Source organism: Cupriavidus necator (genome assembly GCF_040578825.1).
Lineage (GTDB): Bacteria > Pseudomonadota > Gammaproteobacteria > Burkholderiales > Burkholderiaceae > Cupriavidus > Cupriavidus necator_E.
Genome location: NZ_JBEFLI010000002.1, coordinates 1 through 53812 on the forward strand (window position 1 = coordinate 1; position 53812 = coordinate 53812).

The 53812-nt window shown below is 68.0% G+C and carries 56 protein-coding genes, 1 tRNA gene and 1 riboswitch (1 of these 58 cut by a window edge); of the genes, 29 read left to right on the top strand and 28 right to left on the bottom strand.

Features of this window, described 5'->3' with window-relative positions; all coding sequences use genetic code 11:
- A partial coding sequence (locus tag AB1I47_RS01325) for a DUF72 domain-containing protein (RefSeq protein WP_354681981.1) occupies nt 1–1023 on the top strand: 1023 nt, incomplete at its 5' end.
- 6 nt (nt 1024–1029) lie between these two features.
- Here the strand turns inward: AB1I47_RS01325 and msrA are convergent.
- From msrA to AB1I47_RS01350, 5 genes are all read right to left on the bottom strand, one after another.
- Entirely contained in the window at nt 1030–1572 is a 543-nt protein-coding gene (gene msrA / locus AB1I47_RS01330; protein ID WP_354681982.1) for a peptide-methionine (S)-S-oxide reductase MsrA, read from the bottom strand.
- A gap of 78 nt (nt 1573–1650) precedes the next feature.
- Nucleotides 1651–3189 (bottom strand): class I adenylate-forming enzyme family protein, encoded by a 1539-nt coding sequence (locus tag AB1I47_RS01335; protein WP_354681983.1) that lies wholly within the window; start codon nt 3187–3189, stop codon nt 1651–1653.
- Nucleotides 3186–4439, bottom strand: coding sequence for an acyl-CoA dehydrogenase family protein (locus AB1I47_RS01340; protein WP_354681984.1), 1254 nt, complete (start codon nt 4437–4439; stop codon nt 3186–3188). The genes AB1I47_RS01335 and AB1I47_RS01340 overlap by 4 nt, the downstream gene beginning before the upstream one ends.
- 83 nt (nt 4440–4522) lie before the next feature.
- A complete protein-coding gene (locus tag AB1I47_RS01345) occupies nt 4523–5350 on the bottom strand; it encodes an alpha/beta fold hydrolase (protein WP_354681985.1) in 828 nt (275 codons plus the stop codon).
- Nucleotides 5347–6417 carry a 2,5-dihydroxypyridine 5,6-dioxygenase NicX family protein gene (locus AB1I47_RS01350; RefSeq protein WP_354681986.1) on the bottom strand — a complete coding sequence of 357 codons (1071 nt, stop codon included), beginning with the start codon at nt 6415–6417 and terminating at the stop codon, nt 5347–5349. The genes AB1I47_RS01345 and AB1I47_RS01350 overlap by 4 nt, the downstream gene beginning before the upstream one ends.
- Nucleotides 6418–6574: 157 nt before the next feature.
- Here AB1I47_RS01350 and AB1I47_RS01355 point away from each other — a divergent pair, with 157 nt between their 5' ends.
- Nucleotides 6575–7135, top strand: a complete 561-nt coding sequence (locus AB1I47_RS01355) for a flavin reductase family protein (protein ID WP_354681987.1) — start codon at nt 6575–6577, stop codon at nt 7133–7135.
- A gap of 16 nt (nt 7136–7151) precedes the next feature.
- Nucleotides 7152–7628, top strand: a complete 477-nt coding sequence (locus tag AB1I47_RS01360) for a MarR family winged helix-turn-helix transcriptional regulator (protein ID WP_354681988.1) — start codon at nt 7152–7154, stop codon at nt 7626–7628.
- Here the strand turns inward: AB1I47_RS01360 and AB1I47_RS01365 are convergent.
- Nucleotides 7625–8110 carry an Lrp/AsnC family transcriptional regulator gene (locus tag AB1I47_RS01365; RefSeq protein ID WP_354681989.1) on the bottom strand — a complete coding sequence of 162 codons (486 nt, stop codon included), beginning with the start codon at nt 8108–8110 and terminating at the stop codon, nt 7625–7627. The genes AB1I47_RS01360 and AB1I47_RS01365 overlap by 4 nt on opposite strands.
- Before the next feature lie 158 nt (nt 8111–8268).
- Here AB1I47_RS01365 and kynB point away from each other — a divergent pair, with 158 nt between their 5' ends.
- The 3 genes from kynB to kynA are packed head-to-tail and all read left to right on the top strand — an operon-like array spanning nt 8269 to nt 11111.
- Entirely contained in the window at nt 8269–8919 is a 651-nt protein-coding gene (gene kynB / locus AB1I47_RS01370) for an arylformamidase (RefSeq protein WP_354681990.1), read from the top strand.
- Nucleotides 8920–8955: 36 nt separating this feature from the next.
- Complete coding sequence (kynU, locus tag AB1I47_RS01375; protein WP_354681991.1) at nt 8956–10212, top strand: kynureninase; 1257 nt, start codon at nt 8956–8958, stop codon at nt 10210–10212.
- 14 nt (nt 10213–10226) lie between these two features.
- Nucleotides 10227–11111 (top strand): tryptophan 2,3-dioxygenase, encoded by an 885-nt coding sequence (kynA, locus tag AB1I47_RS01380; RefSeq protein WP_354681992.1) that lies wholly within the window; start codon nt 10227–10229, stop codon nt 11109–11111.
- A gap of 19 nt (nt 11112–11130) precedes the next feature.
- Here the strand turns inward: kynA and AB1I47_RS01385 are convergent, their stop codons facing one another.
- On the bottom strand, nt 11131–11940 hold the full coding sequence (locus tag AB1I47_RS01385; protein WP_354681993.1) for an IclR family transcriptional regulator: 810 nt from the start codon (nt 11938–11940) through the stop codon (nt 11131–11133).
- A gap of 248 nt (nt 11941–12188) precedes the next feature.
- On the opposite strand from AB1I47_RS01385, the gene AB1I47_RS01390 reads away from it, so the two are divergent.
- Nucleotides 12189–13382 carry an acyl-CoA dehydrogenase gene (locus tag AB1I47_RS01390; RefSeq protein WP_354681994.1) on the top strand — a complete coding sequence of 398 codons (1194 nt, stop codon included), beginning with the start codon at nt 12189–12191 and terminating at the stop codon, nt 13380–13382.
- A gap of 161 nt (nt 13383–13543) precedes the next feature.
- Here the strand turns inward: AB1I47_RS01390 and AB1I47_RS01395 are convergent, their stop codons facing one another.
- Nucleotides 13544–14182 (bottom strand): peroxiredoxin, encoded by a 639-nt coding sequence (locus tag AB1I47_RS01395; protein WP_354681995.1) that lies wholly within the window; start codon nt 14180–14182, stop codon nt 13544–13546.
- 260 nt (nt 14183–14442) lie between these two features.
- Here AB1I47_RS01395 and AB1I47_RS01400 point away from each other — a divergent pair, with 260 nt between their 5' ends.
- The 3 genes from AB1I47_RS01400 to AB1I47_RS01410 all read left to right on the top strand — a co-directional run bounded on the left by AB1I47_RS01400 (nt 14443) and on the right by AB1I47_RS01410 (nt 15910).
- On the top strand, nt 14443–14769 hold the full coding sequence (locus tag AB1I47_RS01400; RefSeq protein WP_010813729.1) for an ElaB/YgaM/YqjD family protein: 327 nt from the start codon (nt 14443–14445) through the stop codon (nt 14767–14769).
- Between the two features lie 209 nt (nt 14770–14978).
- Entirely contained in the window at nt 14979–15359 is a 381-nt protein-coding gene (locus AB1I47_RS01405) for a phage holin family protein (protein ID WP_354682201.1), read from the top strand.
- On the top strand, nt 15356–15910 hold the full coding sequence (locus tag AB1I47_RS01410; RefSeq protein ID WP_354681996.1) for a DUF3318 domain-containing protein: 555 nt from the start codon (nt 15356–15358) through the stop codon (nt 15908–15910). The genes AB1I47_RS01405 and AB1I47_RS01410 overlap by 4 nt, the downstream gene beginning before the upstream one ends.
- A gap of 30 nt (nt 15911–15940) precedes the next feature.
- On the opposite strand, the gene AB1I47_RS01415 is transcribed toward AB1I47_RS01410, so the two are convergent.
- The 11 genes from AB1I47_RS01415 to ybgC form a co-directional block, all read right to left on the bottom strand.
- Nucleotides 15941–18766, bottom strand: coding sequence for an EAL domain-containing protein (locus AB1I47_RS01415; RefSeq protein WP_354681997.1), 2826 nt, complete (start codon nt 18764–18766; stop codon nt 15941–15943).
- A gap of 229 nt (nt 18767–18995) precedes the next feature.
- Nucleotides 18996–19071, bottom strand: a tRNA-Lys gene (locus AB1I47_RS01420).
- A gap of 58 nt (nt 19072–19129) precedes the next feature.
- Nucleotides 19130–20245: a YeeE/YedE family protein gene (locus AB1I47_RS01425; protein ID WP_354681998.1), complete on the bottom strand. Its 1116-nt coding sequence runs from the start codon at nt 20243–20245 to the stop codon at nt 19130–19132.
- A gap of 52 nt (nt 20246–20297) precedes the next feature.
- A complete protein-coding gene (gene queC, locus AB1I47_RS01430) occupies nt 20298–20981 on the bottom strand; it encodes a 7-cyano-7-deazaguanine synthase QueC (protein WP_354681999.1) in 684 nt (227 codons plus the stop codon).
- 119 nt (nt 20982–21100) lie between these two features.
- Nucleotides 21101–21859, bottom strand: a complete 759-nt coding sequence (gene ybgF, locus AB1I47_RS01435; protein WP_354682000.1) for a tol-pal system protein YbgF — start codon at nt 21857–21859, stop codon at nt 21101–21103.
- A 17-nt stretch (nt 21860–21876) separates the two neighbouring features.
- On the bottom strand, nt 21877–22389 hold the full coding sequence (gene pal / locus AB1I47_RS01440; protein ID WP_354682001.1) for a peptidoglycan-associated lipoprotein Pal: 513 nt from the start codon (nt 22387–22389) through the stop codon (nt 21877–21879).
- Between the two features lie 15 nt (nt 22390–22404).
- On the bottom strand, nt 22405–23778 hold the full coding sequence (tolB, locus tag AB1I47_RS01445) for a Tol-Pal system beta propeller repeat protein TolB (RefSeq protein WP_354682002.1): 1374 nt from the start codon (nt 23776–23778) through the stop codon (nt 22405–22407).
- Between the two features lie 220 nt (nt 23779–23998).
- Entirely contained in the window at nt 23999–25057 is a 1059-nt protein-coding gene (gene tolA / locus AB1I47_RS01450; protein ID WP_354682003.1) for a cell envelope integrity protein TolA, read from the bottom strand.
- A 44-nt stretch (nt 25058–25101) separates the two neighbouring features.
- Nucleotides 25102–25539, bottom strand: a complete 438-nt coding sequence (gene tolR, locus AB1I47_RS01455; RefSeq protein ID WP_354682004.1) for a protein TolR — start codon at nt 25537–25539, stop codon at nt 25102–25104.
- Nucleotides 25540–25600: 61 nt separating this feature from the next.
- Nucleotides 25601–26284 (bottom strand): protein TolQ, encoded by a 684-nt coding sequence (gene tolQ / locus AB1I47_RS01460; RefSeq protein WP_354682005.1) that lies wholly within the window; start codon nt 26282–26284, stop codon nt 25601–25603.
- Complete coding sequence (ybgC, locus tag AB1I47_RS01465; RefSeq protein ID WP_354682006.1) at nt 26281–26685, bottom strand: tol-pal system-associated acyl-CoA thioesterase; 405 nt, start codon at nt 26683–26685, stop codon at nt 26281–26283. The genes tolQ and ybgC overlap by 4 nt, the downstream gene beginning before the upstream one ends.
- 154 nt (nt 26686–26839) lie before the next feature.
- A riboswitch (ZMP/ZTP riboswitch) is annotated at nt 26840–26964 on the top strand.
- A gap of 125 nt (nt 26965–27089) precedes the next feature.
- Here ybgC and glyA point away from each other — a divergent pair.
- Together glyA and nrdR are read left to right on the top strand one after the other, a co-directional pair.
- Nucleotides 27090–28337, top strand: coding sequence for a serine hydroxymethyltransferase (glyA, locus tag AB1I47_RS01470; RefSeq protein WP_354682007.1), 1248 nt, complete (start codon nt 27090–27092; stop codon nt 28335–28337).
- Between the two features lie 149 nt (nt 28338–28486).
- Complete coding sequence (gene nrdR / locus AB1I47_RS01475; protein WP_354682008.1) at nt 28487–28951, top strand: transcriptional regulator NrdR; 465 nt, start codon at nt 28487–28489, stop codon at nt 28949–28951.
- Between the two features lie 16 nt (nt 28952–28967).
- Here nrdR and AB1I47_RS01480 read toward each other — a convergent pair whose 3' ends face one another.
- Genes AB1I47_RS01480 through AB1I47_RS01505 form a run of 6 tightly spaced genes read right to left on the bottom strand, consistent with a single transcriptional unit; the run spans nt 28968 to nt 35678 of the window.
- Nucleotides 28968–29429, bottom strand: coding sequence for a type IV pilin protein (locus AB1I47_RS01480; protein WP_354682009.1), 462 nt, complete (start codon nt 29427–29429; stop codon nt 28968–28970).
- Nucleotides 29426–33025 carry a pilus assembly protein gene (locus AB1I47_RS01485; RefSeq protein WP_354682010.1) on the bottom strand — a complete coding sequence of 1200 codons (3600 nt, stop codon included), beginning with the start codon at nt 33023–33025 and terminating at the stop codon, nt 29426–29428. The genes AB1I47_RS01480 and AB1I47_RS01485 overlap by 4 nt, the downstream gene beginning before the upstream one ends.
- On the bottom strand, nt 33022–33648 hold the full coding sequence (locus AB1I47_RS01490) for a pilus assembly PilX family protein (protein WP_354682011.1): 627 nt from the start codon (nt 33646–33648) through the stop codon (nt 33022–33024). Before AB1I47_RS01490 ends, AB1I47_RS01485 begins: the two co-directional genes overlap by 4 nt.
- A gap of 4 nt (nt 33649–33652) precedes the next feature.
- The gene (locus AB1I47_RS01495; RefSeq protein WP_354682012.1) at nt 33653–34474 is read right to left on the bottom strand and encodes a PilW family protein; all 822 of its coding nucleotides are present in this window, start codon (nt 34472–34474) and stop codon (nt 33653–33655) included.
- Nucleotides 34447–35052: a type IV pilus modification protein PilV gene (gene pilV / locus AB1I47_RS01500; protein WP_354682013.1), complete on the bottom strand. Its 606-nt coding sequence runs from the start codon at nt 35050–35052 to the stop codon at nt 34447–34449. Before pilV ends, AB1I47_RS01495 begins: the two co-directional genes overlap by 28 nt.
- Nucleotides 35043–35678, bottom strand: a complete 636-nt coding sequence (locus AB1I47_RS01505; protein ID WP_354682014.1) for a GspH/FimT family pseudopilin — start codon at nt 35676–35678, stop codon at nt 35043–35045. Before AB1I47_RS01505 ends, pilV begins: the two co-directional genes overlap by 10 nt.
- A gap of 444 nt (nt 35679–36122) precedes the next feature.
- Between AB1I47_RS01505 and AB1I47_RS01510 the strand changes: the two genes are divergently transcribed.
- The 8 genes from AB1I47_RS01510 to AB1I47_RS01545 all read left to right on the top strand — a co-directional run bounded on the left by AB1I47_RS01510 (nt 36123) and on the right by AB1I47_RS01545 (nt 42568).
- Nucleotides 36123–36341: a hypothetical protein gene (locus AB1I47_RS01510; RefSeq protein WP_354682015.1), complete on the top strand. Its 219-nt coding sequence runs from the start codon at nt 36123–36125 to the stop codon at nt 36339–36341.
- Complete coding sequence (locus tag AB1I47_RS01515) at nt 36326–37237, top strand: PilW family protein (RefSeq protein ID WP_354682016.1); 912 nt, start codon at nt 36326–36328, stop codon at nt 37235–37237. Before AB1I47_RS01510 ends, AB1I47_RS01515 begins: the two co-directional genes overlap by 16 nt.
- Nucleotides 37231–37842: a pilus assembly protein gene (locus AB1I47_RS01520; RefSeq protein ID WP_354682017.1), complete on the top strand. Its 612-nt coding sequence runs from the start codon at nt 37231–37233 to the stop codon at nt 37840–37842. Before AB1I47_RS01515 ends, AB1I47_RS01520 begins: the two co-directional genes overlap by 7 nt.
- Complete coding sequence (locus AB1I47_RS01525; protein ID WP_354682018.1) at nt 37839–39695, top strand: pilus assembly protein; 1857 nt, start codon at nt 37839–37841, stop codon at nt 39693–39695. The genes AB1I47_RS01520 and AB1I47_RS01525 overlap by 4 nt, the downstream gene beginning before the upstream one ends.
- Nucleotides 39692–40138, top strand: coding sequence for a type IV pilin protein (locus tag AB1I47_RS01530; RefSeq protein WP_354682019.1), 447 nt, complete (start codon nt 39692–39694; stop codon nt 40136–40138). The genes AB1I47_RS01525 and AB1I47_RS01530 overlap by 4 nt, the downstream gene beginning before the upstream one ends.
- 1 nt (nt 40139) lies before the next feature.
- Entirely contained in the window at nt 40140–40694 is a 555-nt protein-coding gene (locus tag AB1I47_RS01535; protein WP_354682020.1) for a GspH/FimT family pseudopilin, read from the top strand.
- A 73-nt stretch (nt 40695–40767) separates the two neighbouring features.
- Nucleotides 40768–41883 carry a bifunctional diaminohydroxyphosphoribosylaminopyrimidine deaminase/5-amino-6-(5-phosphoribosylamino)uracil reductase RibD gene (ribD, locus tag AB1I47_RS01540; protein WP_354682021.1) on the top strand — a complete coding sequence of 372 codons (1116 nt, stop codon included), beginning with the start codon at nt 40768–40770 and terminating at the stop codon, nt 41881–41883.
- A gap of 64 nt (nt 41884–41947) precedes the next feature.
- The gene (locus tag AB1I47_RS01545) at nt 41948–42568 is read left to right on the top strand and encodes a riboflavin synthase (protein ID WP_354682022.1); all 621 of its coding nucleotides are present in this window, start codon (nt 41948–41950) and stop codon (nt 42566–42568) included.
- Between the two features lie 41 nt (nt 42569–42609).
- Here AB1I47_RS01545 and AB1I47_RS01550 read toward each other — a convergent pair whose 3' ends face one another.
- The gene (locus AB1I47_RS01550) at nt 42610–42852 is read right to left on the bottom strand and encodes a hypothetical protein (RefSeq protein ID WP_354682023.1); all 243 of its coding nucleotides are present in this window, start codon (nt 42850–42852) and stop codon (nt 42610–42612) included.
- 611 nt (nt 42853–43463) lie between these two features.
- Between AB1I47_RS01550 and AB1I47_RS01555 the strand changes: the two genes are divergently transcribed.
- The 7 genes from AB1I47_RS01555 to AB1I47_RS01585 all read left to right on the top strand — a co-directional run bounded on the left by AB1I47_RS01555 (nt 43464) and on the right by AB1I47_RS01585 (nt 48372).
- A complete protein-coding gene (locus tag AB1I47_RS01555) occupies nt 43464–43700 on the top strand; it encodes a hypothetical protein (protein WP_354682024.1) in 237 nt (78 codons plus the stop codon).
- 19 nt (nt 43701–43719) lie between these two features.
- Nucleotides 43720–44325: a hypothetical protein gene (locus tag AB1I47_RS01560; protein WP_354682025.1), complete on the top strand. Its 606-nt coding sequence runs from the start codon at nt 43720–43722 to the stop codon at nt 44323–44325.
- Nucleotides 44326–44327: 2 nt separating this feature from the next.
- Nucleotides 44328–44573: a hypothetical protein gene (locus AB1I47_RS01565; RefSeq protein WP_354682026.1), complete on the top strand. Its 246-nt coding sequence runs from the start codon at nt 44328–44330 to the stop codon at nt 44571–44573.
- A 297-nt stretch (nt 44574–44870) separates the two neighbouring features.
- Nucleotides 44871–45980: a bifunctional 3,4-dihydroxy-2-butanone-4-phosphate synthase/GTP cyclohydrolase II gene (ribBA, locus tag AB1I47_RS01570; protein ID WP_354682027.1), complete on the top strand. Its 1110-nt coding sequence runs from the start codon at nt 44871–44873 to the stop codon at nt 45978–45980.
- Between the two features lie 70 nt (nt 45981–46050).
- Entirely contained in the window at nt 46051–46551 is a 501-nt protein-coding gene (ribH, locus tag AB1I47_RS01575; protein WP_354682028.1) for a 6,7-dimethyl-8-ribityllumazine synthase, read from the top strand.
- Complete coding sequence (nusB, locus tag AB1I47_RS01580; RefSeq protein ID WP_354682029.1) at nt 46544–47044, top strand: transcription antitermination factor NusB; 501 nt, start codon at nt 46544–46546, stop codon at nt 47042–47044. The genes ribH and nusB overlap by 8 nt, the downstream gene beginning before the upstream one ends.
- Nucleotides 47045–47190: 146 nt before the next feature.
- Nucleotides 47191–48372: a pyridoxal phosphate-dependent aminotransferase gene (locus AB1I47_RS01585; RefSeq protein ID WP_354682030.1), complete on the top strand. Its 1182-nt coding sequence runs from the start codon at nt 47191–47193 to the stop codon at nt 48370–48372.
- 67 nt (nt 48373–48439) lie between these two features.
- Here AB1I47_RS01585 and AB1I47_RS01590 read toward each other — a convergent pair whose 3' ends face one another.
- On the bottom strand, nt 48440–48631 hold the full coding sequence (locus tag AB1I47_RS01590) for a hypothetical protein (protein ID WP_354682031.1): 192 nt from the start codon (nt 48629–48631) through the stop codon (nt 48440–48442).
- A gap of 209 nt (nt 48632–48840) precedes the next feature.
- Nucleotides 48841–49920 carry a lytic transglycosylase domain-containing protein gene (locus AB1I47_RS01595; RefSeq protein WP_354682032.1) on the bottom strand — a complete coding sequence of 360 codons (1080 nt, stop codon included), beginning with the start codon at nt 49918–49920 and terminating at the stop codon, nt 48841–48843.
- Nucleotides 49921–50566: 646 nt separating this feature from the next.
- Between AB1I47_RS01595 and ubiD the strand changes: the two genes are divergently transcribed.
- Both ubiD and AB1I47_RS01605 read left to right on the top strand, forming a co-directional pair.
- Complete coding sequence (gene ubiD, locus AB1I47_RS01600; RefSeq protein WP_354682033.1) at nt 50567–52096, top strand: 4-hydroxy-3-polyprenylbenzoate decarboxylase; 1530 nt, start codon at nt 50567–50569, stop codon at nt 52094–52096.
- A gap of 130 nt (nt 52097–52226) precedes the next feature.
- Nucleotides 52227–53812, top strand: partial view of an acetoacetate--CoA ligase gene (locus tag AB1I47_RS01605; protein WP_407935786.1) — the 5' portion only. It continues 439 nt past the right edge of the window; only the first 1586 of its 2025 coding nucleotides appear in the window; the start codon lies at nt 52227–52229; the stop codon falls past the right edge of the window.

Consider the following 53812-nt stretch of genomic DNA (forward strand, 5'->3'; position numbering starts at 1 on the left):
CCGCAGGAACGGCCCGCCTCCCCCGCCGCCCTTCCCTCACCCGCCTCCTCCGGCACACCCGCGCGCGGCACCAGCGTGCAGCCGGCGCACGCCAGCGAAGCGCTGCAGGCGCTGGCCGCGCGCCTGCCCGCCAACCTGTACTTCGGCACCTCTTCCTGGGCCTACCCCGGCTGGAACGGGCTGGTCTATGACGGCGGGTATGGCGACAGCCTGCTGTCGCGCAAGGGACTGGCCGCGTATTCGCGCCACCCGCTGTTGCGCGCCGCCGGCATCGACCGCGGCTTCTACGGGCCGATCCCGCTGGCCGACTACCTGTCCTATGCGGCGCAGGTGCCCGACGACTTCCGCTTCCTGGTCAAGGCGCCAGCCAGCGTCTGCGACGCCTGGCTGCGCGGCTCGGACGGCGCCGGCCGGCTCGCCAATGCGGCCTTCCTGGATGCGGAGATCGCGGTGCGCGATTTCATCGGCCCGGCCACCAGCGGGCTCGGCAGCAAGTGCGGGCCGCTGCTGTTCCAGTTGTCGCCGATGGGGCCGCTTGCCGACAGCGCGGTGTTCCTGGAGCGGCTCGACGCCTTCCTCGGCGCGCTGCCGCCGCTGGATCGGTCGCTGACGCCGCACGCGTGCTACACCGTCGAGCTGCGCGACCCGGCGCTGCTGACGCCGCGCTATATCCGGCTGCTGCGCCGCCATGGCGCGCGCTTCTGCCTGTCGGCGCGCGACCGCCTGCCGCCGGTGCCGCGCCAGGCCGCGGCGCAGGCGCTGATGGACGAGGAAGCGCCCGGGCCGCTGGTGCTGCGCTGGATGCTGCATGCGGGCCGGCCGTACGCATATGCCGAGAAGCGCTATGCGCCCTTCGACCGCATCGTCGACGACGATCCCGGCACGCGCCACGCCATTGCCGACGTGGTCGCGCGCACGCTGCGCGCGGGCCAGCCCGCCATCGTCATCGTCAGCAACAACGCCGAAGGCTGCGCGCCGCTCAGTTGCGCGCGGCTGGCCGAAGCCATCGCCGCGCGCCTGTAAGCCCGGCTAGCGGCGCAGCCTGGCGGCGAACTGCTTGCGGAACTTGGCGAGCTTGGGCGAGATCACGAAGGCGCAGTAACCCGCGCTGGGGTGGTCCTGGAAGTAGTTCTGGTGGCCCTCTTCGGCCCGCCAGTACGGCTGCTCCGGCTCGAGCTGCGTGACGATGGGCGCGTCGAAAGTCTTGGCTGCGGCCAGTTCGCGCATCACGTATTCGGCAGTGGCGCGCTGCGCTTCCGAGTGGGTGAAGATCACCGACCGATACTGCGGCCCCACATCGTTGCCCTGCCGGTCCGGCGTGGTCGGGTCGTGGATGGCGAAGAAGATCTCCAGGATCTCGCGGTAGCTGATCACCGACGGGTCGAAGGTCACGCGCACCACCTCGGCATGGCCGGTATTGCCCTCGCAGACCTGCTGGTAGGTCGGGTGGTCCACATGGCCGCCGGTATAGCCCGACTCCACCGCCACCACGCCGTTGACCTGCTGGTAGACCGCTTCCAGGCACCAGAAGCACCCGCCGCCCAGGGTGGCCGTTTCAAGTCGATGTTCCATTTGCGCCGCTCCGTTGCTGTGGTCTGTGTCGTGTCACGGCCTCAAGCATAAGCGCAGATCGGCGCCCCTGCAGCGGATTCATCCGGGCTCGCGCCGCGCCTCCAGCATCGCCCGCAACTGCGGCTTGAGCACCTTGCCCAGCGCGCTGCGCGGCAGGTCGTCGAGCAGCACCACTTCGCGCGGCAGCTTGAAGCGGGCGATGCGCGCGGCCAGCGCCTCGCGCACCGGCTCGGGCGCCAGCGCGGCGCGCGGCGCGCCCGGCGCCGGAACGATCACCGCCACCGGCACCTCGCCCCAGCGCGCGTCAGCCACGCCCACCACCGCGCATTCCTGCACGCCGGGCAGCCCGACCAGCACGTTCTCGATCTCGGCCGGGTAGATGTTCTCGCCGCCGGAGATGATCATGTCCTTGCTGCGCCCCACTACCTCGATGCAGCCGTCGGCGTCACGGTGCGCCAGGTCGCCGGAACGGAACCAGCCATCGGGCAAGCCGCTGTCGGGCTGCCCCCAATAGCCCGCCATCACATTGGCGCCGCGCACCCACAGCTCGCCGACCTCGCCCCGCGGCACCTCGGCGCCGTCCGGGCCGGCAAGGCGCACCTGGACCTCCGGCTGCGGCCAGCCGGCGTAGCCGGGGCGCGCCATCGCGTCTGCCAGCTTCAGCACCACCGACACCGGGCCGGTCTCGGTCGCGCCATAGACCTGTCCCAGCGGCACGCCGCGCGCGTGGAAGGCCTCGATATACGACAGCGGGATCGTCGACGAGCCCGCCATCACCCCGCGCAACGATGACAGGTCCGCGTCCGGCCAGCCGGGATGCGCCAGCACCGCGCGCAGCGTGGCCGGCACCATCAGCGACAGCGTCGGCCGCGCCCGCGCCACCGCATCGAGCCAGGCGCCCGGCGCGAAGCGGTCGTGCAGCGTCACCTGCGCGCCGGCCAGCAGCGCCGGCAGTGTCTGGATGCACAGCCCGCCGACATGGAACATCGGCAGCACCGACAGCACGTGGTCGTCCGCCGCCATGTCGTGCGCCCACCAGCTCGCGCGCGCATTGGCCAGCAGCCCCGCCTGGGTATGGACCGCGCCCTTGGGCTTGCCGGTGGTGCCCGAGGTGTAGGCCAGCAGCAGCGGCGCGTCGTCGGGCACATGGGGATGCGCGATGCCGTACGGCGCGGGATGGTCGACCACGCGCTCGATCCCCGCCAGCCGGCAGTGGCTGCCGCAGGCTTGCCGCGCCAGCGCCGCGTGCGCGTCGTCGTGGCACAGCAGCGTCAGTTGCGCATGCCCGGCGATCGCCTGCAGCTCCGCCGCGGCAAGCCGGTAGTTCAGCGGCGCGAACATGGCACCGACGCGTGCGCAGGCGAACAGCAGCACCAGTTGCAGTTCGTGGTTCAGGCACAGCGTGCCGACGCGGTCGCCTGGGCGGATGCCCCAGGTCGCGGCCAGATGGGCGCTGGCGCGCTCCACGCGCCGCCACAGCTTGCCGTAACTGAAGGTGCGATCCAGGTAGTGCAGCGCTGGCCGCTGCGGCGTTGCCCTGGCATGCGCCCACAGCATGGCTGGCAGCGTACCGAGCCCGGCGGCGCCGGGACGCGTTTCGCCGTTCTGGCCGCTCATTCGTCGCGCTCGCCGGATTCGTACAGCGTTTCGCGGCCCATGCGGTCCAGGATCAGCTCGGCGGTCCAGGGCAGCATCAGCGCGCCGCAGCGCGAGTCGCGGTAGAGCCGCTCCAGCGGCAGGTCCTTCAGCATCGACTGCCCGCCGCAGGTGCGGAGCGCCAGCCGCGCGATATCGTTGGCGCCCTCCATCACCGTGTAGTGCGCGGCGTACAGGCGCAGCCGCTCGTCCTTGGACGGATTGGGCTTCGCTTCGTGGATCGCGCGCCAGAAGATCGAGCGCATGGTTTCGAGCTGGATGCGCATCTGCGCCACCGCGATCTGCTTGGTCGGGTACATGCGGCGCCTGACCGGCGGCTGGCCGGGCACCTCGCCGCGCAGGTACTGCACGGTAAAGTCGTAGGCGGCCTGCGCCACGCCGAGATAGGTCGGCGACAGCGTGAAGAACATCGCCGGCCAGGTCTGCGCGGCGCGGTAGTAGACGCCACGCGGCATCAGCTGCTCGTGGTCGGGCACGAACACGTCGTTGAGCAGCAGCGTGCGCGACACCGTGCCGCGCATGCCCATGGGGTCCCACTCGCCGGTCACGGTCAGTCCTTCCGCCTTGCCCGGCACCGCGATGTAGAGCGTATCGCGCATATCGGGATGGTGGTCACCGCGGTCTTCTGTACAGAGGATGCCGTAGTAGTCAGCCGCGCCCGACAGCGAGGCGAAGATCTTGCGCCCGTTCAGCACCCAGCCGCCGTCGACCTTGCGCGCGCTGGTGCCGAACGGCGCCTTGCCCGCGGCGGCGGCCGAGCCTTCCGAGAACGGCTGCGCATAGACCGCGCCGTCGCGCACCACGCGGGCGAAATGCAGTTCGCGCCGGGCATCGTGCTCGGCGCGCTGCTCTGGCGTCATGTCGATGCCGTCGGACAGCATGCCGGTCCACATGGTCGAGCAGATATGCATGTTGTACGTCAGCGCCGTCGCGCCGCAGAAGCGGCCGATCTCCGCCCCAACCATGCAGTAGGTGGCAAAGTCGGCGCCCTCGCCGCCGAACGCTTCGGGCACGCACAGCGCCAGCAGGCCGGCGTCGCGCAGGTCGTCATAGTTGGCGAACGGGAAGCTCGCCTCGCGGTCCCAGGTGGCCGCGCGCCCGGCGAACCGTTCGCGGCCGAGGCGGTTCGCCAGCGTCAGCAGGCGGGCCTGGCGCGGGGTGAAGTCCGCCGTACCGACGGCGGGGATGAAGTCGAGCTGGCCGGATGGCATGTCGCAGTCTCCTTTGCGCCGGGTGCGGGGCGGCGCTGTCGTTGTTCTGGTGTTGCGTAGATGGATGCCGGGCGCTGCGGCGCTCAGCGCAGCGGGAAATGCCGGCGCAGGAAGTCGAGCACCGCGTCGTTGAACGGCGCGGGCCGCTCCATGCAGGCCAGGTGGCCGACATCGGGCAGGCAGCGGTATTCGGCGCCGGGGATGCGCTGCGCCATGCGCGCCATCACCTCGGGCGAGGCATTGGTATCGTGCTGGCCAGCCAGCGCCAGCACCGGCACCGCGATGCGCGGCAGCGCGTCGCGCTGGTTGAAGCGCACCAGCGCGCCCAGTGCGGCCCGGTAGGTGGGCGCGGGCACCGCCGCCATCACCGACGTGGCGAAGGCCACCGCATCGGGCCCGGCATCGGGCGCCACCATCGTGCGCACCAGCCCGGCGGCCATCTCGGCCATGGTCTTGCCGGCGTCCAGCGGCGCGGTGCGCGCGGCGATGAATTCGCGCTGCCACGGCCCGTCGCCCTTGCCGAAGGCGGGCGAGGTGCCGGACAGCACCATGCCGTCGATCAGCGCGGGCGTGGCGGCATACGCCTGTTGCGCCACCATGCCGCCCATGCTGTGGCCGAGCAGCACCACGCGGCGGCCGGCGTCGCGCTCCTCCGCCAGCAGCGGCGCCAACGCGCGGGCCAGGCCATCGAAGTCGTAGGGATCGATCGGCGCGCTGTCGCCATAGCCGGGCATGTCCCACGCCAGCGCGCGGTAGCCGGCCTGCGCCAGCGCCTCGCCCTGCGCGGGCCACGCGGCCTTGCCGCCGCCGATGCCGTGCAGCATCACCACCGCTACCGGGCCGTCGCCCCAGGCAAGGGTGGCGATACCGTTGGCGTGGCGCTGCGTCGTCGCGGAGGCGGGCGCGCTCATGCCGCCACCTCCACCAGCGTGCCCGCCTCGACCTCATTGCGCCCGTCGAGCGACACCGTGCAGTTGCGCAGCGGCAGGTCGAAGTGGCCCAGCGTATGGCGCCCCGCCATCTCGTTGGCGCCGGTCGAGAACAGGAAATTGCCGGCGAACGCGCGCAGCTCGGTGCCGTTGCAGTCGCGCTTGTCGTAGAAGGTCATCGCGTCCCAGCGCGCCAGCCGGTTCAGGCCCCAGCCCACGTGCGACACCGCATACGCGTCGCGCGTGCCTTCGCGGTCGGCCCAGGCCTGGTAGTAGCCGCGCATCATGTCGGCATCGACGCCCTGCCCTTCGAGGCCGACGATATAGTCGTCCTCGATATGGCAGACCACGGTATCGCGCAGGTAGGTCTTGAAGGTCAGGTTGACGTCGCCCGGCGCCAGCACCAGCGTGCCGTTGACCTGCCGCCTGGCGGGAAACGCCAGGCACAGCCCGCCGGGCCAGTGCGACACCTGCCCGGGCTTGTTGCAGTAACCCCAGACGCCGCCCACGCGCGCGTCAGCCAGGCCAATGCGCAGCTCGGTGCCGGCGGCCGAATGCACGCGCATCTCGCGCGCGCCGCGCAGCCGCTTCATCGCGGCGCGCACCGCGCCTTCCAGCGCTGCGTCGGGCTGGCAGCGTTCCAGGATCTCGGGGTGTTCGTTGCTGATCATCAGCAGCCGCGGCACGACGCCGTCGGCGCCACGCAGGATCCGCGGCAACTCCGGCGCATGCAGCAGGCCCTCCACCGTGCAGTCCAGCACGAGGTGGCAGCGCGACAGCGCCGCAATGACCGGGGCCAGTTCCTGGAGCGCGTCGCTGGCGCCGGTGGAGCGCACCGGCGCGGGTGCGCTGAGCGCCGGCGTCGGCACCTGGATGCGCACCGGGGTCGCGCCCAGCGACTGCACCGCCAGCTCGGCCAAGGCCACGTTGACAGGGCGGGATTGCGACTCCGTTACAATTCCCACGACTTCGCCGCCCTTGAGGGCACAGAGTTCCAGGGTGCGCCGGAACGCCGCCAGCCAGCGGTGTTCGATCTGCTCGATGAGCATGACTTGTCTCCGTTTGTTCTTGTCGCGGCGGCAAGCGCCGCGTTGTTTTGTGCGCCAGCCAACGCGTGGGGCGCACCGGGCGCCGCGCCGGGCTTGTACTCGATGCCCCTGGCGCGAATAATATATATGAAATTTCATGAACTCCAGTGGAGCCCCCATGGGCATGCCTGAGGCCCAGCCACGGATCGCCAGCGTTGCCGCCGCCCCCGACTTCGATGCGCAGCATTTCCGCCGCACGCTGTCGCAGTTCGCGACCGGCGTCACGGTGATCACCACGCGCGCCAGCGCCGAGTCCGTGGCGGCGGGTGCGCCGCCGTTCATCGGCATCACCGCCAGCTCGTTCAACTCGGTGTCGCTCGATCCGCCGCTGGTGCTGTGGAGCATGGCCACGCGCGCCAACAGCCTGCCGATGTTCCGCGACGGCACGCACTACATCATCAACGTGCTGTCGGCCTCGCAGCTCGACCTGTGCCAGCGCTTCGCCACGCTCAAGGGCGACCGCTTCGCCGGCGTCGACTACCGGCTGTCGGCCACCGGCCTGCCGATCCTGTCCAATGCGCTGGCGTGGTTCGAATGCCACAACCGCAGCCGCTACGACGAGGGCGACCACGTGATCTTTGTGGGCGAGGTGGAGCGCTGCGGCGTGCTCGAGGCTGGCGACGGCCCGCTGGTGTTCCAGGGCGGGGAGTTCTCCACCACCATCCCGCTCGAGCCCTGAGCGGCACCGGCCCATCATGGCTGAACAGTCTGCGCAGGCAACCCTGCCCTCGCCCCTCCCTGCAGAGCCTTTCGTCGATGGCTATCTGGCCTATCTGCTGGCCCGCGCCAGCCACCTGATCTCGGGCGAATTCCACCGCGAGGTCGAAGCCAGCGGATTGTCGGTGCCGGCGTGGCGCGTGCTGGCGACGCTGGCCGACCGGCCCGACTGCACCATCGGCACGCTGGCCGAAATCACGCTGACCAAGCAGCCCACACTGACCAAGCTGGTCGACCGCATGGCCGCCGAGGGGCTGGTCAGGCGCCGCGCCGGCAAGGCCGACCGCCGCCAGGCGCTGATCTCGATCACCCCGCGCGGGCGCGCGCTGGCGCAGCCGCTGCTGCAACGCGCCGCCGACCATGAGCGCGCGGTGCTGGACGATTTCGGGCCGCAACAGGGCGCGCTGCTCAAGGAAACGCTGCGCCAGCTGATCGCCTTGCACACCGCGCGTTAGGCTTCCTCTGCTCCGGCCTTCAGGATCGCCAGCGGCGAGCTGTCGGTCTTGATCCGCTGCAGCACGATATTCGAGCGGATATCCATCACGCCCTTGGTACGGTACAGCCGGTTCACGATGAAATCCGAGTAGTGCTTCAGGTTGCGCGCCTGCACCCGCAGGATGTAGTTGCTGTCGCCAGTGATGATGTAGGCCGACAGCACTTCCGGCCACGACTGCACCGCGGCGATAAAAGTGTCGTGCCAGCCCTCCACGTCGTGCCGCATCGACACCTGCACGATCGCCTCCAGCTCCAGTCCGAGCTGCTCGGCATCGAACCACGCGCGGTAGCCGCCGATCACCCCTGACTCTTCCAGCAGCCGCACGCGGCGCAGGCACGCCGACGGCGACAGCGCCACGCGGTCAGCCAGGTCCTGGTTGCTGATGCGGCCGTTCTCCTGCAGGCACGCCAGGATGCGCAGATCGATAGGATCGAGATTCATTCGAATTTCCTGCGATGAAGATTGGATTATTCGCATTTTATGCGAAAGATGGCCCCGCCGACGGTCCATTTCGCAAGCCTCTTCCCGGCGATTTTGACTATGATTTCCGACATCGAGGCAGACAACGACGGCGCTTGGCAAAGCCGCCGCGCACCCATATGACCGCCCCCAATCAAGACCCGCGCCGGCTGTGGGACATCAGCCCCCCGCTCTCCCCCGCCACCCCGGTCTGGCCCGGCGACACGCCGTTCCAGCAGCAGGCCGCCTGGCAGATGGACGAGCATTGCCCGGTCAATGTCGGCCGCATCACGCTGTCGCCGCATACCGGCGCCCATGCCGACGCGCCGCTGCACTACGCCGCCGACGGCGCGCCGATCGGCGCGGTGCCGCTGACGCCCTACCTCGGTACCTGCCGCGTGATCCATTGCATCGGCACGTCGCCGCTGGTGGAGCCGCGCCATCTGGCACACGCGCTGGCTGGCCTGCCGCCGCGCGTGCTGCTGCGCACCTACCGGCAAGCACCGCTGGCGCAGTGGGATCCGGGCTTCTGCGCGGTCGCCGCCGACACCATCGCGCTGCTGGCCGCGCACGGCGTGCAGCTCGTCGGCATCGACACGCCTTCGCTCGATCCGCAGGAATCCAAGACCATGGACGCGCACAACGCCGTGCGCCGGCACGGCCTCGCCATCCTCGAAGGCATCGTGCTCGATGAGGTCGCCGAGGGCGACTACGAACTGATCGCGCTGCCGCTGCGCTTTGCCGGCCTCGACGCCAGCCCGGTGCGCGCGGTGCTGCGCAGCCTGGCCTGAGCGCCGCCACGAACAACCATGACAACGCATCACGACATGACAACCACTGACCGCGAGCAATGTATCCGGCTCGATGAGCAAGACCCGCTGCGCCCGCTGCGCGACCAGTTCGCGCTGCCCGAGGGCGTGATCTACCTCGATGGCAACTCGCTTGGCGCCCGTCCGCGCGCCGCCGCCGCCCGCGCCGCCCAGGTGGTGGCCGACGAATGGGGCGAGGGCCTGATCCGCAGCTGGAACACCGCCGGCTGGTTCGAGCTGCCGCAACGGCTCGGCAACAAGCTCGCCCCGCTGGTGGGTGCCGGCCAGGATGAAGTGGTGGTCACCGACACCACCTCGATCAACCTGTTCAAGGTGCTGGCCGCGGCGCTGCGCGTGCAGCAGACGCGCGACCCGGCGCGCAAGGTGATCGTGTCGGAAGCCAGCAACTTCCCGACCGACCTGTATATCGCCCAGGGCCTGGCCGACCTGCTGCAGCAGGGCTATTCGCTGCGGCTGGTCAACTCGCCGGCCGAGCTCGATCAAGCCGTCGGCGCGGACACCGCCGTGCTGATGCTCACGCACGTCAACTACAAGACCGGCGAGATGCTCGACATGGCCGCGCTGACCGAGCTCGCCCACGCGCGCGGCGCGCTGACGGTGTGGGACCTGTGCCACTCCGCCGGCGCGGTGCCGGTCAACCTGAAGGCGGCCGGCGCCGACTACGCCATCGGCTGCACCTACAAGTACCTGAACGGCGGCCCGGGCTCGCCCGCCTTCGTCTGGGTCGCGCCGGCGCTGCGCGACGCCTTCTGGCAGCCGCTGTCGGGCTGGTGGGGCCATGCCGCGCCGTTCGCGATGGCGCCGCAATACCGCCCGGTCGACGGCGTGCGCCGCTTCCTGTGCGGCACGCAGCCGGTGACTTCGCTGGCGATGGTCGAGTGCGGGCTGGATATCTTCGCCCAGACGACGATGCAGGTGCTGCGCGCCAAGTCACTGCTGCTGACCGACCTGTTCATCGAACTGGTGGAGTCGCGCTGCGGCCACCACCCGCTGACGCTGGTGACGCCGCGCGAGCACGCGCGCCGCGGCAGCCAGATCAGCCTGGAACACCCGGACGGCTATGCGCTGGTGCAGGCTCTGATCGAGCGCGGCGTGATTGGCGACTACCGCGAGCCGCGCATCGCCCGCTTCGGCTTCACGCCGCTGTACACCAGCTTCACCGAGGTGTGGGATGCTGTTGAGATCCTGCGCGATGTGCTGGACAGCGGCGTCTATCGCGACGCGCGCTTCCAGACGCGCGGCCAGGTGACGTGATTCGGGAGCGCATCATGAGTGAAATCAAGGGATGCCCCTTCTCCGGTGCCGCCAGCGAGGCAGGCACGAGCGCACAGGGCGATAGCTGGCACGGTGCGCAGATGGATTTCGCCAGGGACATGAGCTATGGCGACTATCTCGGCCTGGACCAGATCCTGAACGCGCAGCATCCGCTGTCGCCGGACCACAACGAGATGCTGTTTATCGTGCAGCACCAGACCACCGAGCTGTGGATGAAGCTGATGCTGCACGAGCTGCGTGCCGCGCGCGAGTCGGTCAAGTCCGACAGCCTGCCGCCGGCGTTCAAGATGCTGACGCGGGTGTCGCGCATCATGGACCAGCTGGTGCAGGCCTGGAACGTGCTGGCGACGATGACGCCGCCGGAGTATTCGGCGATGCGGCCCTACCTGGGGATGTCGTCGGGCTTCCAGTCGTACCAGTACCGCGAGATCGAATTCATCCTCGGCAACAAGAACGCGGCCATGCTGAAGCCGCATGCGCATCGGCCGGAGCACCTGGCGCTGGTGGAAACCGCGCTGAAGACGCCGTCGCTGTATGACGAGGCGATCCGGCTGATGGCGCGGCGTGGCTTCGCTATCGATGCGGATTGCGTCGAGCGGGACTGGACGAAGCCGACTGCGTACAACGCTTCGGTCGAGGCGGCGTGGCTGGAGGTGTATCGCAATCCGGACGCGCACTGGGAGCTGTACGAGCTCGGCGAGAAGTTCGTCGACCTGGAAGACGCGTTCCGGCAATGGCGCTTCCGGCATGTGACCACGGTCGAGCGGGTGATCGGCTTCAAGCGCGGCACCGGCGGCACCGAGGGCGTCAGCTATCTGCGCAAGATGCTGGATGTGGTGTTGTTCCCGGAGCTCTGGAAGCTGCGGACCGATCTTTGATCGGCGTCCGGGCCCGGCATCACCCCGCCGGGTCCGACAACCTCGCCGCCAGCGCCCGCAGCGCCGGCGCCAGCGTCTGGTGGAACACCGCCTCCTCCACCGCTCCATAGGACGCACTGCAGCTCAGCATGTGCAGCTCCTTCTCCCCCACTGGCCGGAAGGCCACCGCGCAGGCGTGAATCGCCGGATGCCAGTCGCGGAACGACGCGGCGTAGCCGCGCTGCTGGGCCTGCGCCACCGCCGCGCGCGTCGCCGCCTCCTGCTGCTTCCACTGCTCCGGGAATGCCTGGCTGAATTCGGTCATCACGCGCTCGCGCCGCGCGGCTGGCAGTGCGGCCAGGTAGGCGCGTCCCATCGAACTGGACACCAGCGAGAGCCGCGACCCCACCCCGAGCCCCAGCATCACGCCGGCGTCATTGCGGATCGATTCCAGGTAGATCACCTCCATGCGCTCGCGCTTGCCGAGCGAAACCGACACGCCATACGACTGCGCGAACGCCAGCATATGTGGCCGCGCCAGCGCCACCACATCGGAGGCCGACAGGTAGGCATAGCCCAGCGCCAGCACGCCCGCATCGAGCGCGTACTTGCCCAGGCTTTCGTCATAGCGCAGGTAGCCAAGCTGCACCAGCGTGCCGGCCAGCCGGCTTACCGTGGCCTTGGGGAAGCCGGTGCGCCGCACGAAGTCCTGGTTGCCCAGCATCGCCTCGCCGGTGCGGAAGCAGCGCAGCAGCTCCAGTCCGCGTGCCAGCGCGGTGACGAAATTGGGATCGCTCTCGCGCACCGGGGTGGGCGCAGCGGCATCGGCCGAAAGTGCCGGATTGGTCATGGCGGTTCCTGTCAAAGGTCTGCGGGGTGTCCGCTCATCGCACAAGGCATGGGTGGGGGCGGGTTTTGCCTGTTGCACGGCAAACCCGTTGCGATATACTAACTCAACGGAACAATGTTCCGCAATGCGGAACCAAAAATCATCCGCGACCGTCACAGAACCCGTCATGATTTCCGGAAACACCGGCGTGCAAAGTGGCCACTGGCCCTGCCCCGATGCTTCCTCCCGTGCTACCGAAGGAGACCTGCATGGCTGCCAACGCCGAATTCCACTGGGCCGACCCCCTGCTGCTGGACCAGCAACTGAGCGCCGACGAACGCATGATCCGCGACGCCGCGGCGGCGTACTGCCAGGACAAGCTGATGCCGCGCGTGCTGCAGTCGTTCCGCAACGAGAAGACCGACGTGGAGATCTTCCGCGAGATGGGCGAGCTGGGCCTGCTCGGTCCGACCATCCCCGAGCAATACGGCGGCCCGGGCCTGAACTACGTCAGCTACGGCCTGATCGCGCGCGAAGTCGAGCGCGTCGATTCTGGCTATCGCTCGATGATGAGCGTGCAGTCGTCGCTGGTGATGGTGCCGATCTTTGAATTCGGCACCGAAGCGCAAAAGCAGAAGTACCTGCCCAAGCTGGCGACCGGCGAGTGGATCGGCTGCTTCGGCCTGACCGAGCCCAACCACGGCTCCGATCCGGGCTCGATGGTCACCCGCGCGAAGAAGGTTGACGGCGGCTACGAGCTGACCGGCGCCAAGATGTGGATCACCAACTCGCCGATCGCCGACGTGTTCGTGGTCTGGGCCAAGCTGCAAGGCGATAACGGCAAGGACGAGATCCGCGGCTTTATCCTGGAAAAGGGCTGGAAGGGCCTGTCGGCACCGGCCATCCACGGCAAGGTCGGCCTGCGCACCTCGATCACCGGCGAAATCGTGCTGGACCAGGTGTTCGTGCCGGAAGAGAACATCATGCCGGGCGTCAGCGGCCTGAAGGGCCCGTTCACCTGCCTGAATTCGGCCCGCTACGGCATCGCCTGGGGCGCGCTGGGCGCCGCCGAGTTCTGCTGGCACACCGCGCGCCAGTACACGCTGGACCGCAAGCAGTTCGGCCGCCCGCTGGCCGCCACGCAACTCGTGCAGAAAAAGCTTGCCGACATGCAGACCGAGATCACGCTGGGCCTGCAAGGCTGCCTGCGCCTGGGCCGGATGAAGGACGAAGGCACTGCCGCGGTCGAGATCACCTCGATCATGAAGCGCAATTCGTGCGGCAAGTCGCTGGATATCGCCCGCGTCGCGCGCGACATGCTGGGCGGCAACGGTATCTCCGACGAGTTCGGCGTGATCCGTCACGTGGTCAACCTCGAAGTGGTCAACACCTACGAGGGCACGCACGACATCCATGCGCTGATTCTGGGCCGCGCCCAGACCGGCATCCAGGCCTTCTTCTGATCGGCCTGACCGCCGTCCACGCCTTACGGACAGGTTCTCCGCCATAAAAAGGCCCGGCTGCGAAGCCGGGCCAAGCACACTACCAAGGAGACGACGAGGCTGCCCCCGTCGATAAAACACCTGTCGCTCACGCCGGCCCCGCCTTCACGCGGGGCCGCGTTTCATTTGTTCGGTTGCGGCGTGAGGCGCAGGTACGGCCGCACGGCGTTGTAGCCCTTCGGGAATTTCTCGCGGATCACCGCTTCGTCCTTCAGCGAGGGCACGATCACCACATCGTCGCCGTCCTGCCAGTTGCCCGGCGTGGCCACGCTGTGGTTGTCGGTGAGCTGCAGGGAGTCGATCACGCGCAGGACCTCGTTGAAGTTGCGCCCGGTGCTGGCCGGGTAGGTGATGATCAGCCTCACCTTCTTCTTCGGGTCGATGATGAACAGCGAACGCACCGTCAGGGTCTCGTTCGCATTCGGGTGGATCATGTCGTAGAGCTGCGAGACCTTGCGGTCAGCATCGGCCAGGATCGGGAAATTGACCGTGGTCGACTGGGTCTCGTTGATGTCCCGGATCCAGCCGTGGTGCGACTCCACGCCATCGACCGACAGCGCGATCGCCTTGACGCCGCGCCGGGCGAACTCTTCCTTCAGCTTTGCGGTCAGCCCCAGTTCGGTGGTGCACACCGGCGTGTAGTCGGCCGGGTGCGAGAACAGCACGCCCCAGCTATCGCCTAGCCACTCATGGAAGCGGATGCGGCCTTCGCTCGAATCCTGCTCGAAGTCCGGTGCGATATCGCCAAGACGCAGTGCCATGCTCTGTTCTCCAGTGGAATTTCAGGGTGGAACCAGCGTAACCGGATTGATATCCAACCCAAACGAATATAAAGTCACTACAAAATCACTCGAAGTCATAAAGACATTTTCTGACATTCCTCACGCCGGCTTTACGGCATGCTGTCAACATCGGACGTCGCAGTTTGCTGCTTCCGGTCACGTGGCCTTGAAACCACGGCCGCTCGCCACATATGCTAAGTAACAGACAAACAATTGCCGTTAGCCTCGGAGCATAGAAAATGTCAGAATCCGCACAAACCGAACCAACCGCCCGCAAACAGGAGAAACTGATGAGCGATGTCAAGACCGTTCTGTCCGACGCCGAAGAACTGCTTAAGCAAGCGGCTTCGACCACCGGCGAAAAGGCCGCCGAACTGCGCGAGCGCGGCATGGGTCTGCTCAAGCAAGCCAAAGAAAAGGCCCAGGACCTGCAGGATGCCGTCGTGACCAAGAGCAAGGCTGCGGCACGCGCCACCGACGACTACGTGCATGACCACCCGTGGCGCGCCGTGGGCGTAGCCGCCGGCGTCGGCCTGCTGATCGGTCTGCTGCTGAACCGCAAGTAAGCACTGCTGCAGAAGCGCTGCAAGCCAGCGCCTGAAGTCCCGACGCGGCAAGCTGGTGCCGCGTCTGAGCGGCGACCCGCGCCAACACGCGGGTCGCCAGTGGCCCGGGAGCCCGCACATCGGCGCCGCACCCGGCCCCGCCCGCAGGAGGCGCGCCTGGCCATGCCGGCGCGCCGCTTTCACGCCGGAGCCGCATGAGCGAAACCCGCATGAGCGAATCTACCCCTTCCCCCAAATTCCTGGAATCCGTGCGCAACCTCCTCAATTCGGTGGTTGCGATGGTACAGACCCGCCTGGAGCTTGCCAGCGTCGAGTTTGCCGAGGAGCGCTCGCGCCTGATGAAGATCGCGCTGATGGCCCTGGTCGGCCTCGCCTTTTTCGGACTCGGGCTGATCACCCTCACCGCGCTGATCGCCATCCTGTTCTGGGATACCTACCGCTGGCAGGCGCTGGGAACGCTGACGGTGCTCTACCTGCTGCTGAGCACCGGCTGCCTGCTGTATGCACGCAACCTGGTGCGCAACGCCCCGCCGATGTTCGAGGCAACGCTCGCCGAAATCGACAAAGACCGGGAGATCCTGCGCCGATGAGCACCCTGGAACCCGATGACAGCGCGACCGAGCGCACCCGCCGCGAGCCTCTGCGGCCTGTCCGATTCAACCACGAGGTGCGCCTGCCGCTGGACGTGCGCAAGGAATTGCTGCTGACCCGCGCCGCGCTCGAACGCCATGACTGCCTGCAGGCATTGCACGAGGTGCGCGGCGGCGTCCGGCGCCTGGGCACCGTGGCCCACTGGCTGCCGCGCGTGGCACGGCCGGGCTCGTGGATGAAGGTGGTCGGCATGACCAAGGAGTACCCGCTGCTGAGCACGGCGCTGACGCTGGCGCTGCCGCTGGTCAAGCGTACGCCGGTGTTGCGCTGGACCTGGAAGCTGTCCAAGTTTGGCGCGGTCGCCGGCGCGGCGTACTGGGTCTACAACACCTGGCGCGACGCCAGACACCAGGCGGTGCCGCCCGCGATCGTGCCGGCGCCGAAGCCCGTGCCCCCTGTCATGCCAGTCCCCCAGGCCACGCCGCCAAGCACCGGCGACGCGGCCCCGCCCGCCACCGATACGGGCTTTCGCGACCCGCTCGTTCCCTGATCTTCCCTCCGCGCTGGCAGCTCTGGTAACTCAGCCCGCCAGCGCCACCGCCGGCTCATCGCCGGCTGCTGCCGCTGCCGGTGCGAACGGCACCGGCGGCGCCAGGTGGTAGCCCTGCGCCATGTCCACCCCCAGCGCGCGCAGCCGCTCCAGCATCGCCTCGCTCTCGACGAATTCCGCAATGGTCTTCTTGCCCATCGCATGCCCGAGGCGCTGGATCACCTCCACCATCACCGCGTTGACGGGATCGGCCAGCATGTCGCGCACAAAGCTGCCGTCAATCTTCAGGTAGGCTGCCGGCAGGTGCTTCAGGTAAGTGAACGACGACATGCCGGCGCCGAAATCGTCCAGCGCGAAGCTGCAGCCAAGCTGCTGCAGTTGCTGGATGAACGCACCGGCCTGCGCCAGGTTGGCGATCGCCGCCGTTTCCGTGATCTCGAAGCAGATGCCGTCCAGCGCGATGCCGAAGCGCTGCGCCTGCTCGCGGACGAAATCGGGGAAATGGATATCGGCCAGCGACGAGCCTGACAGGTTGATCGCGCAGGTGGCGATCGCGTGCTCGCTGTCCGTACCCGGCAGGGTTGCCTGCCGGTTGCCCTGCCGCCCCGCCAGCGTGAAGAAAGCGGTCTCCACCACCCAGCGGTCGATCATCGGCATCAGGTTATAGCGCTCGCAGGCCGGCACGAACGCCATCGGCGGCACCAGCCGGCCGCGTTCGTCGACCATGCGCAGCAGCAACTCCACGTGGCGCCCTGCGCCCGCCGCGCCGGGCTGCACCGGTACGATCTCCTGCGAGAACAGGCAGAAGCGCCCGGCCGCCAGCGCCGCATGCACGCGGCTGACCCATTCCATCTCGCCGTGGCGCGCCTGCACCACGCTGTCCTGCGGATGGTAGACCTGCACGCGGTTGCGCCCGCCCTCCTTGGCCACGTAGCACGCCGCGTCGGCGGCGCTGAGCGCCTCGGCCACGCCGCCGGTCTGGCCATCCAGCGTGACCAGTCCGATGCTGACGCCGAGCGCGAAGGTGCGCTGGTGATGGGCAAAGCGGAAGCAGGCAATGGCGCAGCGCAGCGCCTCGGCCACGTCCTCGCCGTCGGCGGCGGGGCAGTGCTCCAGCAGGATGCCGAACTCGTCCCCGCCCAGGCGCGCCAGCGTATCGCCGCGGCGCAGCTGGCTGCGCATCACTTCCGCCATCTGGCGGATCAGCTCGTCCCCGGCGGCGTGGCCGCAAGTGTCGTTGACCACCTTGAACTGGTCGAGGTCCAGGTACATCAGCGTGTGCGTGCCGCCTTGGGCCCGCGCCCGCGCGATGGCCGCGCCGAGCCGGCGCTCGAACTCGGCGCGGTTGACCAGCCCCGTCAGCGCATCGTGGCTGGCCTCGTACGCCAGTCGCGCGGCGTGCGCGCGCTCCTGGCTGACATCGTGCAGCACCACCACCACGCCGATCGCCTGCGCGCCGCGGTCGCGGATCAGCGCCACCGAAGGCTTCACCGCCACCACCGGCCCCGGCTGCCCGGACTCGCTGCGCTGCACGAGCTGTGCCGCCTCGCTGTGCCAGCGCTCGCGCAGCGCCAGCGTGACGATATCGGGCAGCGGCGCCTGGCTCTCTTCGTCGCGCAGCACGCACACCTGCGCCAGCGGCAGGCCCCGGGCCTCGGCTTCGGGCCAGCCGGTCAGCGCCTCGGCCGCGGGGTTGAGCGACTGCACGCGCCCCCACACATCGGCCGTCACCACCGCGTCGCCGATGGCCTGCAGCGTGACCTGGGCGCGCTCCTTCGCGGCAAAGAGCTGGGTCTCGTAGCGCTTGTTGTCCGAGATATCGGTCAGCGATCCCGCCATGCGCGCCCGCCGGCGCCCCGCCCCGCGCACCAGCCGGCCGCGCGCGCGCACCCACAGGTAATCGCCGCCGCGGGTGCGCAGCCGGAACTCGGCGTCATAGGGCTCGCCAGTGCGCAGGTGCCGCGACAACTTGTCCTCGAAGGCGACCAGGTCGGACGGATGAAGCAGCCCCATCACGGTCTCGCGCGCATGCGGCAGCTCGTCGGCCTGGTAGCCCAGCATCTGCGCGCAGCGCGGCGAGAAGTACAGCTCGCCGCGGCCCAGGTGCCAGTCCCACAGCCCGTCGTTGCTGCCCTCCACCGCGAGCTGTAGCTGCTCTTCGCGCTGCGCCAGCACTTCGCGCAACAGGCGCTCGCGCCGCAGCGGCCCGTGTGTCAGCAGGATCGCCGACATCAGCAGCGCGGTCGCCATCACCGCGCTGCCGTTGGTCAGCAAGCGCGTGACCCGGCGCGAAGCCTCTCCCAGGTGTTCGGAAAAGGCGCGCTCCAGCGGCGTCAGCCTGGCATCGATGCGGGCGATATTGCGCAGCACGGGCGCCACGCATTCGTCGCCGCAGCCGGGTTGCCCGACCAGCTGACGCAGCGCCAGCGCCTGCTCGTGCAACGCAAAGATCTCCCGGTCGCCGGCGGCCCACACGCGGATCGCGGCATCGACTTCGTGGATATTGCGGAAATTGCGGTAGAGCCGGACCATCCGCGGAATGTCATCGGGATGGTTGCCGCCGGCGAGCAGCCCCTCGCGCACGCGCTCCAGGTCTGGCTCGGGCCGGTCGAGTTCCAGCCGCGCGCGATGGTCGCCCAGCGGAATGGCGATCGCCTCCAGGTACAAGGCAAAGTCCTGCGGGTTGCGGTCCGCGCCATAGCGCAGCAGGTGCAGCACCGCGTTCTTCTGGCCCTTGGACCACTGGCTCTCGCCCGCCACAAACGCGCGCGCGGCCGACAGCAGGTCCAGGCTGGCGATGCTGAACAAGGCCAGCGCGACGACAACCGGAACGAACGGCCAGATAATGCGCAGCACGTGCCCACTGGCCGGCAAGGAAAGGCCTGCTCGCCGCATAGGGACTTGTTCGGGATGATTGAAGGCCATGTCTCCCCGGCCTCTTTCGTGGCACCGCGGCCCAAACGCCACGGTTGTCCCATTGTCCGGTGCGGCCCGGGCTAAGTCTCTACCTCGAACAAGTTAAAGCGAGGGCCCGCGCCAACGCAAAAAGGGCCTGTGGCTTGCGCCACAGGCCCTTCCGAAATGCTGGTGGGTCGTGCGTGACTCGAACACGCGACCAACGGATTAAAAGTCCGCTGCTCTACCGACTGAGCTAACGACCCGAAAAAACAGAACCGCGATTATAGTGACACGTTTCTCGATGTGTCAAGCGTACGACGCTCACGCCATGCGCTCCAGGCGCCATATCTGGTAGCGGAACGCCAGCACGGCCCCTGCCAGGATGCCGGCCAGCGCGATGAACGAGCCGATCGCCAGCGTCGACACGCCCGACAGCCCCTGCCCCACCGTGCAGCCCAGCGCGGTCACGCCGCCCGCACCCATCAGGATACCCCCGACCATATGGTTGGCAACATCCTCGGCGTTGCCGAAGCCTTCCCAGCGGAAAGTGCGCGTGGCCAGCGCATAGACACCAGCACCGGCGATCACGCCGAACACGCTGACGATGCCGATGGTCAGCACCTTGCTCTTGTCGCTGAACATCATCAGCCAGTCCAGCGTATAGGCATACGGGGCGACAAAGCTCAGGCTTTCCATGCGGCCGCTGTTGGTCGACACGAACAGCTCTTCGAGGGTGTTCGGATCTTCCGACACATAGCCGAGATGGCCCGACACGTACCACATCGCCACGATGATCAGGCCGACACCGATGCCGCCGAGCAGGTTATCGAACGAGCGGAAGCCGCGCGCGGCCAGCGCCCATATCACCAGCGCGCCGCCCAGCAGCAGGCCCAGGCCGAGCTGCAGTGCGCCGCGCGCGATACCGGTGCCCTGTGCCAGCACCGACGGCAGGTCCTGCGTGGTGGGCAGCGTCACCGCCACCGTATCGACGGTATTGACGCGGACCACGCCGAACAGCCCGCGCAGCGTCATATAAGCCGACAGCCCCAGGAATACGAACACCACCAGCGACTTCAGGTTGCCCGCGCCGATGCGCACCAGCGTCTTGCTGCCGCAGCCAGAGGCCAGCACCATGCCGAAGCCGAACATCAGCCCGCCGGCCAGCGCCGACAGCCAGCCCAGCTTGCTGGCGGTATAGATGGTCCTGGTCGGATCGACCGCGCCCGCCCAGGCCAGCACGCCGGTGCCGATCATGGCCACGCCGATCGCCAGGCCCCACATGCGCATGCGGTTCCAGTCGCCCATATTGACCACGTCGGAAACCGCGCCCATGGTGCAGAAGTGCGTGCGCTGCAGCACGGCACCGAACAAAAAGGTCAGGACGAAGGTGCTCAGCAGCACGGTGCGCGAGAGCGCGGCGAGATCGATATCGGGCATGTGGGAGGCGAGACGGCTTCCGGCGGTTGTTGTGTCCGGCGAGCGGGCAGGCTTATGCGGCGCCCTGGTAGCGCGTGGGATCGGGCACGCCGGCGGCCTCGAAGCCGGCGCGGCGGATGCGGCACGAATCGCACACGCCGCAGGCGCGGCCTTCTTCGTCGGCCTGGTAGCACGACACCGTCAGGCTGTAGTCCACGCCCAGCCCGATGCCTGCGCGGATGATCTCCGCCTTGGTCATGTCGATGATGGGCGCGTGCACGCGGAAGCGGTCGCCTTCGACGCCCGCCTTGGTGGCGAGGTTGGCCAGCGTCTCATACGCGGCCACGTACTCGGGACGGCAGTCGGGGTAGCCGGAGTAATCGACCGCGTTGGCGCCGAAGAACAGGTCACGCCCGCCGACGGCCTCGGCCCAGCCGAGCGCCAGCGACAGCATGATGGTGTTGCGCGCCGGCACATAGGTCACCGGGATGCCGGTGGAGGCGCCGTCGGTCGGCACGTCCAGCGAATCGTCGGTCAGCGCCGAGCCGCCGAAGCGGCGCAGATCCAGGTCGACGATCTCGTGCCGGGTGGCGCCCAGCGCGGCGGCCACCTGTTTGGCGGCCTCAAGTTCGGACGAATGGCGCTGGCCATAGCGCATCGACAGCGCATAGGTCTCAAAGCCCTGGGCGCGGGCCATGGCGAGTACGGTAGCGGAGTCGAGTCCGCCGGAAAGCAGGACGATGGCGCGTTTGGTCATGATCGGGGGCGCGGTTTGCGACGCGCGGGAGATTCGGGCGAATCGCGTATTCTAGCGCCGGGCAAAGGAAAAGGCCCGCCTGGAAGGCGGGCCTTTAAACGCTGAGGGTGCAAGCACCCCTACTTCAGCGTCTTCAACCGGTTGCTGGCCGCCTGGGCGCCCTCGGTCCCCGGATACTTCGCCACCACCTGCTCCAGCGTCTTGCGCGCGGCCGCCTTCTGGCCGGACTCGAGCTGGTTGTTGGCGATCGCGATCATTGCGTCCGGCACCTTGGGGTGCGTCGGGCTGGCATTGACCATGTTCTGCAGCACCGAGGTGGAGCCCTTGTAGTCGCGCTGCGCGTACAGCGAGTTGCCCAGCCAGTACTGCGCCAGCGGCACGTAAGGGCTCTGCGGGTATTTCTTCAGGAAGGCAGAGAACGAATTCCCGGCGCTCTTGAAGTCGCCCGCCTGGAACTGCTTGAGCGCGGCATCGTATTCGGGCTTCTCGCCCGGCTGCGACAGGCCTTCGCGGCCGTCGACCGTGACCTGCTGCGGCTCGAATTTCTTCAGGCGCGCATCGAGGTCGGCGTAGTAGTCCTTCTGCTGCTTCTGCAGCGTATCCACCGAGTTCTGCAGCACTTCGTTCTGGCCGCGCAGCCGCGCCACTTCCTGGCGCAGGCCCTCGAGCTGGTTCTGCATCTCGAGCTGGGCGCGGCTGTTCTGCTCGATGCGCTGCGTTGCGGTCGCCTGGAAACCGTTGAACTGGTCGCGCAGGCCGATGACCGCGCGGCGCGCCTCGTCATCGTCGAACACTCCGGCATGCGCCTGCGTAAGCGTCAGCATGCCGCCGCCGGCGACGGCGGCGAGCCACAACAGGGTGGAAACGCGTGCTTTCATGGATGGCTATCCGCAGATCAGTAGTTGATGTCCGCGCGGCGGTTTTCCGCCCACGAGGCTTCATCGTGGCCGGTGGCCTTGGGCTTTTCCTTGCCCAGGCTCACGGCTTCCATCTGGCCGTCAGGCACGCCCATCGAAGCCAGCGAACGGCGCACGGCTTCGGCGCGCTTCTGGCCCAGCGCCAGGTTGTACTCACTGGTGCCGCGCTCGTCGGTGTTGCCCTGGATCAGGACCTTGCGGCCCTTGTTGGAACCCAGGTACTTGGCGTGCTCGGTCAGCATGCCCTGGTAGTCAGACTTGACGGTGTAGCTGTCGAAATCGAAGTACACGCTGCGCTTGGCCAGCGGGCTGTTCGGATCGTTCAGCGGATCGGCGGCGGTCACCGGGGTGACAGCGCGCGGATCGGCAGCACCCGCACCGGCCCGGCCTGCGCCGGCATTGGCGGTGTCGTCGAGCTTGACGCCGGAGCTGCAGGCGCCCAAGGCCAGCAGCGCGGCAACGGCAAGGGTTTTGCTCATCAGTTGGGGCATGGTGAATGACTCCTGTTATTGCATGAAAGGACCCCAGGACGGCTCGCGAACATCGCCGGACTGGAGGGACAGAACCTGCCGGGTACGCCCGTCAGTGGACACCGCCGCCAGCACCGCGCGGCCTCCCACGCGGGTGGCATAAAGAATGTACTTGCCGTTGGCGGCAAAGCTCGGGGCCTCGTCGTTGGCCGTATCGGTCAGCGAGGTCACGTCGCCATTGGACAGGTCCTGAAGCTGCAGCTTGAAGCCGCCCGCGCGGGTGATGTACGCCAGGTACTTGCCGTCCGGCGAGACGCGGGGGCTGACGTTGTAGCTGCCCTTGAAGGTGACGCGTTGCGCTGCGCCGCTTTCCTCCCCGGATGCGGGCATGCGGTAGACCTGCGGCGCACCGCCGCGGTCGCTGGTGAAGTAGATGCTGCGGCCGTCGGGCGAGTATTGCGGCTCGGTGTCGATGGCGCTGCTGCGGGTCAGGCGGCGGATGCCGGAGCCGTCCGCATTGACCTGGTAGATCTGGGTATTGCCATCGCGCGACAGCGCCAGTGCCAGGCGCTGGCCGTCAGGCGACCACGACGGCGCGCTGTTGTTGCCCTTCTGGTTGGACACCAGCGTGCGCTTGCCGGAGGCCAGGTCGTGCACGTACACCACCGGCTTCTTGGCCTCGAACGAGACATAGGCCACGCGGCGGCCGTCCGGCGACCACGACGGCGAGATGATCGGCTCGTTGCTGGTCAGCGCCACCTGCGAGTTCTGCCCGTCCGAATCGGAGATCAGCAACTGGTAGCGCCCGCCCACCTTCGACACGTACGACAGGCGCGTGGCAAACACGCCGCGCTCGCCCAGCAGCTTTTCATAGATGTAGTCGGCGATCTTGTGCGCGGTCACGCGCAGCTGGCCCTGGTTGACGGTGAAGGCCAGCCCGCCCAGGCTCTGGCCCTTGACGGTGTCGTACAGGCGGAAACGCACTTCGTACTGGCCGCCGCCGGCCGGGGTCACGCTGCCGGCGACAAAGGCGTCGGCGCCGCGCGACTTCCAGCTGCCGAGGTCGACGTTGGCGGATTCGGCCACCGTGGCGCCGCCCGGATCGACATTGCGCAGGCGGCCGCTGCGCGCCAGGTCGGCGCGGATGATCGCGGTCAGGTTCTGCGGGGACTGGGCTTCGCCCTGGAAGTTTGCGGTGGCCACGGGGATCTGGCTGGAGCCGACCCCGGAGATCTCAACGTTGAGCTGCGCGTGTGCGGCGCCGGCGGCCACCGTCAGCGCCGCGGCCAGCCACGCCATCAGCGCGCGGCGCCCGGCCAGCGGGGGCGCGGAGAATGCGTGTCGCGCGGTGGGTTGAGTTGCGTTGTGCCGCCTCTCGGACAGCCAGTTGGGGGCCCAAAGCTTTCGCATGCTGCTCCTCAGTCGATTTCAAGATTCGTCGGGCACGGCAGGCAATCGGCAATACGGGCAGGCACACGGGGCGTTGCGGCACTGCTGCGCATGGCGCATGCCCTGTATGCGTGCGTACTGCACACTGCCGGCTGCGTCAGGCAACCTGTCATGGTAGCGATAAGACTAAAGCCCGGCGATGAAGGTTGCATTATGTTGCAAATCATGGCACCGGGGCCGCTCAGTCCTTCGGCCGGAAGGTGATGGTGAAGCTGCCGGGCGCCTTGCCATCCTCGTCGCGCGGCAGCGGGTCGGAACGCTCCACCGCGCGCAGCACGGCGTTGTCCCAGCCCGAGTTGCCGCTGGACTTGGACAGCCGCGCCGACATCAGCGAGCCATCCGGCGCCAGCCGCACCGACACTACCGCGGTCGGGTTGCCCGGCACGTCGTCGGTGAAGACGATGTTCGGTTTCACGCGGCGGCGCACGCGGTCGGCATAGCCCGGCGACGCCTTGCCGCCACCGCCGGCACCGGCGCCGGCCGTGCTGCCGACACCGCCGCCGCCCGCACCGCCACCAGCCAATGCCTGCAGGCGTGCCAGCTCGCTCTTGCGCTGTGCATCGGCTGCCGCCTCGCGCTTGGCCTTGGCTTCTGCATCCGCCTTGGCCTTGGCCTTCAACTCGGCATCGGCCTTGGCCTTGGCCTTCGCGTCGGCCTGGGCCCTGGCCTTGGCGTCGGCTTCCCTGCGCTCGGCCTCTTTACGCTCGGCCTCTTTGCGCTCAGCCTCCTTGCGCTCGGCCAGTTCCTTGCGCTGCTGCTCCTGCTGCGCGGCCTTCTTCTTCGCGTCCTCCTTGCGCTCGGCCTCTTTCCGCTCGGCCGCCTTGCGCTCGTCTTCCTTGCGCGCGGCTTCCTTGCGTTCAGCCTCCTTGCGCTCCGCTTCCTTGCGGGCGGCGGCTTCCTTGCGCTCGGCCTCTTCGCGCGCTGCCGCTTCGGCGCGGCGCTTCTGGCGCTCCAGCGCGATATCGGCTTCCTCTTCGACCTTGCTCTTCACCTGGGGCGGCGGCGGCACCGGGCGCGGCTGCACCACCGGCTCCGGCTCGGGCGGCGGCGGAGGTGCCGTGGCGGCGGGGATCTCTTCCCACAGCTCGGCCTCGGCGCCGACCGGGGTGCTGCTCTGCCAGCGCACGCCGTAATACAGCACGGTGGCCAGCAACAGGTGCATGAAGAGCGCAAGCAGGAAGGAACGCAAGGTTCCCCGCTCCTTGACCGGCTGGTAGGGATAGGCGGCGGCGGTCTTCATCGGGCGCAACGACAATCAGATAGGCGCTTCAATGTGTCTGCGCGTTACTTGGATTTCACCATCAGGCCTACGCGCTTGACGCCGTCGGCCTTGAGGATGGACATCACGTCCAGCACGGATTCGTACTTGACCGCGCGGTCGGCGGCGATCACCACCGGCTGGTCGGGGTTCTCGTTCTGGCGCTGGTGCACAAAATCGAGCAGGCCCTGCTTGTCGAGCTTGCGCTCGAACGCATTGCCGGCGTTGTCCTTGCCGCGCGCGGTGAGCTGGCCGTCTTCGTGCACGGTGACCACGATCGGCGGCGCCTTCTGCTGGGGCGTGGCGTTGGCCACGGTGGGCAGGTCCACGGTGGCGGGACTCACGATCGGCGCCGCCACCATGAAGATGACCAGCAGCACGAGCATGACGTCGATATACGGAACGACATTGATGTCGGCGCTTGCCCGGCGGCGCGAGCCGCCCCGGCGCTGAATGGCTGCCATTGCAGGACTCCTGGAAACGCCGGTCCGGGCTCTTCACCCGGACCGTTTGCATTGGATTCGGTTAGCGGGTCTGCCGTTGCAGGATGTTCAGGAACTCTTCCATGAAGCTCTCGAACCGGATCGCCAGGCGATCGATTTCCGTGGCATAGCGGTTGTAGGCGATCACGGCCGGGATGGCCGCGAACAGGCCGATCGCCGTGGCCACCAGCGCTTCGGCAATGCCGGGCGCGACCGAAGCGAGCGTCGCTTGCTGCACATTCGACAGGCCGCGGAACGCGTTCATGATCCCCCACACCGTACCGAAGAGGCCGATATACGGGCTCACCGAGCCCACCGACGCCAGGAACGGCAGGTGCGATTCGAGCGAGTCCATCTCGCGCTGGTAGGCCGCGCGCATGGCGCGGCGGGCCGCGTCGAGCAGTGCGCCGGCCTCGTTGCCGCGCTCGCGCGCCTTCAGGAACTCGCCCATGCCGGATTCGAAAATCCGTTCCAGCGCGCCGGTGTTGTGGCGGTTGTTGACGGCACTGTTATATAGCGCCTGCAGGTCGCCGCCGGCCCAGAAGTCGCGCTCGAACCCCTCGGTCTGGGTTTGCGCCGAGCGTACCGCGAGGTGCTTGCGGAAGATATAGGTCCACGAAAACAGCGACATGACGAGCAACAGCACCATGACGGCCTGTGCCAGCAGGCTGGCGTGGAGCACCAGCGTTACGATCGACATGTCTTGCGTGACGGTCACGGGATTCATCGTGCGGTCTTTATAGTGTCTAGGACGGGAGCGGGAATCGGTGCGGGACGGAAAGTGCTTCGATCGACACACCCAACGCGGATCGCGCCGGACGCGAGCAACAGCTCGCCGCGCCAGGCTTCCTGGGTGAACTGGACCGACGCCGGTCCGACCCGGTCGATGCGCGTGCGGATATCGAGCTGGTCGTCCAGCCGGGCGGGCGCATTGTAGTCCACCGCCGTGCTGCGGACGATAAACACCACGCCCGCCTCGTCGGCAAGCGCCTGCTGTTCGATGCCGAGCGAGCGCAGCCACTCTGTGCGCGCACGTTCGAAGAACTTCAGATAGTTGGCGTAGAACACTACGCCGCCCGCGTCGGTGTCTTCCCAGTACACCCGCAGGGTCCAGACAAAGTTTGTCATGGCCGCGATTGTAACGGAGAGCGCCGCCGGTTTCGTGTAAACCCGGGGTACGAGTTTGCAACAGCAAGTTGCTGGCCAGCCCTTGTCAGTCCTTGGCTGGCGGGTTCACGGCTTGCGGCGGGCGCACTCTTAGCGCTACACTGCGCGCAACCATTCCATCTTGCGCGACTGGCGATGTCAGTGGGCACTACCACGAGGAAGCGCAAGTTCTCTGGCGTGAAGTTCATCACGCCTTGGCGTTGACGTGAGTCATGCCTGCCGCTCGCCTGGGCAGCGAATGGGAAGCAGGGTGCGCCCTGCGCCGACGGTTCCAGGGACCCGCCGGCGCCGGTCGCCGCTAGCCTTCCCCGCGCGCCCTACCCCGATGCTTGAATCGGATTCCCTTTTTTCAGACGAGTTTCGCCATGTTCGAACGCAGCCGCTTTACGATCGACCAGATCGACCCCGAGGTCTTTGCCGCCATCCAGCAGGAAAACCAGCGCCAGGAAGACCACATCGAGCTGATCGCCTCCGAAAACTACACCTCGCCGGCCGTGATGGCCGCCCAGGGCTCGCAGCTGACCAACAAGTACGCCGAGGGCTATCCCGGCAAGCGTTACTACGGCGGTTGCGAGTACGTCGACCTCGTCGAGCAGCTGGCCATCGACCGCGTCAAGCAGCTGTTCGGCGCTGAAGCCGCCAACGTCCAGCCCAACTCCGGCTCGCAGGCCAACCAGGGCGTGTTCTTCGCCATGCTCAAGCCGGGCGACACCATCATGGGCATGAGCCTGGCCGAGGGCGGCCACCTGACCCACGGCATGGCGCTGAACATGAGCGGCAAGTGGTTCAACGTGGTCAGCTACGGCCTGAACGCCCAGGAAGACATCGACTACGACGCGCTGGAGAAGCTGGCGCAAGAGAAGAAGCCCAAGCTGATCATCGCCGGCGCCTCCGCCTTCGCGCTGCGCATCGACTTCGAGCGCATCAGCAAGGTCGCCAAGTCGATCGGCGCCTACTTCATGGTCGACATGGCCCACTACGCCGGCCTGATCGCCGCGGGCGTCTACCCGAACCCGGTGCCGCACGCCGACTTCGTCACCACCACCACGCACAAGAGCCTGCGCGGCCCGCGCGGCGGCGTGATCCTGATGAAGGCCGAACACGAGAAGGCCATCAACTCGGCGATCTTCCCCGGCATCCAGGGCGGCCCGCTGATGCACGTGATCGCCGGCAAGGCGGTGGCGTTCAAGGAAGCGCTGAGCCCCGAGTTCAAGGATTACCAGCAGCAAGTGGTGAAGAACGCCGCCGTGCTGGCCGAGACCCTGATCGCGCGCGGCCTGCGCATCGTCTCGGGCCGCACCGAAAGCCACGTGATGCTGGTCGACCTGCGCGCCAAGAACATCACCGGCAAGGAAGCCGAGCGCATCCTGGGCGAGGCGCATATCACCGTCAACAAGAACGCCATCCCTAACGATCCGGAAAAGCCGTTCGTGACCTCGGGCATCCGCCTGGGCTCGCCGGCCATGACCACGCGCGGCTTCAAGGAAGAAGAAGCCCGCGTCGTCGGCAACCTGATCGCCGACGTGCTGGACAACCCGCACGACGCCGCCAACATCGCCAGCGTGCGCGAGCAGGTGGCGGCCCTGACCAAGCGTTTCCCGGTCTACGGCTGATGCATCGAGGCCACCCGTGAGGGTGGCCGGCAGCCCCGCAAGCTTCGCCTCGTTCAGGGCGCGCGGCTTGCGGGCCTCGCCAACCCGCCCCGCCACCGCAGAACGACAACACGGACAAGGCGACGGGGTTCAACTGAAGGTGGTCCGGCATGAAATGTCCCTTTTGCGGTCATTCCAATACCCAGGTTCTCGACACCCGCATGTCGGAGGACGGCGATGCCGTACGCCGGCGCCGCCGCTGCGAAGCCTGCGACCGCCGCTTTACCACCTATGAGCGGATCGAACTGTTCTTCCCCGCCATCGTCAAGAAAAACGGTTCGCGCGTCGACTACGCGCGCGCCAAGCTGAAGGATTCGATGCGCCTGGCGCTGCGCAAGCGCCCCGTTTCCGCCGAGGCCATCGACGAAGCCATCACCCGTATCGAAGAAAAACTGCTGTCGCTGGGCGAGAAAGAAATCCCCAGCAGCCAGGTCGGCGAACTGGTGATGCGCGAGCTGCGCAAGCTCGACAAGATTGCGTATATCCGCTTTGCTTCGGTGTACCGGAGTTTTGAGGATGTGTCGGAATTCTCCGACGTGCTCGCGGAAGTGACCGCGGGCAACAGCAAGCGCTAGCGCTTCCACCCCTCTCTTATCGCTCCCAGCAGTTCTGCAGGGACACGGCTGGGTTGGCCCCGACCGTGTTCAGGCGCGTGCCCGCCTGGTCGAGCAGGTAGATGCCGCACGCGTCCGCCGCATCCACCGGCACCGCCTGCAGCCAGTAGCCGTTCGCCGTCAGCGTATTGGCCACGATCGAGATGTTGTAGCGCACCCGGTTGCTGTCGCGCGGTGACGTCCGCAGTGCCGCCGGCAGCGCGAACGCCACGCCGGCGGGGGTCTGGTCATAGCGGCCGTTGACCGAGCGGAAGCGCTCGAGCTGCTGCGCCGCCTCCGTCATCATGCCGCGCGCATCGGTGCGGTAGCCGCGCCGTACATACTCGGTGTAGTTGGGGATGGCGATCGAGGCGATGATGCCCAGGATCACCACCGCCACCATCAGCTCAATGAGCGTCACGCCGCGCATGCCCTTGCCGCTGCGGATACGGTTTATCATTGCGATATCTGCCTCCACGACAGCCGGTTGCGGGCGATATTGCCCTTTTCCACCACGGTGATGACGTCGCCCGTGGTAGCGCTGGCGACCTTCAGGTGATCGCCGCCGCCACCCCCGGTGAAGATAGTCGAGCCGAAGTTACCCTGCTGCGCGAGCCCCGACACCACCAGCACCTTGTCGCTGGTCTTCAGGCTGTCGTCGCCATCGACCTTGCCGTCGCCGTTCACGTCGAGCACCGGGTATGGCAGTGCCGAACCGGTCAGCGCGGCAAAGTCGAACAGGTTGGAACTGATGCCGCCGACGCACTCGTCGGTCGATGGCGTCAGCGTAGTGATGACCAGCCGCTCTGCATCGACCTTGGGCTTGACCACGACGCGCTCTCCCTGTGCCAGCAGGTCGATATACCAGCCGCGCTGGGTGGTGTAGTCGACCGCGTTGCTGCTGAGCGTGTAGACCGTGCGCGGCACGCCATCGACCGTCATCGAGCCCGCGCTCAGCGTCTGCGCGCGCAGGTTGCTGCGCGTGGCAGGGGAGGCGTTGTTGTCCCACACGCCATAGACCGAGTTGTAGCCAGTGGCGGCGGTGTCGGTGGCATCATAGAAGCGGCCGGTGCCGAAGGTCAGCAGGAAGCCCTTGCGCGGATCCTTCGGATTGATCAGCGCAGTCGGGGCCGCGGTGATCGGCTGCGCAGCGCCAGACGCGCTGACCGCGGTGAACAGCGGCGCGCCCAGCGTGGTGCCCATGCGTGCTGCCCAGGCTGACGGGTTGTTGCCGGACAGGTCGAACTTCCATAGGCGGCCCTTCAGGTCGCCGGCATAGACCGCCTGGATGGTCAGGTTGTCGTCATAGACTACCTCCGGGCTGCCAAGACCGTTGCCGTTGCCGCTTGCCGAGGTTTCCTTCGGGTCGGCATAGATCTTCTGGATGCCGCCGCTGGAGAACGGGTTCGCCAGGTCGACGATATAGAGCACCGCCTTGCCGGAGCTGCTCTCATAGCCGTTGCCAAAGATCGCCACCCACTTGCCGCTGTTGATGCGCCCGATCACCGGGGTGCCGATGGTGTAGCCCAGGTCGGTCTCGGTATCGGCGGCGATCTCCCACATGACTTTGCCTTCATTGAAGCTGGCGGGGTCGGTCACGTCCAGCGCGAACATGCCCTTGCCCCCCGCTCCCATGCCGCCGACCAGCACCGTGCGCCAGCTGGCCGTGCTTTCCGGGCCGCGGCGGATAAAAACGTCGCCGGCGCTGGGCGTGGCATCGACGAAGAAGCGGTGGACATAGTCGGGCGACGCCAGCGCCTTGACCGAATTGGTGCCGACGATGGCCTGGTTGGGCAGGTAGGCGAACTTCTCCACGCCGGTCAGCGCATCGAAGCCATGCAGCATGCCGTCGTTGGCGCCGACATAGATCATCGGCGCGCGGTTGTTGCGGTTGTTGGCGAGGAAGCGGAAGTAGCTGCTGCCGCCGTCGGCGTTCAGGTAGTCGTAGCCGGCGTCGGCCGCCTTCACGTAGATCGGCGAAGAGTTGACGATATCGCCCAGCACGTTGGACACGGAGCTGCCGGCGCCGTTGTCGGCCACGCGGTCGCGGTACTTGCCGCCATTGCGCTTTTCCAGCCTGGTATCGCCGCGCAGGTAGGCGACGATGGCCTTGTCGCCGCCCAGCGCTGTCTTCTGCGTGGTGGACAGCGCGGTGTCGGTATCGCTGGCCCAGGTGAAAGGCTTGCCGGCTGGCGCGGTGCCGCCTGGCGACCACGTATAGATCTTGCGCGATGCCGCGGCGGGCATCTTCTGGTATGCGTTCCAGTTCTGGATCGAGAAGGTGCGGTCGGCGGCGTTATAGCTTTGCGACAGCAGTTCGCCGGTCCACGCCCCGGAGCGGAAGCGCGTCAGGAACAGCGCGGTGTCGGTGTTCAACGTGGTCGAGTTGGTCGCCGCCGACGACGATGAGCCGCTGCGCGACGCGATCTGCGTCAGCGCATTGTTCAGCGCTTCGGCGAGGCCGGTGGCATCGCCGGCGCTGTAGTTGTCGCCGCGCGCATTGACGGCGGCGTGCCAGAGATCGTCGATCTTGTTCTGGTCGCTCGACGGCCTGGGCCACGAAATGGTGCCTGCCTTGAGCTTGGCAAGGATGGCATCGAGCACGTCGCTGCGCGATGTATTGGGGTCGCCGGGCTGGTTGTTTGGATCCGACTCCAGCGATCCCTTGACGCCAAGGCCCAGCGTAAACGTGACCAGGTGCTGCCAGAAGGCTTCGTCACGGGCGTTGGTCGGCACGCGGTTCTCGGTCGTGCGCAGGTCGTTGACCCAGTATTTCATTGCCGCGTCGGCGAGCGTATTGGCGTTGCCGTCCTTGTACGGCGTTACCGGCCGGTACTGGTAAGCCGTACCCGACACCGGCGATATCTTCGGTCCGTTGCTGCTGTCGACATCGCCGACCGACGTGCTGTCGCCGTAGTAGCCGTCAGTCGACAGGATATGGTAGCTGGCGCGGCACGCGCTCTCTTTGGTCGCTCCGGGCTCGGTCCACGGCTGCGCGTTGTTCTGGAAGTACTTTCCCACCGTCTCCATGCCGCCAAGCAGCGGCGTGCCGTTGGCACTGATGTCCAGGCTGTAGAAGTCCTGATAGAACTGCGGCTTGTTGGTGCCGTCGAACGGCGCTACCGGCCGGCGGATACCGGTGTACGAAGACGTCCCGGAGCGCGTGTTGTCGTTGATCGTGGTATAGCCGACGCGTATGGCCTCGTTCTGCCCCGCGAAGGCCTGCCCCACCGCCGCCCGCATCGCGAGAATACGCGAGCGGTAGTACTGGAACCAGTTGGCGAAGTTCTGGATTTCCTCGGCATAGGTGCAGCTCGTCGACGACGCGCAGTCAGTACGCTTGCCGTTGTGCGGGAAGGCAAGACCGCTCTTGACCTCGTATCGCGTGAAGCATTTCAGGCTCGAGGTGGTGCCGTTGCAGCCGCTGAGCGTCCCGTCGTAGCGATAGTAGAGGGCGGGATAAAAAGTCACCTTCTTCCTGGAATAGCCCTTGCCGTCGTCGTTGAGCCAGTAGGCTTCAACCGTCTTGTCGGCGGTCAGGTCGATCGAGCCGTTGTCCGGCAGCATCGGGTTGTAGTACGCCTGCTTCGGGTTGGCATTGGCCAGCTTGCCGGCCGGATCGAACCATGGGCGATAGGTGACGTCGGGGTTGTAGTACGAGACGTTAAGCGTCGCAGAGCGGTAGCGGGCCGCGGCAAGCGATGTGCTGCTGAAGTTCACTACCGAGGCACTGGTTCCGGAGTAATAGCTGCCAGCCGTGGAATAGACCCGGCCACCGGGGGGCAACGGATAGGTATAGAGCAGCCAGTTGCCGTTGTCCGGCGTCAGGTCCCAGCTTGTTTCCGTGCCGTTCGGCGACAGGCTCTCCGGTGTGATCTCGAACATCATCGAGCCCGAGTCATCCAGCGTGAACATCACGTTGGGCGCCACCGACGTGCTGAAGATCAGCGGCTGCTGCGACACCGCGGCGTGGCCCACCGACACCGGCAGCATCGCCGCCGCGCATGCCACCGTGGCCGCGACGGCCCGGCGCAATCCCCTGCTGAAGCCTGTCATTGCCGTACCTCCGACTGGAGCGTGACCTGGGTCGCGGCGTTGATGCCCGTACCGAGGGCGGTGACCCGGTAGTGGATATTGATCGGCATGCCGGTTTGCGGATTTCTGACCTTGGACGGCTTGCGGATCTCTTCGATAAAGCAGCGCGGCGACGCCGCGGCTTCGCGCAGCGTCACGCCGTCGCTGGCGGGAATGACGATGACGCTGGTATTGGGCTCGGCGTTGACGCTGGTATCCCAGTTGGCAGGCACCTCCCAGAACTGGCGGCCGTTCGCGTCGAGGTAGCCGAGCTTGAGCTGGCCGGCGCTGTCGCGCGGCGGCACCTGTGCGCTGGCGATGGCGCTCATGTCCTTGCGGTACATGCGGTTGTACAGCGCCGCCGGCTGCCCGCTGATGACCACGCCCTCGCAGAAGCGCAGCCCGAGCTCCGCCGCCTGGAACGCCACCTGGTGGTCGCGGTTGTTGCCGGCCAGGCGTTCGTCGAACAGGCTGCCGCGCATGCTCCAGGCCGTCAGCATCGAGACGATCACGATAATCACCAGGGCCACCACCAGCACCACGCCGCGTGCATGGCGCCGGGCCCGCACTGCCGGGTACCTCCGGCGGGTTGCGTTCTTGCTCATCAAATCAGCCCACCCGGTTGCGCAGCGCGAAGCTGCTGGTGAAGCGCCGCCGCACGCGGCCGTCGGCAATGTTCTGCAGGTTGTCGGCGCAGTCGCGGTAGCTGGCGGCGACGTCGGCATTGACCGGGCTGGGGTCGACCACCAGCAGGCACACGCGCACGCTGACCACGCGGGTCCAGTCCGCCGCCGCCAGCGCGCTGGCCGGCTGGTACTGGGTCACGTTGGCCGAATCGGCATCCTGTGCCAGGCCATAGGTAAGCTGCAGGTCCTGCACGTTATCGAGGATCGCCTCGGCGCGCGACGCCGCCATCGTGGCGCCATCCGAGCCGCGGCACATCAGCGTGGTGCCGGCCACGTAGAAGGCGTTCTCCGCCGTGCCGCGCGCCACCGGGATGGCGCGGCCGTTGCAGTCCGTCATGCTCGACTGCGAGCCGTCGAGGCGCAGGTAGCGCACGGTCACGGCATCGGCACCGGCGGCGGGCGCCGCAATGCAGGCACCGGTGTTGATATCCGACATGCCGCCCTCGCAGCCCTGCACCGGCGCGCCATCGAAGGTAACCGGACGCGCGCTCAGCAGCGACAGGTCGACCCGCCCCAGCCCCGCCAGCCGCAACTGGTCGCCCATCACCGACAACGCCCAGCGCGCGCCGTCATCGATGCTGCGCAGTCCTTCCTGCGTGCGCGTGCTGCGTTGGGTGGTCAGGTAGAACGCGGTGATCGCGCCCAGCAGCAACAGGCTGAGCACAAGCGCGATCATGATCTCGACCAGTGAGCGCCCGCGGGTAGCGCGGCGGCGGCTCAGGGCCGGAGGGTGACGGTAGCGCATGTGACTCCCCTGGCGTCAAACCCGGCCAGCGTGGCGAAATAGTTGAGCGCGGCCTGCGAGCAGTCCACTGCGGCGGCGGTGGAGGCCGGGTCTTTCCAGTAGAGCTCGAGCCGGTAGCTGACAAAGCCGGCCGGAATGGTGCCTGCTGGCGCTGCGACGGCGGGCGAAGTCCATGCGGCGACCCCGGCACCGGGCAGTTGCGCGTTCAGGGATGCCCACCATTGCGACACGTCCCAGGCGGCATACTCCGCGCCGTCGCAGGCGACCCGGCCGCAGTCCCGCGCCGGTGCCGCGGGCGGCTGCACGGCCAGCGCATCGAGGTAGGCATTCGCCCCATCGGGCACGCCTTCGGCCAAGCCGGAGGTATTGGCGCGGATGCGCTCGGACAGGTCAGTCGCGGCGTCGACGATGGTGTAGCGCACGCTGGCGCCGGAGCGGTAGCGCAGCGACGCCGCCTGCAGCGACATCATGCCGATCAGAACGACCGCGACCAGCAGCATCGTGATCAGCACCTCGATCAGGCTGGAGCCCGACTCGCGCGGACGGTGGCGCGGACCTCGGCGCAGGCTCAGCCGCATTCGGCTGTCCTCTGGGCGACCCGCCCGGAATGCGACACGCAGATATTGCGCGCGAGGCTGTCCGAACCGGACGCGACGACGCGGAAGGCGAGCGCGTTATCGGCGGACAGGAAGCCGCGCGACGTGACCTGGATCGCCTGCACCGGCGCCGCCAGCGACAGCGCCAGGCCGGCGTTGCCGGCATCGCGCACGCGGATGATCTCTTCGCCCGCGGCGCGGAGCTGGTCGTTGTCGGAGTCCTGGAACAGGATCCAGCGTCCGCCCCAGTCCGCCTGCGCATCCTGCGCGCACATCGTGCTGGTGGCCGTGGTGGCGCGGCAGATCGTTACCGCCGCGTTGCGGCGGATGGCTTCGCTGCGCGCCAGCGACAGCAGGCCGGCCACCTCCGCGGCGGCCGCATCGGTGCGCGCGCGCTCGAGGAAGCTCTGGAACGAAGGAACGGCGATCGACGCCGTGATGGCGATCAGCGCCACCACGACCAGCAGTTCGATCAGCGTGAAGCCCGGCGAAGGCTTGCCGGCCATCGGTGAAGCACGCACGCCACGGATGCCCGCATCCTGCCCGCGGTCAAACAACGGCGAACGCCCTTCACACCCGGCGCGGCGGGTGCGAGTTGGGCCGCCCATGTCAGCGCAACCGACTGACTGGCAAACCGTGCTGCAACGACTCTGGAATGACCCTGCTCATGAAGACCCCCGGAATAAACCGTTCTGGCTTCGGGCGCCTCTCTGCGGAGGCGCGCCGCTGCCACACCCGACTGCGTTCTTTTGATTTTGTCGGCCTGACGAGACCGGCAGGCACAAGCCGCGAAACTGTGGATCAATTTCTGGCTGTCGCGATACCCCGCAATAGTGGGGAATTCGCTATGCGGTGTCAATAGCACTTGGCAAGGAGATGATTCTCATTTGTCGCCGACTGACAACGTTGATTTGCCGGCGTCCGGAGGCGGTGATCGCGGGCCGGCGTTCACCAAATTTCGCGGATTCATATCAGGCATCAACAAATGGCCGGTCCGTGCGGGGATACGTTGGAGGTCCGATCCATTGCGGTCCGCTTGCCATCCGTTCGCCATGCCGATTTCCGTTCGTCTTCCTGCCGCCCTTTCGCGCCCTCGCGCCTATGCCCTGTTCGAAGCGCTGTGCGGCCTCGCGCTGTTCAGCACCGGCCTCGCTGCGCTCGCCACGCTGGGCCCGCCGGGACTCGGCTGGCTGCGGGCGCAGGAAGGGCTGGTTCAGGCCACGCGCACCGCGGTGGAATTTGCCGAGACGAGCGGGTGGCTGCAGCCATGATGCGGCGAGCTTCCCCCGGTTTCTCGCTGACCGAAACCATGGTCGGACTGGCCCTCGGCCTGATCGTCGCAGCGGTCGCCGCGGCCGCGTGGCTGGCCGCGCTGTCCGCCTACCGCAGTGCCGTCGAACGGGTGCTGATCGAAGAGCGCGGACAGCGTGCGCTGGCGATTCTTACCGCGCTGCTGCGGCAGGCAGGGTGGCATCCGGAGGCACTGGCCGCCAGCGCGCCGCCCGCCGTCAGCGGCGCCGACGACTGCGGCCAGCCCGCCATGGGCAATGTTCCGGCGTGCGGCCGACGCGGCGTGGCGCAAAGCGATGCCCTGCTGGTGCGCTTCAGTGGCCATGGGCTGCCCCATGACGCGAGCCAGCCTGACCACACCATGGTCGATTGCAGCGGCTACCCGGTGGCGGCGCAGGCTGCCGGCGCCGCCGGCCAGGATGGCTTTGTCGTCGACAACCTGATCTACGTGGCAACCGGCACGGACGGCGAGCCGCAACTGCTGTGCCGCTACCCGGCCCGGCGCAACGGGCAGATCGGCGGCCACGGCTGGACCTCCGGCGCGCTGATCCGCGGCGTGGCCACGCTGCAATTGCGCTACGCCATCGACACGGACGGCGACCAGCGACCCGACGCGTTGCTGCCCGCGGCGCAGATCCAGGCGCTAGGGGAACAGGCCTGGCATCGCGTGCTGGCGGTGCAGATCGCACTCGCCCTGCAAGGCGAACATCGCGGGCCACCGCAAGCCACCGCCGGCTTCGAGGCGGCCGCGGGCCGCGACGACGCGCTCGCCGACCTGCGCGCCGCAGCCGTCGATACCCAACGGGCTACCAGGCGCGTCTTTGCCACCACCGTCAGGCTGCGTAACGCGCCGCGCTGCGAGGAGACACTATGCTGACCGCACGGGAAACCCTGTCAACCCACCTGCGCCAGGCCGGCGGCGTGACGATGCTGTTCGCCGCGACAATGCTGCTGCTGGTGGCCGCGGCCGCCGCCGCAATGCTGCAGATGCTGTTGACGGGGCGGCAGCTGGCGATGGCGCAGCTCGACCGCGAAATTGCCTTCCGTGGTGCAGAAGCTGCGCTGGCGGACGCCGAGGCCGAATTGCTGGCCGCAGCGGCAGCCAACCACGAGCGCTTCGCACAGTGGCCGCCCGCGGGCGAATGTGGCAGTGGGGCGCAGGCCGGCTTGTGCAACACCGCCGGCGCGGCGGTGCCGGTCTGGCAACCATGGCTGCAACCGGGCATGCCTGCGCCGGCACTGGGCGTGCCGCTGGGGCACTTCACCGGCGCGGCACCGCCCGCGCTGCAGCGCGACCTCGATCTCCACCTTGGCGATCTCGCCGTCGCGCCCGTGCTGCCGCGCTACGTCGCGGAGCCGCTCGGCGATGCGCCCGCTGGCGCGAATGGCGATCGCGAATTTCCACGGCTGCGCATCACCGCCATTGGCTTTGGTCGCGCTGCATCCACGCGTGCCGTGGTCCAGAGCATATTGCAGCCTTGAACGCGCGCGCCGCCTTCCTGCTCGCCTGTGTGCTGGCACTGTTCGCGGGCATTGCCTGCGGGGCTGCACCGGCCGATGGCACTGCCGGGCGCCTGCCGCTTGCCTACCTGATGCAGCCCGGCGCCCACCCCTGGACCGGACGGCTGCGCGCGGTCGACTGGCAGGTGTCGCTGCAAGGCGACGCCCGTCAGGCGCATCACGCCCTGTGGGAGGCAGGCTTCTTGCTGGATGCCCGTCAGCCCGCTTCGCGCCGGATCTTTACGTCGCTCGAACCCGCTTCATCACAGCCGGAGCGGCTGGTGCCCCTGCAGTGGGAGGCACTGGACGACGACGCGCGGCAAGCGCTGGACACAGAGAAGCTGGCATGGCTGCGCGGAAACAATACCAACCCGCGGCTGCGGCCACGCGATACCCGCATGGCCAGCGCGCGTGGCGCACGCGTGCTGGTGGTGGCGCCGCCGGTGTGGGTGCCCGGCCAGCCCGGACATACGCCCTTCCGCGATCGCTACCGCCGGCGGCCACATATGGCGTGGATCGGCACCGTCGATGGCCTGCTGCACGGCTTCGATGCCATCACCGGCGAGGAACGCGCCGCCTACCTGCCGCGCACCTTGTTGCCCCATGCCGCCGCCATGACCAGCCCCGAGGCGAAGATCGCGCCGAATCCTTGTCCGCGTCCGGAAAGCACGGACGCCGTCGTGGCGGGCGAATGGCGCACGGTGTTGTTATGCGGCTTCCGTGCCGATGCCGACGGTACGTCGGGCGTGTTCGCACTCGATATCACCGATCCGTCCATGCCGCAGCCGCTAAAACTGCTGTGGGAGATCGCCGCCACGCCGGCGTTGCCCCTTTCCGGCAGGGGCCCGGTACGGGCGGCGGCACTGCGCGATGGCCCCGCACTGCGCTGGCATGCGGTTGCCATGCTGGAGCCGCAGGACGGCGCTGCCGGCGCTCCGGGACCACGTGCGGGGCTGGCACTACTGGCGTTGGACAAACCCGCCAGCGCGCCGTGGCAGGACAACTGGGCTCCTCGCGTCTTGCGCGTGCCCGAACGCGGCTGCGACGGAACGCCAGTAACGGCGGGCCTGCGCGGCGTCACGATATCGGCGGATATCAGCGGCACCGCGTTGGCCGCCTATGCTACCGACGACGCCGGCCAGTTGTGGCGCTTCGACCTGCGCGACGTCGTGCGGCAGTCGGCTCCTCCCCCAGCCTCCTGTGTACATCGCTTGCGTGGCGGCGCACGCGTCGCAGCGCCCGGGCCGCCGGTGCTGCTCGGCGGGCCCGCGCAGCCGGTAGTCGTGTTCGGGGCGGGCAACGAAGTCGCGGCGGTGCCCGACCGCCTGGGGACGGCAGGCGCGCCGCTGCGCATCGACGCTTATCCGCAGGGAGACGGCTTTGTCCTGCGCGCCATGTCCGGCCAGGATGGCGCCACCCTCGCCGCGGGTTGGCATCTTGTGCTGCCGGGTGACGGCGAACAAGTCGAAGAGGTCAGCACCGCCGCACCGGGTTACCTGTATGTCCTGACGCGCCTGCCCGATGGCCGGCAACGCGCCTACCTGGTGCTGGCGGCGACCGGGGAATCGGCCGGCCGTAGCGGCGACGGCGCGCCCATGCTTCACTACGCCACCGGGCAGGTCATCGAGGCGGGATCCGAGCCGGCGCTGACCCGTGATGCCCTGGCCACCCGCGCGCCACAGGCCGGCACCCCTGGCCGCGAAGCCTACACCCTGGCGCTGTGGTCAGTCGACGACGCCGCCGCCATGCGCCTCGCGCAGGCCATCGCAAGCCGGCGCACCGGCCGCATCGCCTGGCGGGAACTGATCGGGCCGGTCAGGGAGGCCGCCCCATGAACCGGCACTACCCGATGTGCGGCTTCTCGCTGACCGAACTGATGGTCACGGTCGTTGTGCTCGGCATCCTCGCATCCCTGGCCGTGCCGGCCTGGTCCGAACATATGATGCGCGGCTGGCGCGCCCAGGCACGGGCGGAACTGACCTCCGCCCTGCTCGAGCTGGAACGGCATGCCGTGAGCAGCATGAGCTTCGCCACGCAGGCCGGCGGCGACACGGTGGCGGGGGACTGGCCGCGGCTGGTGCCGCCCACGGGGCGTGCCCGCCATGCCGTCTGGGCCGGCCCTTGCGCCGAGGCGAGCCTCGATGCCTGCGTCGAGCTGCGGGCCGTGCCGCGCTTCGATGACCCGCGCTGCGGTGTGCTGATCCTGCGCAGCACCGGCCAATGGCTGTCCCAGCCGCACGGGGAAGCGCTGCCCCGGCGGCTGCCGGCGGAGTGCTGACATGGCGCCCCGTGGCCTTCCTCGTTGCCGCGGCGTGACCCTGGCCGAGCTGCTGGCATGCCTGGCCATCCTCGCCGTGCTGGCCGCGGCCGCCTGGCCGTCCTTCACCGGCCTGCTCGCGCGCCAGACCGTCGACCAGGCCGCCGACCGGCTGGCGGCCTCGCTGGCGCTGGCGCGCGCCACGGCGATGTCCCGGCGCCTCGAAGTGGCGCTTCAGCCGCTGCACGGTCGGCAAGATCTCGATCAGGGCTGGCAGCTGGTGGTCGGTAACGGAGGCGGCGCGGCCATGTCCGCGCTGTCCGTAGTCGAGCCCGTCGCGCCTTGCCTGCGGGTTACGCTCAGGCAGACCGGGCACAGCAGCCAAGCGGTGCGCTTCACAGCTGTGGGATACTCACGGTCGGAGCAAGGCGGCTTCCAGGCCGCCACCTTCTCGCTCAGTTGTCGCGGCGCGCAGCGCCAGGTCCGTCTTGGCGCACAAGGGCGCATCCGGCTCTGCACGCCGGGGCGCGACATCGATTGCGATGCCACGGACGGCCCGGATTTGCAGCCTCCTTAAGCCGCAGTGAGCCCCATAACCCTGGAAAGACACTCTCCGATCGACAGCAAACCGGCCAAGAGCTACAGGCGCAATGTTTTCCGATACCGACCACGCCGCCATGCAACAGGCCCTCGCGCTCGCCGCGCGGGGCATGTTCACCACTACGCCCAATCCGCGCGTCGGCTGCGTACTGGTTAAAGGTGGCCAGGTCATCGGCCAGGGCTTCACCCAGCCGGCCGGCCAGGACCATGCCGAGATCCAGGCGTTGAAGGACGCGCTGTCGCGCGGACTGGATCCCGCTGGCGCGACCGCCTATGTCACGCTGGAGCCGTGCAGCCATTTCGGGCGCACGCCGCCATGCGCCGAGGCGCTGGCGCGTGCGGGTGTGGCGCGCGTGGTGGCGGCGATGGAAGATCCCAACCCGTCGGTATCCGGGCGCGGCCTGCAGCGGTTGCGCGATGCCGGCATCGATGTGCGCTGCGGCCTGCTGGAAAAAGAGGCGCGCGACCTGAATATCGGCTTCGTCTCGCGCATGACGCGCGGGCTGCCGTGGGTGCGGGTCAAGGTGGCGGCGTCGATGGACGGCGGCACCGCGCTGCATGACGGCACCAGCCAGTGGATCACCGGCAAGGCCGCGCGCGACGACGGCCATGCCTGGCGGGCACGGGCCTGCGCGATCCTGACCGGCATCGGCACGGTGCGCGACGATAATCCGGCGTTGACGGTGCGCGCCATTGCCACGCCGCGCCAGCCACAACGGGTGCTGGTGGACTCGCGCCTGGAGGTGCCCCTCGACGCGCAGATACTGACGCCCGACTCCGGCGAATTCGCCAAGCCGGTGCTGGTGTTCTGCGCGGTGGAAGAGCGCGAGCGCCGGCGCGCGCTGGAAGCGCGCGGCGCCGAAGTGGTGGTACTGCCGAACCCGCATGGCAAGGTCGAGCTGCGCAAGATGCTGGAAGAGCTGGGCCGGCGCGGCATCAATGAATTGCACGTCGAGGCCGGCAACAAGCTCAACGGCTCGCTGGTGCGCGAGCACTGCGCCGACGAGCTGCTGATCTACCTGGCGCCCAAGCTGCTGGGCGATGCCCAGGGCATGTTCAACCTGCCGCCGCTGGCGCGGCTGCAGGACGCCGCGCAGTTCCGCTGGCACGAGATCCGGCAGATCGGCGAGGATCTGCGGCTGATCGCACGGCGCAACGATGCATAAGGCGTTGCACAGGGCAGCGCGTTAATCAGGATTCCCAAGATTCACGAAAGCAGAAGACACCACCATGTTTACAGGCATTGTCGCGGCCGTCGGCCGCATTGAAAGCGTGACCCCCCTGGGCGAGGCCGATGCCGGCGTGCGCCTGCGCATCGCCGCGGGCGGGCTGGACCTGTCGGATGTGATCATCGGCGACAGCATCGCCATCCAGGGCGCCTGCATGACCGTGATCGCCATGGGCCCGGACAGCTTCGACGTTGAGGTCTCGCGCGAATCGCTCGACAAGACGGTCGGGCTGGACCGCGCCGGCCGCGTCAACCTGGAAAAGGCGCTGCGCCTGGCCGACCGTCTCGGTGGCCACCTCGTGTCCGGGCATGTCGACGGCCTGGGTGAAGTGGTGCACTTCGCGCCGGTGGGCGAATCGCATGAACTGCGCATCCGTGCGCCGCGTGAACTCGCGCGCTACCTGGCCTACAAGGGCTCGGTGGTGGTCAACGGCGTGTCGCTGACGGTCAATCGTGTCAGCGACGAAGCCGACGGCTGCGAGTTCTCGATCAACCTGATCCCGCACACGGTAGAAGTCACCACGCTGCAGGAGCTCAAGCCGGGCGCGCGCGTGAACCTGGAGATCGACCTGATCGCCAGGTACGTCGAGCGGATGCTGTCGGCCGGCCAGGCCGCGTCATAAGCGGCCTGGCGCGGCGCTGACGACAACTGCCGCGGCGAAGGCTATTTGCCTTCGTCCGGCACGTTGTACGTCTCGCGCAGCTTTTCGGTAAAGGGGCGGATCGCCTCGACACAGGCTGGACTGTCGCCCCCTTCCATCCTGGAAAGGCTCCAGTTGCAGCCGCTCGCGTCCGGCGCGTGCCAGACCACGTCGCCAAAGCAGGTCCCCTCGCATACCGGGTATTTCGCCTGCTCGGCGCGCACCATGGCGCGGATTTCGGCCTTGTTCTTGATCTGCCTCGACATGCTTGCCTCCCTTTGTTGTGCAAAACCTGCGGGCGCGGTCGGGCTGGCGCCCTGATGCGAAGATCGCACCGCCGAAGCCTCGGTCCGGCGGCCCCGGGGACAGGCCGTGTCCCCGTTTGCCGTGAGCATACGCTGGCAACACGGTTCTGTGGCGATTTACTTCCGTAGTCTGCTTCGCGGCCTGCACGCCGACGCGCAGTGCGCGTTACGGGGCTTGGCCGCCTTTTGTTGTAAGTTCGCTGTGCCCGCGCTTCCCATAGGCCTACACTGGTAAGGCAGCACTGACAGGGCATGTCTGCCCGCAGGCGCTCGCCACTCGTTTCCGGGCTGCCCCCTCGACAACGTCTTAGGACCGGTGACTCCTGAAGTCACTTAGTGGGGACGACCCCGGCGGACCACGCGCCGGGGACCACCGGAATCCATGCAATCTGCCCTGCCGCGACCTCCGCTCGCCGGCGAGTTCTCGCTCGCGCCGTCTTTTTCGTTTGCCGGAGATCCCGACGCCCAACGAGCCTCACCGTTGCCCGCCTCTGGCCGGCGACCCGGCTCTCTCTGAAGGAATCACCGTGCAAGCTCCCGCGACAAAAACACTTTACCGGATGCTACCGGCCATGCGACTCCTGAGCGGCCGACACCCTGCCGCCCCCACGCACAGCAGCGTGGGACTGGTCCGCCTGACCGCCACCCGCCTGCACCGTGCCGTCACGCTGATGATCGACTGGGACCGCGCCGTCGACCAGGGCTGGCCCCGGCTGCAGACCCCTTCGTTACCCCTGGCGCGGCAATTCCGGCGTCCTGGCGCTAGGCGCTACGCCGGCTTCCCGTGGTTCAACGGCAAGCTCAACTGATCCAATGCGAGGTACCACCATGCGCACGCTGCTGTATTTCCGGCTGAACGATGTCGACACGGCCCGGCGCGCGCAAACGCGTTTCGGCGAACTGGCGCAGACGCCTGGGAGCCTGGCGGGCCCGTGGTTTTCCCGGCGCGATAGCCAGCCGGCCGAGGGCTTGCCGGCACCGGACGCCGGCCGGACGACGTACCGCGATGCAGCCGCGCTTGGCGGCGGCGTCATCGGGGCGCTGCTGACAGGTTGGTTGCTGTTCCGCTACGGCACGCCGGCCAGCGTGGCGGCGGGCGCGGTGGCGTATGTCGGCGGCGCGGTGCTGGGTGCCCTGATCGGCGGATGGCTCGGTACCGTGATCGGTGCCAAGGTCACGCGCGCGGGCCTGCGGCGGCAACGCCGCCAGATGGCGGAGGGCCAGATCCTGATGGTCTGCGCCTGCGCCAGCGATGCCAGGGAACGGATCTGCCGGGTCGCGCAGGATCTCGGCGCTGCCAGCGTCGCGCCAAATATCGACCCGCACAATGTCCCACACAACGGCCTGCTGCCTAACCGCGGCTGGCTCGCGGACCGTCACTGGCCCGCATGGCCCTTCGGCCACGGCCACCGTGCCGTCACCAACCGGAATTGACAATGAGCGAAAGCTTTTTCTATCAGCAATGCCACGTCGTCGTGACGCTGGCTGAAGTGACCTTCGGCAGCTGGGAATGGTCGTATGCGCTTGACACGCATGCCAGCTTCTCCCGTCCGGACGCCGGCTTCCAGACGCGCGAACTGGCGCTGGCCGATGCAATTCGCTCGGCCAAGTCGCGCATCGCCAGGACTTCACGCCTGCGCATCAGCCCCGCCGACAACGCGCCGCTCGCCATCGCCGCGTAGCCGGGCCGCGCCCCGACAAGTGCCGGGGCACGACGCACGCTTCACCTCCCTCCCTACCGCTTCAGGCAGGCGCCCGCACTTTCGGATGCCGCCGCCTCACGCCTGCCCTGCCTTGGCGTACAATACCCGGCTTGACTGGGCAACCTGCCGGGCGTATATGCCCCGGCCGGCCCGCGCCCGCCGCTTTGACTTCAATCCGGCCGCCTCAGTCCGGCCGCGTGCCAACGCGGCCACCGTTCCTGCCGCATGTTTCGCTTCATTGCGCCCCGTTAGCTTCAATTTGCCGTCCTGCACGCCATGACAATCGCCCGTACCGAAGACATCATTGCCGACATCCGTGCCGGCCGCATGGTCATCCTGGTAGACGAGGAAGACCGTGAAAATGAAGGCGACCTGGTCCTGGCTGCCGATTTCGTCACGCCGGAAGCCATCAACTTCATGGCCAAGCATGGCCGCGGCCTGATCTGCCTGACGCTGACCGCCGAGCGCTGCCGCCAGCTCAACCTGCACCCGATGGTGAGCCGCAACGGCACCCAGCACGGCACCAACTTCACGGTGTCGATCGAGGCCGCCGAGGGCGTGACCACCGGCATCTCCGCCGCCGACCGCGCCCGCACCGTGCAGGCCGCCGTCGCCCGCGACGCCAAGCCCTCCGACCTGGTCCAGCCCGGCCATATCTTCCCGCTGACGGCCCAGCCCGGCGGCGTGCTGATCCGTGCCGGCCATACCGAGGCTGGCTGCGACCTCGGCGCCCTGGCCGGCCTGACGCCCGCCGCCGTGATCTGCGAGATCATGAAGGACGACGGCACCATGGCGCGCCTGCCGGACCTGGTCGAGTTCGCGCAGGAGCACGACCTGAAGATCGGCACCATTGCGGACCTGATCCACTACCGCAGCCGCACCGAGAGCATCATCGAGCGCGTCGGCGAGCGTGCCATGCAGACCCCGTACGGCACCTTCCACAGCATCGCCTACCGCGACAAGCCCACTGGCCAAGCGCACCTGGCGCTGGTGCAGGGCAAGCCCGCGCCGGAGCGTGAAACGCTGGTGCGCGTGCACGAGCCGTTCTCGGTGCTGGACCTGCTGGAAGTGAAGTGCACCACGCATTCGTGGAGCATCCCGGCGGCGATGAAGGCCATCGCCGAGACCGACAGCGGCGTGATCGTGCTGCTCAACTGCGGCGACTCGGTGGACCAACTGTTCACGCAGTTCAGCGCGCTGGACGCGCCGCAGTCGCGCCCGCGCCGCAAGCCCGACCTGCGCACCTATGGCATGGGCGCGCAGATCCTGAAGGACGTGGGCGTGGGCAAGATGCGCGTGCTGGCCTCGCCGCAGCGCATGCCCAGCATGACCGGCTACGACCTGGAAGTGACGGATTACCAGCCCATGAACGGCTCGGCGGACTGACCGGCCATCCCGAATACCCCGGCAGCGGTGCCCCGCCCCGCTCCGAACCCGAAAACTGGAGAACTGAACAATGGATCACGGCTTCTACCCCAGCAACCTCGACGGTGAAGGCCTGCGTATCGGCATCGTGCAGGCCCGCTTCAACGAGCCGGTCTGTGCCGAGTTGCTCGAAGCCTGCGTAGCCGAGCTGGACAAGCTTGGCGTGGAGGGCGAGGACACCCTGGTGGTAACCGTCCCCGGCGCGCTGGAAGTGCCGCTGGCGCTGCAGAAGATGGCCGAGAGCGGCCAGTTCGACGCGCTGGTCGCCATTGGCGCCGTGGTGCGCGGCGAGACCTACCACTTCGAGCTGGTCTCGAACGAGTCCGGCGCCGGCATCACCCGCGTCGGCCTGGATTTCAACCTGCCGATCGCCAACGGCATCCTGACCGTCGATACCGACGAGCAGGCCCATGCCCGCACCCGCGAAAAGGGCCGCGACTGCGCCCGTGCCGCGGTGGAAATGGCCAACCTGGTCGCGGCGCTGGATTCGCTGCGTGGCCAGGACGACGACGAAGAGGACGACGATGAGTGATACGTCCAACCCGGGCAACGAGGGCGGCGCCAAGCCGGCCGCCCGCACCGAGCCCAAGGCGCCGCCCAAGAGCGCGCGCCGCCGCTCGCGCGAGCTCGCGCTGCAGGGCCTGTACCAGTGGCTGCTGAACCGCAACGACATCGGTGCGATCCAGGCCCACCTGCATGACGCCCAGGGCTTCAACAAGGCCGACCGCGAGCACTTCGACGCGCTGCTCAACGGCGCCGTGCGCGAAGAGGCCCGCCTGACCGCCGCGTTCGAGCCGTTCCTGGACCGCACCGTGGGCGAGCTGTCGCCGGTCGAGCGCGCCGCGCTGCTGGTCGGCAGCTACGAGCTGGTGCACTGCCTCGACATCCCGTACAAGGTCGTGATCAACGAAGCCGTCGAGCTGACCAAGACCTTCGGCGGCGTCGAAGGCTACAAGTACGTCAACGGCGTGCTGGACAAGCTCGCCGCCCAGGTGCGCGCGGCCGAGGTCGCGGCGCGCCGCTGAGCCGAACCGGCTGAGCCGGCCGGGCCCGCGGGCCGCCCAGCGCCGTCACGGCTGGCGTCCGCGCCGGCCGTGATGCATACGACACCCGCCCCAGGCGGGTGTTTTCGTTCCTGTTACCCCTTTTTGCTGAACCAACCCCGATCACTATGGACCTGCAGCGCCTTGCCACCGCCTCCCGCGTCGCCAATATCGAAGCCTTCCACGTGATGGAGCTGGCCAAGCAGGCCGCCCAGCTCGAGCGCGCCGGCCGCCATATCGTGCACATGGGGATCGGCGAGCCCGACTTCACCGCCGCCGAGCCGGTGGTGCGCGCGGCCGAGGCGGCGATGCGCCGCGGGGTCACCCAATACACCGGCGCGCTCGGCATCCATCCGCTGCGCGAGGCCATCGCCGGCTATTACAAGACCGCCTACGGGCTGGATATCCCGGCGCGGCGCGTGATCGTCACCGCCGGCGCCTCGGGCGCGCTGCTGCTGGCGTGCGCGGTGCTGGTCGAGATCGGCGCCGAGGTGCTGATGCCCGACCCCAGCTACCCGTGCAACCGGCACTTCGTCGCCGCCTTCGACGGCGCCGCGCGCATGATCCCGAGCGGGCCGGCCGAGCGCTTCCAGCTCACCGCCGCGCAGGTGGAGGCCAACTGGGGCGGGCAGACCCGGGGCGTGCTGCTGGCCTCGCCCTCCAACCCGACCGGCACCTCGATCCTGCCCGACGAGCTCGCGCGCATCCTGCAGGCGGTGCGCGCGCGCAACGGCTTTGCCATCGTCGACGAGATCTACCAGGGGCTGTCGTACGACGCTGCGCCGGTGTCGGCGCTGAGCCTGGATGACGACGTCGTCACGGTGAACAGCTTCTCCAAGTACTTCAACATGACCGGCTGGCGCCTGGGCTGGCTGGTGGTGCCGGAGGCGCTGGTGGAGGCGTTCGAGAAGGTCGCGCAGAACCTGTTTATCTGCGCGTCAGCGGTGGCGCAGTACGCGGCGCTGGCCTGCTTCACGCCGGAAGCGCTGGCGATCTACGACGAACGCAAGGAAGAATTCCGCCGCCGCCGCGACCTGATCGTGCCGGCGCTGGAGTCGCTGGGCCTGCGCGTGCCGGTGCGCCCGGACGGCGCCTTCTATGTCTATGCCGACTGCCGCGGCGTCAACCACCCCGCCGCCGGCGATGCCGACCGGCTGACCCAGTCGATGCTGCACGACGCGGGCGTGGTCATGGTGCCGGGGCAGGATTTCGGGCCGCATACGGCGAAGGACTACATCCGGATCTCGTATGCAACCTCGCGCCAGAATATCGAGGAGGCGATGGCGCGGCTAGGCGAGCTGTTCCGCTGAGCGGCGGCAAATAGCGCGTCAGGCAGGCAAAAGAAAAGCCCCCGCGGGGGCAGTGGACTGATAGCTGTCAGATCACAGGCACGTGCAGCCGGCCATCGTCGCCTAGCACCCGGCCGTCCCACGTGGCCGGCTGGCGGGTGAGTTCCCACGCCAGAATTTGCTGCGGCGTGCGGTAGATGCCGCCAAGGATGGCGGACATGGCGGGGGCGTCGAGGGGGCGGAAGCTGCTGGGCAGGTCGCGGATGATCAGGGTGCTCATGGCGGGTTCTCCAAGGGTAAGAGAGCGGGGGCGCTCGTACCGGGAACCGCAACGATCGTGCCTGCCGGATGCAGGCGCAGCTTTCTGCATGAAGAGGGAGCTGGCGTGATGTCAGCGCTCCCGGGCATGGTCAGGGTGTTGGACAGCGCCGTTCACCCGATCCATAAGGGATGGCGCCGCACCAACACTGGCGTGGGCGGCGGCAAAACCTAGGCGCTGTGCGGCCCGTTGTTGGCTTCCAGCTTCTCGGTCGGTGCCAGTTGCTCGGCCGGGGCTTTTTCGGCCGGCTTGTCCTGGTTCGCCGGTGCGTTACGTACGCCGATCAGCTGGCGCAGGCGGGCACGCTCGGCCAGCACCTTGGCGCCGTAGCCGCCGTCGGTGGCCGTGGTGGCGCCGACGTAGTACTTCAGGCCGCCTTCGATCGAGCCGGCGCGGGCGATGCAGTCCTTCAGCACCAGCGCGCCGATCTTGATATTGGCGTACGGGTTGAGCGCCGCGGCGACGCCGCCGACTGCTTCGTACTTGTCCTGGTGGACCTTGGTCATCACCTGCATCAGGCCCTGCGCGCCCACGCCGCTCTCGGCGTACGGGTTGAAGCTGGACTCGATCGCGATCACGCCCAGGATCAGCAAGGGGTCGATGCCGACCTCGCGGCCAGTCAGGTAGGCCGCCTTGACCAGTTGCGCGGTGGCCTGCGCCGCCACGCGGTACTTGCGGGCGATGTACTCGGCCACGGCCGCCTGCTCGCGCGCCGAGCCGAGCGTGGCGTTGCCGCGGGCGTCCTGCGCCACGCGCGTGACCGGGATCTTCGCGGCGAGATGCGCGACCGACGGCACCTTGGTGGATGCCGCCAGGCTCCATTCGTCCACGCCCGACACGGTCGGCAGGCCGGACTTGCCCAGCGCCAGCCTGGCTGCCGCCACGTCCGCAGAACTCGACGGCACCGGGGTGCTGGGCACCGTGGGCGCCGGCGTGGCCGCCACGGCAGGCGCGGCCGGTATGGCGGCGCTGACCAGCACTGACGGGGCTTCGTCGCCGGCCAGCAAAGCGGCCAGCGTGGTCCGCCATTCCTGGCTCAGCGACAGCGACACGGCCGAGACGACCGCGACCACGCCAAGGCTGTTCAGCGCGTACTTCAGCGTTGTGCGGCCCCCGCGCAATGCGCGGCCCGCGACCGGATGCGCGAGGCGGACCTGCAACGCCCGACTCACTCCGGGTACCGGCTGTCGGAGGCGAACCTGCAAGGCGCGCCCGATGCCGGGAAGATGAAGGGTTTTCCAACCGCTCATGCTTACCTCCATCCGTTGCCCGCTTCGCATGCCAGACTGCGGCATGCGCCCGATCTCAACGTACTCAAGTAAGGATGCCGCGCCGTCTAGCAGTGACGACCAAGCACCTGTTGGCAGGCGCTCCCCATGCGCCCAACTGGAAACAGGCTGCGCTCTGGGGGAGCGCACCCTGCCACGACAAATTCTCACTACGCTCCGGCACGCCGCCGGAGGCGACCGGTCGGCCCGCTGTGCACCGGGTCCATACATCGGTCCTGCTGGAGGGACTTGCTACACAATTTCTTTATGTGCACCCCTTGACACAAGGGGAAAATCCATGTTGCGACGCAACACTCCATTGAGCAAGACCGGATTGTAGGAACGGTGTTATATCTCGTCAAGAATAATAACTTCAACTTCTACTACTTATAGTTATTTGTAACAACGGTCACCAAGTCGGTTACGCATCACCGGATCACCCGCAAACGCAGGCCTGGCCTTGGCTGGTCGCTCTGTTCCCACCGCATCTGGCGACAAAAAACTTACAATTTGCCGGGCCTGGTTTTGATGATTTTTTTGCCCTGGCGACGGTGAATGTGCATCGTCACCGACTTCAATGCCGCGTTGCGAAGCGCCTTCCGGTTCTCGCACCACAACAAAATTCACTATGCAATACAAAGACTTGCGCGACTTCATCGGCCAGCTCGAAGGCATGGGCGAGCTGCGGCGCATCGCCCGGCCCGTCGCGCCCAACCTGGAAATGACCGAAGTCTGCGACCGCCTGCTCCGTGCCGGCGGGCCCGCGGTACTGTTCGAGAAACCGTCGGGCGCCGGCACCGATGGAGGTATCTATAGCGTGCCGGTACTGGCCAATCTGTTCGGTACGACACGCAGGGTCGCACTTGGCATGGGCGCGGAATCGATGGAAGACCTGCGCGACATCGGCCGGGTCTTGTCAGCGCTGAAGGAACCGGAGCCGCCGCGCGGTTTGCGCGAGGCCGGCAAGCTGTTCACGCTCGCCAAATCTGTGTGGGATATGGCACCAAAGCGCGTCAGCAGTCCGGCCTGCCAGGAGGTGGTGTGGGAAGGCAACGACGTCGACCTGGCGCGCTTGCCGATCCAGACCTGCTGGCCCGGCGACGCAGCGCCGCTGATCACCTGGGGCCTGGTCGTGACCAAGGGCCCGCACAAGAAGCGCCAGAACCTGGGCATCTACCGCCAGCAGGTGATCGGCCGCAACCAGGTCATCATGCGCTGGCTGGCGCACCGCGGCGGCGCGCTGGATTTCCGCGAGCATGCGCTGGCCAACCCGGGCAAGCCCTTCCCGATCGCGGTGGCGCTGGGCGCCGACCCTGCCACCATCCTGGGCGCGGTGACGCCGGTGCCCGATACCCTGTCCGAATACCAGTTCGCCGGCCTGCTGCGCGGCAGCCGCACCGCGCTGGCTGGCTGCATCACGCCGACGTTGTCCGAGCTGAGCGTGCCGGCGTCGGCCGAGATCGTGCTCGAAGGCCATATCCAGCCCGATCCGACGCACCCCTCCGGCTACCAGCATGCGCTGGAAGGCCCGTTCGGCGACCACACCGGCTATTACAACGAGCAGGACTGGTTCCCGGTGTTCACCATCGACCGCATCACCATGCGGCGCGACCCGATCTACCACTCCACCTACACCGGCAAGCCGCCCGACGAGCCGGCGGTGCTGGGCGTGGCGCTGAACGAGGTGTTCGTGCCGCTGCTGCAGAAGCAGTTTCCCGAGATCACCGACTTCTACCTGCCACCCGAGGGCTGCAGCTATCGCATGGCGCTGGTGCGGATGAAGAAGCAGTACGCCGGCCATGCCAAGCGCGTGATGTTCGGCGTGTGGAGCTTCCTGCGGCAGTTCATGTATACGAAGTTCATCGTCGTGGTCGACGACGATGTCGACGTGCGCGACTGGAAGGAAGTGATCTGGGCCATCACCACGCGGGTCGATCCCAGCCGCGACACAGTGCTGGTCGACAACACGCCGATCGATTACCTGGACTTTGCCTCGCCGGTGTCCGGGCTCGGCTCCAAGATGGGGATCGACGCCACCGACAAATGGCCGGGCGAGACCACGCGCGAATGGGGCACGCCGATCGCCATGGATGCCGCGGTCAAGGCGAAGGTCGACACCATGTGGGAAAGCCTGTTCGAGCGTCCGGCCGGCAATTGAAGAGCAACTGACAGGCAACGCGGCGCAAGCGCCGTTATCATGTCACGCTGATACCGGGCGCCGCGGCAGGCGCCCGGAATGACCATCGCACCATCCGATGCCCGCGACAGACGGGCCCAGGGAGGAGACAGTGACGAACGCCGCCCCGCTCACCGAAGGGAACCTGATGTGGACGCCGTCCGAGGCGTTCCGCGACACCAGCCAGATCGCCGCCTTTATGCGCTGGCTGCGGGCCGAGCGCGGCCTGGCCTTTGACGGCTACGACAGCCTGTGGCAGTGGTCCGTCACCGAGCTGGAAGCCTTCTGGGACGCCGTGCGCGCCTACTTCGACGTGCATTTCGACACCCCCGCCGCGCGCGTGCTGGACCGGCGCACCATGCCGGGCGCGCGCTGGTTCGAGGGCGCGACGCTGAACTACGTGCAGCAGGTGTTCCGCCACGCCGGCACCGGCGAGGCGCGCCAGCGCCCCGCGATCCGCTACGCCGGCGAGACGCAGCCGCTGGCTGAAGTGAGCTGGGCCACGCTCGAAGCCCAGGTCGCGTCGCTGGCGCATGCGCTGCGCCAGATGGGGGTGCAGCGCGGCGATCGCGTCGCCGGCTACCTGCCCAATATCCCCGCCACTACCGTCGCCTTCCTCGCCACCGTCAGCCTCGGCGCGGTGTGGTCCGGCTGCGCGCCCGACATGGGCCAGGTGGCAGTGATCGACCGCTTCCGCCAGATCGGGCCCAAGGTGTTGATCGCAGTCGATGGCTACCGCTACGGCTGCAAGGTCTACGACCGCACCCCGGTGGTGGCCGACCTGGTCGCCGCCTTGCCCTCGCTGACCGACCTGGTGCTCGTTCCGCACATCGGCAGCAACGCAACGCCGCCCGCCGGCGTGCGGACCCACGCGTGGCAGGACGTGCTGGCGCATGACGTGCCGCTGGCGATCGAGCCGGTGCCGTTCGACCATCCGCTGTGGATCGTTTATTCGTCCGGCACCACCGGCATGCCCAAGCCCATCGTGCACGGCCATGGCGGCATCGTCATCGAGCAGCTCAAGCTGATGGCGTTCCACAACAACCTGGGCCCGGACGATGTCTTCCACTGGTACAGCAGCAGCGGCTGGATCATGTGGAACGCGCAGGTGGCCGGGCTGCTGCTGGGCACCACCATCGCGCTGTATGACGGCAATCCCGCCTTTCCGGATGCGGGCGTGCTGTGGCGGTTTGTCGACGATGCCGGCGTGACCCTGTTCGGCGCCGGCGCGGCGTTCTTCACCAATTGCATGAAAGCCGGCATCGAGCCGGCGCGCATCGCCGACCTGTCGCGGCTGCGCGGGCTCGGCTCGACCGGCTCGCCACTGCCGGTGGAAGCGTACGACTGGATCTACCGCCATGTGCGCGAAGACATCTGGCTGGTGCCGATGTCGGGCGGCACCGATTTCGCGGGGTCCTTCGTCGCCGGCTGCCCGCTGCTGCCGGTCTACTCCGGCGAGATGCAATGCCGCTGCCTGGGCGCCAAGGTGCAGGCCTTCGACGACAACGGCCAGCCGCTGATCGACCAAGTCGGCGAACTGGTCTGCACCGAGCCGATGCCGTCGATGCCGCTGTACCTGTGGGGCGATACCGACGGCAAGCGCTATCGCGACAGCTATTTCGACACCTACCCCGGCGTCTGGCGGCACGGCGACTGGATCAAGATCACGAAGCGCGGCGGCGCGGTGATCTACGGCCG

What these genes read in the sequence shown, in the direction of transcription:
- msrA (WP_354681982.1), bottom strand. Translation starts at nt 1,572, where the DNA reads ATGGAACATCGACTTGAAACGGCCACCCTGGGCGGCGGGTGCTTCTGG.
- AB1I47_RS01335 (WP_354681983.1), bottom strand. Translation starts at nt 3,189, where the DNA reads ATGAGCGGCCAGAACGGCGAAACGCGTCCCGGCGCCGCCGGGCTCGGT.
- AB1I47_RS01340 (WP_354681984.1), bottom strand. Translation starts at nt 4,439, where the DNA reads ATGCCATCCGGCCAGCTCGACTTCATCCCCGCCGTCGGTACGGCGGAC.
- AB1I47_RS01345 (WP_354681985.1), bottom strand. Translation starts at nt 5,350, where the DNA reads ATGAGCGCGCCCGCCTCCGCGACGACGCAGCGCCACGCCAACGGTATC.
- AB1I47_RS01350 (WP_354681986.1), bottom strand. Translation starts at nt 6,417, where the DNA reads ATGCTCATCGAGCAGATCGAACACCGCTGGCTGGCGGCGTTCCGGCGC.
- AB1I47_RS01355 (WP_354681987.1), top strand. Translation starts at nt 6,575, where the DNA reads ATGGGCATGCCTGAGGCCCAGCCACGGATCGCCAGCGTTGCCGCCGCC.
- AB1I47_RS01360 (WP_354681988.1), top strand. Translation starts at nt 7,152, where the DNA reads ATGGCTGAACAGTCTGCGCAGGCAACCCTGCCCTCGCCCCTCCCTGCA.
- AB1I47_RS01365 (WP_354681989.1), bottom strand. Translation starts at nt 8,110, where the DNA reads ATGAATCTCGATCCTATCGATCTGCGCATCCTGGCGTGCCTGCAGGAG.
- kynB (WP_354681990.1), top strand. Translation starts at nt 8,269, where the DNA reads ATGACCGCCCCCAATCAAGACCCGCGCCGGCTGTGGGACATCAGCCCC.
- kynU (WP_354681991.1), top strand. Translation starts at nt 8,956, where the DNA reads ATGACAACCACTGACCGCGAGCAATGTATCCGGCTCGATGAGCAAGAC.
- kynA (WP_354681992.1), top strand. Translation starts at nt 10,227, where the DNA reads ATGAGTGAAATCAAGGGATGCCCCTTCTCCGGTGCCGCCAGCGAGGCA.
- AB1I47_RS01385 (WP_354681993.1), bottom strand. Translation starts at nt 11,940, where the DNA reads ATGACCAATCCGGCACTTTCGGCCGATGCCGCTGCGCCCACCCCGGTG.
- AB1I47_RS01390 (WP_354681994.1), top strand. Translation starts at nt 12,189, where the DNA reads ATGGCTGCCAACGCCGAATTCCACTGGGCCGACCCCCTGCTGCTGGAC.
- AB1I47_RS01395 (WP_354681995.1), bottom strand. Translation starts at nt 14,182, where the DNA reads ATGGCACTGCGTCTTGGCGATATCGCACCGGACTTCGAGCAGGATTCG.
- AB1I47_RS01400 (WP_010813729.1), top strand. Translation starts at nt 14,443, where the DNA reads ATGTCAGAATCCGCACAAACCGAACCAACCGCCCGCAAACAGGAGAAA.
- AB1I47_RS01405 (WP_354682201.1), top strand. Translation starts at nt 14,979, where the DNA reads ATGAGCGAATCTACCCCTTCCCCCAAATTCCTGGAATCCGTGCGCAAC.
- AB1I47_RS01410 (WP_354681996.1), top strand. Translation starts at nt 15,356, where the DNA reads ATGAGCACCCTGGAACCCGATGACAGCGCGACCGAGCGCACCCGCCGC.
- AB1I47_RS01425 (WP_354681998.1), bottom strand. Translation starts at nt 20,245, where the DNA reads ATGCCCGATATCGATCTCGCCGCGCTCTCGCGCACCGTGCTGCTGAGC.
- queC (WP_354681999.1), bottom strand. Translation starts at nt 20,981, where the DNA reads ATGACCAAACGCGCCATCGTCCTGCTTTCCGGCGGACTCGACTCCGCT.
- ybgF (WP_354682000.1), bottom strand. Translation starts at nt 21,859, where the DNA reads ATGAAAGCACGCGTTTCCACCCTGTTGTGGCTCGCCGCCGTCGCCGGC.
- pal (WP_354682001.1), bottom strand. Translation starts at nt 22,389, where the DNA reads ATGCCCCAACTGATGAGCAAAACCCTTGCCGTTGCCGCGCTGCTGGCC.
- tolB (WP_354682002.1), bottom strand. Translation starts at nt 23,778, where the DNA reads ATGCGAAAGCTTTGGGCCCCCAACTGGCTGTCCGAGAGGCGGCACAAC.
- tolA (WP_354682003.1), bottom strand. Translation starts at nt 25,057, where the DNA reads ATGAAGACCGCCGCCGCCTATCCCTACCAGCCGGTCAAGGAGCGGGGA.
- tolR (WP_354682004.1), bottom strand. Translation starts at nt 25,539, where the DNA reads ATGGCAGCCATTCAGCGCCGGGGCGGCTCGCGCCGCCGGGCAAGCGCC.
- tolQ (WP_354682005.1), bottom strand. Translation starts at nt 26,284, where the DNA reads ATGAATCCCGTGACCGTCACGCAAGACATGTCGATCGTAACGCTGGTG.
- ybgC (WP_354682006.1), bottom strand. Translation starts at nt 26,685, where the DNA reads ATGACAAACTTTGTCTGGACCCTGCGGGTGTACTGGGAAGACACCGAC.
- glyA (WP_354682007.1), top strand. Translation starts at nt 27,090, where the DNA reads ATGTTCGAACGCAGCCGCTTTACGATCGACCAGATCGACCCCGAGGTC.
- nrdR (WP_354682008.1), top strand. Translation starts at nt 28,487, where the DNA reads ATGAAATGTCCCTTTTGCGGTCATTCCAATACCCAGGTTCTCGACACC.
- AB1I47_RS01480 (WP_354682009.1), bottom strand. Translation starts at nt 29,429, where the DNA reads ATGATAAACCGTATCCGCAGCGGCAAGGGCATGCGCGGCGTGACGCTC.
- AB1I47_RS01485 (WP_354682010.1), bottom strand. Translation starts at nt 33,025, where the DNA reads ATGACAGGCTTCAGCAGGGGATTGCGCCGGGCCGTCGCGGCCACGGTG.
- AB1I47_RS01490 (WP_354682011.1), bottom strand. Translation starts at nt 33,648, where the DNA reads ATGAGCAAGAACGCAACCCGCCGGAGGTACCCGGCAGTGCGGGCCCGG.
- AB1I47_RS01495 (WP_354682012.1), bottom strand. Translation starts at nt 34,474, where the DNA reads ATGCGCTACCGTCACCCTCCGGCCCTGAGCCGCCGCCGCGCTACCCGC.
- pilV (WP_354682013.1), bottom strand. Translation starts at nt 35,052, where the DNA reads ATGCGGCTGAGCCTGCGCCGAGGTCCGCGCCACCGTCCGCGCGAGTCG.
- AB1I47_RS01505 (WP_354682014.1), bottom strand. Translation starts at nt 35,678, where the DNA reads ATGGGCGGCCCAACTCGCACCCGCCGCGCCGGGTGTGAAGGGCGTTCG.
- AB1I47_RS01510 (WP_354682015.1), top strand. Translation starts at nt 36,123, where the DNA reads ATGCCGATTTCCGTTCGTCTTCCTGCCGCCCTTTCGCGCCCTCGCGCC.
- AB1I47_RS01520 (WP_354682017.1), top strand. Translation starts at nt 37,231, where the DNA reads ATGCTGACCGCACGGGAAACCCTGTCAACCCACCTGCGCCAGGCCGGC.
- AB1I47_RS01530 (WP_354682019.1), top strand. Translation starts at nt 39,692, where the DNA reads ATGAACCGGCACTACCCGATGTGCGGCTTCTCGCTGACCGAACTGATG.
- AB1I47_RS01535 (WP_354682020.1), top strand. Translation starts at nt 40,140, where the DNA reads ATGGCGCCCCGTGGCCTTCCTCGTTGCCGCGGCGTGACCCTGGCCGAG.
- ribD (WP_354682021.1), top strand. Translation starts at nt 40,768, where the DNA reads ATGTTTTCCGATACCGACCACGCCGCCATGCAACAGGCCCTCGCGCTC.
- AB1I47_RS01545 (WP_354682022.1), top strand. Translation starts at nt 41,948, where the DNA reads ATGTTTACAGGCATTGTCGCGGCCGTCGGCCGCATTGAAAGCGTGACC.
- AB1I47_RS01550 (WP_354682023.1), bottom strand. Translation starts at nt 42,852, where the DNA reads ATGTCGAGGCAGATCAAGAACAAGGCCGAAATCCGCGCCATGGTGCGC.
- AB1I47_RS01555 (WP_354682024.1), top strand. Translation starts at nt 43,464, where the DNA reads ATGCGACTCCTGAGCGGCCGACACCCTGCCGCCCCCACGCACAGCAGC.
- AB1I47_RS01560 (WP_354682025.1), top strand. Translation starts at nt 43,720, where the DNA reads ATGCGCACGCTGCTGTATTTCCGGCTGAACGATGTCGACACGGCCCGG.
- AB1I47_RS01565 (WP_354682026.1), top strand. Translation starts at nt 44,328, where the DNA reads ATGAGCGAAAGCTTTTTCTATCAGCAATGCCACGTCGTCGTGACGCTG.
- ribBA (WP_354682027.1), top strand. Translation starts at nt 44,871, where the DNA reads ATGACAATCGCCCGTACCGAAGACATCATTGCCGACATCCGTGCCGGC.
- ribH (WP_354682028.1), top strand. Translation starts at nt 46,051, where the DNA reads ATGGATCACGGCTTCTACCCCAGCAACCTCGACGGTGAAGGCCTGCGT.
- nusB (WP_354682029.1), top strand. Translation starts at nt 46,544, where the DNA reads ATGAGTGATACGTCCAACCCGGGCAACGAGGGCGGCGCCAAGCCGGCC.
- AB1I47_RS01585 (WP_354682030.1), top strand. Translation starts at nt 47,191, where the DNA reads ATGGACCTGCAGCGCCTTGCCACCGCCTCCCGCGTCGCCAATATCGAA.
- AB1I47_RS01590 (WP_354682031.1), bottom strand. Translation starts at nt 48,631, where the DNA reads ATGAGCACCCTGATCATCCGCGACCTGCCCAGCAGCTTCCGCCCCCTC.
- AB1I47_RS01595 (WP_354682032.1), bottom strand. Translation starts at nt 49,920, where the DNA reads ATGAGCGGTTGGAAAACCCTTCATCTTCCCGGCATCGGGCGCGCCTTG.
- ubiD (WP_354682033.1), top strand. Translation starts at nt 50,567, where the DNA reads ATGCAATACAAAGACTTGCGCGACTTCATCGGCCAGCTCGAAGGCATG.